Source organism: Comamonas sp. JNW (assembly GCF_003105075.1).
Classification (GTDB): domain Bacteria; phylum Pseudomonadota; class Gammaproteobacteria; order Burkholderiales; family Burkholderiaceae_C; genus Comamonas; species Comamonas squillarum.
The window spans coordinates 167,884-224,154 of record NZ_QETI01000008.1; the positions used below are offsets into that span (position 1 = coordinate 167,884).

General features: G+C 63.8%; 52 protein-coding genes (1 of these 52 only partly in view). 44 read left to right on the plus strand and 8 right to left on the minus strand.

Annotated features, from left to right (window positions below; translation table 11 throughout):
• The 10 genes in view from DCO45_RS13635 to DCO45_RS13680 are tightly spaced (at most 59 nt apart) and all read left to right on the plus strand, a layout consistent with a single transcriptional unit that may run on beyond the window.
• Nucleotides 1-775, plus strand: partial view of an acyl-CoA dehydrogenase family protein gene (locus tag DCO45_RS13635; RefSeq protein ID WP_116926330.1) — the 3' portion only. The gene continues 401 nt to the left of window position 1, outside the view; the window shows 775 of its 1,176 coding nt (coding positions 402-1,176); its start codon lies off the left edge, out of view; the stop codon is at nt 773-775.
• Nucleotides 776-834: 59 nt separating this feature from the next.
• The gene (locus DCO45_RS13640; RefSeq protein ID WP_116926331.1) at nt 835-2,466 is read left to right on the plus strand and encodes a benzoate-CoA ligase family protein; all 1,632 of its coding nucleotides are present in this window, start codon (nt 835-837) and stop codon (nt 2,464-2,466) included.
• Nucleotides 2,467-2,510: 44 nt separating this feature from the next.
• The gene (locus DCO45_RS13645; RefSeq protein ID WP_116926332.1) at nt 2,511-3,695 is read left to right on the plus strand and encodes an ABC transporter substrate-binding protein; all 1,185 of its coding nucleotides are present in this window, start codon (nt 2,511-2,513) and stop codon (nt 3,693-3,695) included.
• A gap of 3 nt (nt 3,696-3,698) precedes the next feature.
• The gene (locus tag DCO45_RS13650) at nt 3,699-4,619 is read left to right on the plus strand and encodes a branched-chain amino acid ABC transporter permease (RefSeq protein ID WP_116926333.1); all 921 of its coding nucleotides are present in this window, start codon (nt 3,699-3,701) and stop codon (nt 4,617-4,619) included.
• A complete protein-coding gene (locus tag DCO45_RS13655; RefSeq protein WP_116926334.1) occupies nt 4,612-5,622 on the plus strand; it encodes a branched-chain amino acid ABC transporter permease in 1,011 nt (336 codons plus the stop codon). Before DCO45_RS13650 ends, DCO45_RS13655 begins: the two co-directional genes overlap by 8 nt.
• Nucleotides 5,623-5,633: 11 nt before the next feature.
• Complete coding sequence (locus DCO45_RS13660) at nt 5,634-6,398, plus strand: ABC transporter ATP-binding protein (protein ID WP_116926402.1); 765 nt, start codon at nt 5,634-5,636, stop codon at nt 6,396-6,398.
• Nucleotides 6,398-7,108: an ABC transporter ATP-binding protein gene (locus DCO45_RS13665; RefSeq protein ID WP_116926335.1), complete on the plus strand. Its 711-nt coding sequence runs from the start codon at nt 6,398-6,400 to the stop codon at nt 7,106-7,108. Before DCO45_RS13660 ends, DCO45_RS13665 begins: the two co-directional genes overlap by 1 nt.
• A gap of 1 nt (nt 7,109) precedes the next feature.
• Nucleotides 7,110-7,565: a thioesterase family protein gene (locus DCO45_RS13670; RefSeq protein WP_116926336.1), complete on the plus strand. Its 456-nt coding sequence runs from the start codon at nt 7,110-7,112 to the stop codon at nt 7,563-7,565.
• Nucleotides 7,566-7,592: 27 nt separating this feature from the next.
• Nucleotides 7,593-7,991, plus strand: a complete 399-nt coding sequence (locus tag DCO45_RS13675) for a RidA family protein (RefSeq protein ID WP_116926337.1) — start codon at nt 7,593-7,595, stop codon at nt 7,989-7,991.
• Entirely contained in the window at nt 7,981-8,877 is an 897-nt protein-coding gene (locus DCO45_RS13680) for an alpha/beta hydrolase (RefSeq protein ID WP_243419346.1), read from the plus strand. The genes DCO45_RS13675 and DCO45_RS13680 overlap by 11 nt, the downstream gene beginning before the upstream one ends.
• A gap of 197 nt (nt 8,878-9,074) precedes the next feature.
• Here DCO45_RS13680 and DCO45_RS13685 read toward each other — a convergent pair whose 3' ends face one another.
• The 3 genes from DCO45_RS13685 to DCO45_RS13695 are packed head-to-tail and all read right to left on the minus strand — an operon-like array spanning nt 9,075 to nt 12,838.
• Nucleotides 9,075-10,265 carry a phospholipase A gene (locus DCO45_RS13685; protein WP_116926338.1) on the minus strand — a complete coding sequence of 397 codons (1,191 nt, stop codon included), beginning with the start codon at nt 10,263-10,265 and terminating at the stop codon, nt 9,075-9,077.
• Nucleotides 10,266-10,324: 59 nt separating this feature from the next.
• Nucleotides 10,325-10,753 carry a hypothetical protein gene (locus tag DCO45_RS13690; RefSeq protein WP_116926339.1) on the minus strand — a complete coding sequence of 143 codons (429 nt, stop codon included), beginning with the start codon at nt 10,751-10,753 and terminating at the stop codon, nt 10,325-10,327.
• 6 nt (nt 10,754-10,759) lie between these two features.
• A complete protein-coding gene (locus DCO45_RS13695) occupies nt 10,760-12,838 on the minus strand; it encodes a UvrD-helicase domain-containing protein (protein ID WP_116926340.1) in 2,079 nt (692 codons plus the stop codon).
• A 272-nt stretch (nt 12,839-13,110) separates the two neighbouring features.
• On the opposite strand from DCO45_RS13695, the gene DCO45_RS13700 reads away from it, so the two are divergent.
• From DCO45_RS13700 to DCO45_RS13720, 5 genes are all read left to right on the plus strand, one after another.
• The gene (locus tag DCO45_RS13700) at nt 13,111-13,815 is read left to right on the plus strand and encodes a hypothetical protein (protein WP_116926341.1); all 705 of its coding nucleotides are present in this window, start codon (nt 13,111-13,113) and stop codon (nt 13,813-13,815) included.
• Entirely contained in the window at nt 13,812-14,378 is a 567-nt protein-coding gene (locus DCO45_RS13705) for a GTPase (protein ID WP_232539456.1), read from the plus strand. Before DCO45_RS13700 ends, DCO45_RS13705 begins: the two co-directional genes overlap by 4 nt.
• Nucleotides 14,375-14,773 carry a roadblock/LC7 domain-containing protein gene (locus DCO45_RS13710; protein ID WP_021028992.1) on the plus strand — a complete coding sequence of 133 codons (399 nt, stop codon included), beginning with the start codon at nt 14,375-14,377 and terminating at the stop codon, nt 14,771-14,773. Before DCO45_RS13705 ends, DCO45_RS13710 begins: the two co-directional genes overlap by 4 nt.
• Before the next feature lie 109 nt (nt 14,774-14,882).
• Nucleotides 14,883-15,242 (plus strand): hypothetical protein, encoded by a 360-nt coding sequence (locus tag DCO45_RS13715; RefSeq protein ID WP_021028991.1) that lies wholly within the window; start codon nt 14,883-14,885, stop codon nt 15,240-15,242.
• Between the two features lie 161 nt (nt 15,243-15,403).
• On the plus strand, nt 15,404-16,354 hold the full coding sequence (locus DCO45_RS13720; RefSeq protein WP_116926343.1) for an AEC family transporter: 951 nt from the start codon (nt 15,404-15,406) through the stop codon (nt 16,352-16,354).
• Here the strand turns inward: DCO45_RS13720 and priA are convergent.
• Together priA and DCO45_RS22730 are read right to left on the minus strand one after the other, a co-directional pair.
• Nucleotides 16,351-18,459, minus strand: coding sequence for a primosomal protein N' (priA, locus tag DCO45_RS13725; protein WP_116926404.1), 2,109 nt, complete (start codon nt 18,457-18,459; stop codon nt 16,351-16,353). The genes DCO45_RS13720 and priA overlap by 4 nt on opposite strands.
• 312 nt (nt 18,460-18,771) lie before the next feature.
• A complete protein-coding gene (locus DCO45_RS22730) occupies nt 18,772-19,245 on the minus strand; it encodes a hypothetical protein (RefSeq protein ID WP_133248160.1) in 474 nt (157 codons plus the stop codon).
• Between DCO45_RS22730 and DCO45_RS13730 the strand changes: the two genes are divergently transcribed.
• The 6 genes from DCO45_RS13730 (at nt 19,244) to DCO45_RS13755 (ending at nt 26,838) form a co-directional block, all read left to right on the plus strand.
• Nucleotides 19,244-20,071 (plus strand): lysophospholipid acyltransferase family protein, encoded by an 828-nt coding sequence (locus DCO45_RS13730; RefSeq protein WP_116926344.1) that lies wholly within the window; start codon nt 19,244-19,246, stop codon nt 20,069-20,071. The two genes, DCO45_RS22730 and DCO45_RS13730, sit on opposite strands and share 2 nt — an antisense overlap.
• Before the next feature lie 73 nt (nt 20,072-20,144).
• Complete coding sequence (locus tag DCO45_RS13735; protein ID WP_243419347.1) at nt 20,145-21,209, plus strand: SprT family zinc-dependent metalloprotease; 1,065 nt, start codon at nt 20,145-20,147, stop codon at nt 21,207-21,209.
• A gap of 39 nt (nt 21,210-21,248) precedes the next feature.
• On the plus strand, nt 21,249-21,680 hold the full coding sequence (locus DCO45_RS13740) for a rhodanese-like domain-containing protein (RefSeq protein WP_116926345.1): 432 nt from the start codon (nt 21,249-21,251) through the stop codon (nt 21,678-21,680).
• A 100-nt stretch (nt 21,681-21,780) separates the two neighbouring features.
• Nucleotides 21,781-22,608, plus strand: a complete 828-nt coding sequence (locus DCO45_RS13745; RefSeq protein ID WP_232539454.1) for an ABC transporter permease — start codon at nt 21,781-21,783, stop codon at nt 22,606-22,608.
• Nucleotides 22,598-23,983, plus strand: a complete 1,386-nt coding sequence (locus DCO45_RS13750; protein WP_116926346.1) for an ABC transporter ATP-binding protein — start codon at nt 22,598-22,600, stop codon at nt 23,981-23,983. The genes DCO45_RS13745 and DCO45_RS13750 overlap by 11 nt, the downstream gene beginning before the upstream one ends.
• Nucleotides 23,980-26,838 carry a class I SAM-dependent methyltransferase gene (locus DCO45_RS13755; RefSeq protein WP_116926347.1) on the plus strand — a complete coding sequence of 953 codons (2,859 nt, stop codon included), beginning with the start codon at nt 23,980-23,982 and terminating at the stop codon, nt 26,836-26,838. Before DCO45_RS13750 ends, DCO45_RS13755 begins: the two co-directional genes overlap by 4 nt.
• A 73-nt stretch (nt 26,839-26,911) precedes the next feature.
• Here DCO45_RS13755 and lysM read toward each other — a convergent pair whose 3' ends face one another.
• Entirely contained in the window at nt 26,912-27,376 is a 465-nt protein-coding gene (lysM, locus tag DCO45_RS13760) for a peptidoglycan-binding protein LysM (RefSeq protein WP_116926348.1), read from the minus strand.
• Between the two features lie 176 nt (nt 27,377-27,552).
• Here lysM and DCO45_RS13765 point away from each other — a divergent pair, with 176 nt between their 5' ends.
• The 23 genes from DCO45_RS13765 to DCO45_RS13875 all read left to right on the plus strand — a co-directional run bounded on the left by DCO45_RS13765 (nt 27,553) and on the right by DCO45_RS13875 (nt 50,376).
• Entirely contained in the window at nt 27,553-28,326 is a 774-nt protein-coding gene (locus tag DCO45_RS13765; RefSeq protein ID WP_116926407.1) for a type III pantothenate kinase, read from the plus strand.
• A 117-nt stretch (nt 28,327-28,443) separates the two neighbouring features.
• Nucleotides 28,444-29,499, plus strand: coding sequence for a dTDP-glucose 4,6-dehydratase (gene rfbB, locus DCO45_RS13770; protein WP_116926349.1), 1,056 nt, complete (start codon nt 28,444-28,446; stop codon nt 29,497-29,499).
• Nucleotides 29,500-29,557: 58 nt separating this feature from the next.
• Nucleotides 29,558-30,451 carry a dTDP-4-dehydrorhamnose reductase gene (gene rfbD / locus DCO45_RS13775; RefSeq protein WP_116926350.1) on the plus strand — a complete coding sequence of 298 codons (894 nt, stop codon included), beginning with the start codon at nt 29,558-29,560 and terminating at the stop codon, nt 30,449-30,451.
• Nucleotides 30,452-30,453: 2 nt separating this feature from the next.
• Entirely contained in the window at nt 30,454-31,344 is an 891-nt protein-coding gene (gene rfbA, locus DCO45_RS13780; RefSeq protein ID WP_116926351.1) for a glucose-1-phosphate thymidylyltransferase RfbA, read from the plus strand.
• Between the two features lie 4 nt (nt 31,345-31,348).
• Nucleotides 31,349-31,897: a dTDP-4-dehydrorhamnose 3,5-epimerase gene (gene rfbC, locus DCO45_RS13785; RefSeq protein WP_116926352.1), complete on the plus strand. Its 549-nt coding sequence runs from the start codon at nt 31,349-31,351 to the stop codon at nt 31,895-31,897.
• Nucleotides 31,898-32,006: 109 nt separating this feature from the next.
• Nucleotides 32,007-33,743: a type II secretion system ATPase GspE gene (gspE, locus tag DCO45_RS13790; protein ID WP_116926353.1), complete on the plus strand. Its 1,737-nt coding sequence runs from the start codon at nt 32,007-32,009 to the stop codon at nt 33,741-33,743.
• Nucleotides 33,736-35,010 carry a type II secretion system F family protein gene (locus DCO45_RS13795; RefSeq protein WP_116926354.1) on the plus strand — a complete coding sequence of 425 codons (1,275 nt, stop codon included), beginning with the start codon at nt 33,736-33,738 and terminating at the stop codon, nt 35,008-35,010. Before gspE ends, DCO45_RS13795 begins: the two co-directional genes overlap by 8 nt.
• A 27-nt stretch (nt 35,011-35,037) precedes the next feature.
• Nucleotides 35,038-35,469 carry a type II secretion system major pseudopilin GspG gene (gspG, locus tag DCO45_RS13800; RefSeq protein WP_021028973.1) on the plus strand — a complete coding sequence of 144 codons (432 nt, stop codon included), beginning with the start codon at nt 35,038-35,040 and terminating at the stop codon, nt 35,467-35,469.
• A gap of 82 nt (nt 35,470-35,551) precedes the next feature.
• Complete coding sequence (locus tag DCO45_RS13805) at nt 35,552-36,007, plus strand: GspH/FimT family pseudopilin (RefSeq protein ID WP_116926355.1); 456 nt, start codon at nt 35,552-35,554, stop codon at nt 36,005-36,007.
• Nucleotides 36,004-36,444: a prepilin-type N-terminal cleavage/methylation domain-containing protein gene (locus DCO45_RS13810; protein WP_021028971.1), complete on the plus strand. Its 441-nt coding sequence runs from the start codon at nt 36,004-36,006 to the stop codon at nt 36,442-36,444. The genes DCO45_RS13805 and DCO45_RS13810 overlap by 4 nt, the downstream gene beginning before the upstream one ends.
• Complete coding sequence (locus DCO45_RS13815; protein WP_116926356.1) at nt 36,441-37,163, plus strand: prepilin-type N-terminal cleavage/methylation domain-containing protein; 723 nt, start codon at nt 36,441-36,443, stop codon at nt 37,161-37,163. Before DCO45_RS13810 ends, DCO45_RS13815 begins: the two co-directional genes overlap by 4 nt.
• 5 nt (nt 37,164-37,168) lie before the next feature.
• On the plus strand, nt 37,169-38,032 hold the full coding sequence (locus tag DCO45_RS13820) for a type II secretion system protein GspK (RefSeq protein WP_243419348.1): 864 nt from the start codon (nt 37,169-37,171) through the stop codon (nt 38,030-38,032).
• 18 nt (nt 38,033-38,050) lie between these two features.
• Nucleotides 38,051-39,412, plus strand: a complete 1,362-nt coding sequence (locus DCO45_RS13825) for a PilN domain-containing protein (protein WP_116926357.1) — start codon at nt 38,051-38,053, stop codon at nt 39,410-39,412.
• Complete coding sequence (gene gspM / locus DCO45_RS13830) at nt 39,409-39,975, plus strand: type II secretion system protein GspM (RefSeq protein WP_116926358.1); 567 nt, start codon at nt 39,409-39,411, stop codon at nt 39,973-39,975. The genes DCO45_RS13825 and gspM overlap by 4 nt, the downstream gene beginning before the upstream one ends.
• Nucleotides 39,972-40,613, plus strand: a complete 642-nt coding sequence (locus tag DCO45_RS13835; protein ID WP_116926359.1) for a hypothetical protein — start codon at nt 39,972-39,974, stop codon at nt 40,611-40,613. Before gspM ends, DCO45_RS13835 begins: the two co-directional genes overlap by 4 nt.
• Before the next feature lie 43 nt (nt 40,614-40,656).
• The gene (gspD, locus tag DCO45_RS13840; RefSeq protein WP_165841200.1) at nt 40,657-43,107 is read left to right on the plus strand and encodes a type II secretion system secretin GspD; all 2,451 of its coding nucleotides are present in this window, start codon (nt 40,657-40,659) and stop codon (nt 43,105-43,107) included.
• A complete protein-coding gene (locus tag DCO45_RS13845; RefSeq protein ID WP_133248161.1) occupies nt 43,107-43,550 on the plus strand; it encodes a hypothetical protein in 444 nt (147 codons plus the stop codon). The genes gspD and DCO45_RS13845 overlap by 1 nt, the downstream gene beginning before the upstream one ends.
• A 178-nt stretch (nt 43,551-43,728) precedes the next feature.
• On the plus strand, nt 43,729-45,243 hold the full coding sequence (locus DCO45_RS13850) for a cell surface protein (RefSeq protein WP_116926361.1): 1,515 nt from the start codon (nt 43,729-43,731) through the stop codon (nt 45,241-45,243).
• A 178-nt stretch (nt 45,244-45,421) separates the two neighbouring features.
• Nucleotides 45,422-46,303: a peptidylprolyl isomerase gene (locus DCO45_RS13855; RefSeq protein WP_165841201.1), complete on the plus strand. Its 882-nt coding sequence runs from the start codon at nt 45,422-45,424 to the stop codon at nt 46,301-46,303.
• A gap of 89 nt (nt 46,304-46,392) precedes the next feature.
• Nucleotides 46,393-47,193: an ABC transporter permease gene (locus tag DCO45_RS13860; protein WP_116926363.1), complete on the plus strand. Its 801-nt coding sequence runs from the start codon at nt 46,393-46,395 to the stop codon at nt 47,191-47,193.
• Nucleotides 47,194-47,204: 11 nt separating this feature from the next.
• Complete coding sequence (locus DCO45_RS13865; protein WP_116926410.1) at nt 47,205-48,512, plus strand: ABC transporter ATP-binding protein; 1,308 nt, start codon at nt 47,205-47,207, stop codon at nt 48,510-48,512.
• A gap of 86 nt (nt 48,513-48,598) precedes the next feature.
• The gene (locus DCO45_RS13870) at nt 48,599-49,495 is read left to right on the plus strand and encodes a class I SAM-dependent methyltransferase (RefSeq protein WP_116926364.1); all 897 of its coding nucleotides are present in this window, start codon (nt 48,599-48,601) and stop codon (nt 49,493-49,495) included.
• A 14-nt stretch (nt 49,496-49,509) separates the two neighbouring features.
• A complete protein-coding gene (locus tag DCO45_RS13875; protein ID WP_116926365.1) occupies nt 49,510-50,376 on the plus strand; it encodes a class I SAM-dependent methyltransferase in 867 nt (288 codons plus the stop codon).
• A 42-nt stretch (nt 50,377-50,418) separates the two neighbouring features.
• Here the strand turns inward: DCO45_RS13875 and DCO45_RS13880 are convergent, their stop codons facing one another.
• Nucleotides 50,419-52,458 carry a glycosyltransferase family 2 protein gene (locus DCO45_RS13880; protein WP_133248162.1) on the minus strand — a complete coding sequence of 680 codons (2,040 nt, stop codon included), beginning with the start codon at nt 52,456-52,458 and terminating at the stop codon, nt 50,419-50,421.
• A 64-nt stretch (nt 52,459-52,522) separates the two neighbouring features.
• A complete protein-coding gene (locus DCO45_RS13885; protein WP_116926367.1) occupies nt 52,523-56,215 on the minus strand; it encodes a methyltransferase domain-containing protein in 3,693 nt (1,230 codons plus the stop codon).
• Nucleotides 56,216-56,271: the final 56 nt, after the last annotated feature.

Here is a 56,271-nt window from a genome sequence, read left to right on the forward strand (position 1 = left end):
GCCCGATGCTGGCTCGGACGTCGCGGCCATGGCCTGCGCGGCCCGCCTGGACGGTGACCACTATGTCATCGACGGCGAAAAAACCTGGATCTCGAACGGTGGCATTGCCGACTTTTATGTGGTGTTTGTGCGCAGCGGCGAGGCGCCGGGGGCGCGCGGTATCTCGGCGCTGATCGTGGATGTGGATACGCCTGGCCTGGAGATTGCCGAGCGCATCGATGTGATCGCGCCGCACCCGCTGGCGCGGCTGCGCTTTAGCGGCTGCCGCGTGCCGGTGAGCCAGCGCATGGGCGCGGCCGGTGAGGGTTTCAAGCTGGCGATGCGCACCCTGGATGTGTTCCGCACCTCGGTGGCCGCCGCCGCGCTGGGCTTTGCGCGCCACGCGATGGACGAGGCCTTGCAGCGCGCCACCAGCCGCCGCATGTTCCAGGGCGTGCTGGCCGATTTTCAGCTCACCCAGGCCAAGCTCGCGCAGATGGCCACGCAGATCGACAGCGCCGCGCTGCTGACCTACCGCGCCGCCTGGCAGCGTGACCAGGGCCAGAGCGTGACCAGCGAGGCGGCGATGGCCAAGATGACCGCCACCGAGAACGCGCAGCAGGTGATCGATGCAGCGCTGCAGATGTGGGGCGGGCTGGGTGTTGTCAGCGGCCAGCCGGTCGAGCGCCTGTACCGCGAGATCCGCGCGCTGCGCATTTACGAAGGAGCGACCGAGGTGCAGCAGCTCATCATCGCCCGCGAGCTGCTCAAACAAGTGGCGCCCGCTGCGCCTTGAGCTCTGCCTAGCACCTGGATTCCGGTTCCGGTTTCTCCTTTCAGTCTGGAGTTTGCGAGATGTCTGCCACGCCCTATACCGCGCATACCGACCGCTTTGCGGCCACGCATTTGCCGCCGCCCGAGTTGCAGCCCGACTACCTGTTCGAGCTGCCCGAGCTGCAGTTCCCCGAGCGCCTCAACTGCGCCGCCGAGCTGCTGGACCACCATGTGGCCGAGGGCCGGGGCGAGCGCCTGTGCCTGCAGGCCCAGGGCATGCGCTGGACCTATGCCGACTTGCAGGCCCAGGCCAACCGCATCGCCAATGTGTTGACCGCGCAGATGGGCCTGGTGCCCGGCAACCGCGTGCTGCTGTGCGCGCCCAACAACCCGATGATGGTGGCGAGCTGGTTTGCGGTGGTCAAGGCCGGCGGCATTGCGGTGGCTGCGATGCCGCTGCTGCGCGCCAAGGAGCTGGGCACCATCATCGAGATTGCCCAGGTCAGCCATGCGCTGTGCGATGCGGCGTTGCAGGCCGAGGTGCAGGCGACGCAGGCGGCCAACCCGCGCTTGCAGGCGGTGCGGTACTTCAATGGCAGTGGCCTGCCGGCAGCGCAGGCGCTGGAGCCGCTGATGGCCCAGGCCTCGCCGCATTTCGACACGGTGCAGACGGCGGCGACCGACACCTGCCTGCTGGGCTTTACCTCGGGCACCACGGGCGTGCCCAAGGCCACGATGCATTTCCACCGCGATGTCATGGCGGTCTGTGCCTGCTGGCCGCGCCATGTGCTGCGGGCTGCGCCCGATGATGTGTTTATCGGCAGCCCGCCACTGGCCTTTACCTTTGGCCTGGGTGGGCAGGTGCTGTTCCCGATGGCGATTGGTGCGTCGATGGCGCTGCTGGAAAAAGCAGGGCCCGCACAGCTGGTCGATGGCATCGCGCAGTTTGGCGCGACCGTGGTGTTCACCGCGCCCACCTCGTACCGCGTGATGGCCCAGCAGGGCGAGCGGCTGCGCCAGACGCGGCTGCGCAAATGCGTATCGGCCGGCGAGGCCTTGAATGCCTCGACCCGCGCGCTGTGGAAAGAGGCGACCGGCATCGAGATCATCGACGGCATTGGCTCGACCGAGATGCTGCACATCTTCATCTCGCACCGCGAGGATGAGGCGCGTCCCGGCGCCACCGGACGGGCGGTGCCCGGCTACCACGCCAAGGTGGTTGATGATCAGGGCCAGGAAGTGCCGGCCGGCACGGTGGGCAAGCTGGCGGTGCAGGGCCCTACCGGCTGCCGTTATTTGAACGACAGCCGCCAGACCCAGTATGTGCACGCAGGCTGGAACCTGACGGGTGACGCCTATGTGATGGATGCGGACGGCTATTTTCATTACCAGGCCCGCACCGATGACATGATCATCTCCTCGGGCTACAACATCGCCGCGCCGGAGGTCGAAGACGCCTTGCTCGCGCATGCGGCGGTGGCCGAATGCGCGGTGATCGGGCTGCCCGACAGCGAGCGCGGCCAGATCGTCAAGGCCTTTGTGGTGCTGCGCCCGGGCTTTGTGGCGGACGCGGACATGGCCAAGACCTTGCAGGATTTTGTCAAAAGCACGGTGGCGCCCTACAAATACCCACGGGCCGTGGAGTTTGTCGCGCAGCTGCCGCGCACGGCTACGGGAAAACTACAACGGTTTCGGCTGCACAGCCCGGCATAGTAGCGGCTCGGCGAATTTTTACGTACTTCAACCAGGGAACCAGCATGAAGCCTCATCTCTTGCATCGCAGTCTTGTCAGTCTGTCCATCGCGCTGCTGTGCGCCAGCAGCGCCAGTGCCGCCGACCAGGTCAAGGTGGGGTTGCTCAGCACCTTGTCGGGCCCCGGCGCCGGTTTGGGCACCGATATCCGCGACGGCTTCCAGCTGGCCGTCAAGCACATGAACGGCAAGATCGGCAACCTGCCTGCCGAGGTGGTGGTGGTCGATGACCAGCAAAACCCCGAGGTGGCCAAGCAGACGGCCGAGCGCCTGCTCAAGCGTGACAAGGTGGATTTCATGACCGGCACCGTGTTCTCCAACGTGATGCTGGCCGTGGGCCCGGCCGCGTTCCAGAACAAGACCTTCTTCATCAGCCCCAATGCCGGCCCCTCGCAGTACGCGGGCGCCCAGTGCAACCCGTATTTCTTCAATGTCTCGCAGCAAAACGATGCGCTGCATGAGGCAGCGGGCCAGACCATGCAGGACAAGGGTTTCAAGCGTGTGGCGCTGATCGCGCCCAACTACCCCGCAGGCAAGGACTCGATCGCCGGCTTCAAGCGCTTCTACAAGGGCGAGATCGGCATGGAGACCTATACCTCGCTGAGCCAGCTGGACTATGGCGCCGAGATCTCCAAGATGCGTGCGGCCCAGGTCGATGGCGTCTACATCTTTCTGCCCGGTGGCCTGGGCGTGAACTTCATCAAGCAGTTTGTCGGTGCCGGCCTGTCCAAGGACATCACCTTGTATGCGCCGGGCTTCTCGGCCGATGAGGACGTGATCCGCGCGGTGGGTGACTCGATGCTGGGCACCTTCAACACCTCGCAGTGGGCGCATGACCTGGACAATGCCGCGAACAAGAAATTCGTCGCCGACTTCCAGAAGGAGTTTGGCCGCAACCCCTCGCTCTACGCCTCGCACGGCTATGACGCCGCCCGCCTGATGGACGCGGCGGTGCGCGATGTCAAGGGCAAGCTCGATGACAAGGCGGCCTTGCGCAAGGCCATCGAGGCGGCCAGGTTCGAGTCGGTGCGCGGCAGTTTCAAGTTCAACAGCAACCATTTCCCGGTGCAGGACTATTACCTGCGCGTGGTGAGCAAGGATGCGCAGGGCAAGCTGACCAACCGCACGGTGGGCACGGTGTTCAAGAACCACCAGGATGCCTACGTCAAAGACTGCAAGATGCCCTCCTGATCGATGAACACCATCCTGATTCTTGAGCAGATGCTCAACGGCCTGCAGTTCGGCCTGATGCTGTTCCTGCTGGCCGCCGGCTTGACCCTCGTGTTCGGCATCATGGACATGATCAACCTGGCCCATGGCTCGCTCTACATGATCGGCGCCTACCTGGTGGCCAGCCTTAGCCAGGCGACTGGCTCGTTCTGGCTGGGCCTGGGCCTGGGGGTGCTGGCCACGGTGCTGGTGGGCGTGCTGCTGGAATACACCATCCTGCGCCGCCTCTACCACCGTGACCACCTGTCGCAGGTGATGGGCACCTTTGCCATCTTGCTGATGAGCAACGAGATCGTGCGCATCATCTGGGGCGCGCAGCCGCTGATGCTCAACCCGCCCGCCGCGCTGGCCGGGCCGGTGACCTTGATGGATGGTTTTTCCTACCCGGCCTACCGGCTGCTGATCATCGGTGTGGGCCTGGCCGTGGCGCTACTGCTGTGGCTCCTGGTGACCCGCACGCGCTTTGGCATGCAGGTGCGCGCGGGCGCGGCCAACCGCGAGATGGCGACTGCCATGGGCGCCAATGTGCGCCGGCTGTTCACGCTGGTGTTTGCGCTGGGCGCTGCGCTGTGTGCGGTGGCGGGCGGCATGCTGGGCCCGCTGCTGGCGGTGCAGGTGGGCATGGGCGAGAGCATTCTGATCCTCGCCTTTGTGGTGATCGTCATTGGCGGCATTGGCTCGATCCGGGGCGCGCTGATGGGCGCCTTGCTGGTGGGTCTGGTCGATACCGCCGGCCGCACCCTGGTGCCCTTGCTGTTTGACAAGGCCATGGGGCCCGAGGTAGCAGCCTACGCTGGCCCTGCCGTGGCCTCGGTGCTGATCTATGTGCTGATGGCTGCCGTGCTTTTCACCAAACCCCAAGGTCTGTTCCCCGCCCATGACTGACACATCCGCCCCCCAACCCGCCGCTGCGCAGGCGATACGGGCCACGCAGCCCAGCGTCTTCGACCACCGGCTGCAGCCCCGGCTGGTGCTGCCTTTGCTCGCGCTGCTGATTGCCTTTCCGCTGATCGCCCAGGCGACGGGTGAGGATTTCTACATCGGCGTGGCCAGCCGTGTGCTGGTGTTTGGCCTGGCCGCTGCCAGCCTCAACTTCATCCTCGGTTTTGGCGGCATGGTGAGCTTTGGCCATGCGGCCTTTGTCGGCCTGGGTGCCTACACCGTGGGCTTGCTGATGCAGCAGGGCATTACCTCGGCCTGGCTGGCATGGCCGCTGGCCATGCTGATGGGCGCGGCCTTCTCGCTGCTGGTGGGCGCCATCAGTCTGCGCACCCAGGGCGTGTACTTCATCATGATCACCTTGGCCTTTGCGCAGATGCTGTACTACCTGATCATGTCGTTCAAATCGCTGGGCGGTGATGACGGGCTGTCGCTGCCCAGCCGCTCGGACATCGGCCTGGGCCTGGATCTGGCGCAGGATGCCACTTTCTACTATGTGGTGCTGGCGCTGGTCACGGTCAGCCTGTTGCTGATGGCGCGCGTGCTCAATGCCCGTTTTGGCCATGTGCTGCAGGCCATCAAGGAGAACGAGACCCGCATGCAGGCCATCGGCTTTCCGGTCTACCGCTACAAGCTCGTGGCCTTCACGTTGGCCGGAGCCTTCGCTGGCCTGGCCGGCGCGATGCTGGCCAACCAGGGCAGCTTTGTCGGCCCCGGCATGCTGCAGTGGACCCAGTCGGGCATCCTGCTGATCATGGTCATCCTCGGCGGTGTCGGCCATCTGTATGGGGGCCTCTTGGGCGCGGCGGTGTTCCTGCTGCTCGAAGAAGTGCTGGCCGCCTATACGGTGCACTGGCAGCTGGGCCTGGGCGCCGTGCTGCTGATCGTGGTGCTGGTGGCACCCAATGGTTTGCTGAGCCTGCGGCGCGGCATGTGGAGCAAGCGATGAGCACGGCCAAGATGCCAACCCCTTTGTTGCAGGTGCAGAACCTGGTCAAGCGCTTTGGTGGCCTCACCGCCACCGACCATGCCAGCTTTGCGGTGCAGGCCGGCCAGATCCATGCCTTGATCGGGCCGAACGGCGCGGGCAAGACGACCTTGATCCACCAGCTGTCGGGCGCGCTGGCATCCGATGCGGGCCAGATCCTGTTTGCCGGTGAGGCCATGGAGCGCAAGCCCATGCCCGCGCGGGTGCAGGCCGGCCTGGTGCGCTCCTACCAGATCACCAGCATCTTCAAGCGCCTGACGGTGCTGGAGAACATTGCACTGGGCGTGCAGGCACGCGATGGATCGAGCTGGCGCTTTTGGCGCCCGGCACGCAGCGAAAGCGCACGCTATGCGCAGGCGGCCGAGGTGGCCGAGCGCGTAGGCCTGGCCGCCCAGCTGCAGCAAACGGCGGGCCTGCTGGCGCACGGCGAGCAGCGCCAGCTGGAGGTGGCGCTGGCGCTGGCCACGCGGCCGCGCATGCTGCTGCTCGATGAGCCGATGGCTGGCATGGGCCCGGACGAATCCGAGCGCATGGTGCAGCTGCTGCTGCAGCTGCGCCAGGACACGACGATCCTGCTCGTCGAGCACGACATGGACGCGGTCTTCCGGCTGGCCGACCGCATCTCGACGCTGGTATTTGGCAAGGTGATTGCGACGGGCACGCCCGATGAGATTCGGCGCAACCCGGATGTGCGGCGTGCCTACCTGGGCGATGAAGCTGCAGAGGAGGCCGCCTGATGAGCAATTTGCTGGAAGTGGATGCACTGGAGACCTGCTACGGCAGCAGCCAGGTGCTGTTTGGCATGCATCTGCGCATGGCGGCGGGCGAGGTCGCGACCTTGCTGGGGCGCAATGGCATGGGCAAGACCACGACGGTGCGCAGCCTCCTGGGCATGACACTGGCATCGGCGGGCAGCGTGCGGTTTCGGGGTGAGCGCATCGAGCACCTGCCCGCCGACCGCATTGCGCGCATGGGCATGGCCGTGGTGCCCGAGGGCCGGCAGATCTTTGCCAACCTGACGGTGCAGGAAAACCTGCAGGCCTTTGCGGCCAACCGCAATGCCTCGGAGAACCCCTGGTCGCTGGACCGTGTCTACCAGCTGTTCCCGCGCCTGGCCGAGCGCGCCGGCAACCCCGGCAACCGGCTCTCGGGCGGCGAGCAGCAGATGCTGGCCATTGGCCGGGCGCTGATGACCAACCCGCATCTGCTGATTCTGGACGAGGCCACCGAGGGCCTGGCGCCGCTGATCCGCGAGGAGATCTGGCAATGCCTGGCGGCCTTGCGCGCGCAGGGCCAGGCGATTTTGGTGATCGACAAATACGTCAAGCGGCTGATGGCGCTGGCCGACCAGCACACGCTGATCGAGCGCGGCCAGGTGGTATGGCAGGGCAGCTCGGCGCAGCTGGAGGCGCAGCCCGCGCTGTGGCAGCGCTATATCGGGGTCTGACATGGCAGCCTTGACCTGGCCCGAGACCGGCCCCGTTTTTCGCGTGGCCACCGGCATCCGTTTTGCGCAGTGCGACCCGGCCGGCATTGTGTTTTATCCGCAGTACCTGGTGCTGTTCCAGTCGCTGGTGGAGGACTGGTTCAACCAGGCGCTGCACTACCCCTATGCCCAGATGCTGGGGCCCGAACGCACGGGTCTGCCGATCGTGCACCTGGCCTGCGACTTTCGGGCGATTGCCCGCATGGGCGATGCGGTGCAGCTGGAGCTGGCCGTGCTGCGGCTGGGCAGCCGCTCGCTGCAGCTGGCGCTGCGCTGTGTGGGTGACGACGGCCAGGTGCGAGCACTGGCCCACCAGGCGCTGGTGTTCACCAGCCTGGACAGCCATGAAGCCATTCGCATACCGGCAGCCATCCACCGCCGCATGGCGGCCTGGCTGGCCGGTGAGCGCTTTCAATAATGCTTGGTTTTTAGAAGGAATCGTCTCATGCAAGTACTACTTCCCCAGGGCTGGCCCCGGCCCAAGGGCTATGCCAATGGCGTCATGGTCAGCGGCCGGCAGATTTTTGTCGCCGGCATGATCGGCTGGGATGCGCAAGGGGTGTTCCACACCGATGAACTGGCCGGCCAGGTGCGCCAGGCGCTGCAGAACATTGTGGCGGTGCTCGAAGAGGGCGGCGCCCGGCCCGAGCATATCGTGCGCATGACCTGGTACATCACCGACAAAGAGGCCTATATGGCCCAGCAGGCGGAGATCGGCAAGGCCTACCGCGAGCTGATCGGCAGCTTCAACGCGGCGATGACGGCGGTGCAGGTCGTGGCCTTGATCGAGGACCGCGCCAAGGTGGAGATCGAGGTCACCGCCGTGGTGCCCGATGCCGGCTGACCCGGCCATGGCTGGTCCCCGGCTTTTCAAGCTGTACCGCGATTTTGAATCGCAGTCGCAGATTGATGCGCAGTACGACCCGCTGCGCCCGGTGGCCGACCCGGCCGCCGCGCGCCAGCATTTTGCCGAGCGCAGTGCCCAGGCGCGTAGGGGGCTGCGCTGCGTTCTGGATGTGCCGTTTGGCCCGACTCTGGCCGAGACCCTGGACATCTACCCGGCCGCAGGCGGCGCGGCAGCGCCCGTGTTTGTCTATCTGCATGGCGGCTACTGGCGGGCCAATACCTCCAAGGAGTTCAGCTGCGTCGCCTTCGGCCCGCAGGCGCTGGGCTTTTGCACCGTGGTGGTGAACTATGCCTTGTGCCCGCAGGTGAGCATCGACGAAATCGTGCGCCAGTGCCGCGCCAGCCTGGCCTGGGTACTGCGCCATATCGAGGCCTATGGCGGCGACCCGGCGCGGGTGGTGGTGGGCGGGCATTCTGCCGGTGGCCAACTGGGCGCGATGTGCCTGCAAACGCCCTGGGAGCACGACTATGGCCTGCCCGATGACCCGCTGCGCGGCGCGCTGCTGATCAGCGGCCTCTACGATATCACGCCGCTGCGCTACAGCTACCTGCAGCCGCTGATCCAGCTCGACGACGGGCTGGTTGCGCGCAACTCACCCGCGTTTGCGGCCAGACGCTGCGCCACCCCCATGCACCTGGTCTGGGGCGGGCGCGAACAAAGCGAGTTTGTGCGCCAGTCGCTGCTGATGCACAGCGCCTGGCAGGCGGCGGGCAATGTGGCCGAGCAGGCGGCGCTGCCCGATTGCGACCATTTCTCGGTGCTCCATGGGCTGGAGGATCCGCAGTCGGATCTGTGCCAGCGCCTGCTGCGGCTTTCTGCCTGAAGATCCTATTGGGAAACGGGAAACGTCTGCTGAGCAGACGTCCTGTAGAAGCCGCGAGCACGACCCAGCAAACCGAAGGTTTGCGTTTGAGGCTGGGCGCCCCCGACCAGGCGTCAAGCCGCAGACAGTACGGTAGTACGGCAAGGCTTGGCGCGGCCGGCCAGGCAACGACGTATCAAGGGTTGTGGTCGTGGCGCTCAAAAGTCCAGCAGGCTGAAGCCCAGCGAGAACACCGTCCGCTTGTAGTTGTAGTCGATCAGGCTGTCACCATAGCCGTGGAAGAGCTGGGCATGCAGGCGCAGGTTGCTCTTGCCGCCCATCCAGCCATCACCCAGGGTGTGCATCCATTCGACGCGGCCCGAGCCCTTGCCATGGCCGTTGAGCGAGCCGCGTGCGGTCACGCCCATCCAGTTGCGCTGGTTGACGTTCCAGCCCAGTTTCAGCTCGCTGCGGCCGATGTAGTTCTGGATATTGGGGTTGTTGTCGTCTTCCGCGCTCTCGTTGATGCGGTGCCAGATCTTGGCCTGCAGCTGCCAGCGGTTGTCCAGCTCAAACCCGGTCATCAGGTAGGTACGGTTCCAGCTGCGCGAGAGCGGGTCGCTCTGGCCGTTGGACTGGTGCTCCAGGCCAATGCCGCTGTAGCGCCAGCGCCAGCCAAAGGGCAGTTGGGCGGTGGTCGGGTAGACATAGAAGATCTCGGGCTGGTGGTCGGTCGTGCGGAAAGGGCGCGAGAGGTCCGAGTTGAACACCTGCCAGTAGGACAGACCGGTGTAGCCGATCCACAGCGAATCACGCAGCTTGCCATTCGGATCGGTCAGCAGGTTTTGCGCCAGCTTGGTGCGCACCGACAGTTGGATGCGCATTTCCTGCCGCTGGTAGTCGGTCTCGGTCGTTGCTGCATTGACGGGGTTGAGCGAGGTCGGCTGGCGGTTGACCTTGTCGCCAACAGCCACCGACACCGACAGGGGGCGGTAGCCACGGAAACTGAAGGTGCCGCAGTCGGTGCCCGCTTCCAGCTCCCAGAAGCGGGACATCTCGGTGTAGCCGTCATTGCGGCAGCCACCGATGGGGGCCGGTACATCGGCGGCGGCCAGTGCGCCCGCCGGTGGGGTCAGGCCCACCATCGCGTTGGCCGAGGCGGCAGGCGCGGCGGCCACTGGCTGCGCCTGTTGGCTGACCAGGGGCTGCTGCGACTGCTGCTGGGCCCACTGGTCAAAACAGGCCAGACGGGCGGTGCCGTCGCTGAGCGCTGTGCATTGCTGCCACACCGTGGCCGCCGAGCCGCTGGCAGCGGCGGGCGTTTGCGCGAAGCTGCCCAGCGGCAGACCGGCCATCAGCAGGCTCGCCGCCAGCGGGGCTGGCGAGCGCAGAAATTTCGAAGTTGTCATGGTCGAGAAGGGAGTTAGGGGCGTGGCGGTGACGGCTGCGCCGATGCCCATTATTGCGGCTATTGCGGGGTTTTCGATGGCTTGCGCATGACGAAGGCGTGGCTGTTGTCGTTCGCATCCAACCATTCGCCCCGGATTTCTCGGCCACAGCTGCCGTCGACCACCTCGCCCAGCCAGGTGCCCGAGACTTTTTTGCCATCGGCCGACTCCTCCATCGTCAGCTTGCCCTTGTCCACATCACCGACGACGATGGCGCTGCTGCCGGGCCGCTGGATCTGGCCCTTGACGGTGCCGTTCCATTCGGGGTGGGGGGCCAGCTGCAGGGTGACGGGCCCGGGCAGGCCGGGCAGCTCGGCCTGCCAGTGGCCCAGCAGCTCGGGCTGCTCCATCTGCAGCGCGCTGGGGCAGGCAGGGCGGGGGGCGGGGGTGCTGGAGCAGGCGCTGGCCAGTGCAGTGCACAAGGCGGTCAGGATCAGGGTCTTGGTCATGGATAGTCAGAGGGGATCAGGGCTGGCGGCGGCGGTGCTCTGGGCCTTGCGCGCGAACTCTTCGCGCAGCTGGCGCAGTTTTTCGCGCGGGTCTTCGCGGGCGGTGCTGCTGTCCAGGCCCATCTCGGCAATAAAGCGGCTGGGCAGGGCCGAGACCAGCTCACGGCCCTTCTTGCGCCGCTTGGTCCAGCTGACGGCCAGCGAGCGCTGGGCCCGCGTGATGCCCACGTACATCAGGCGGCGCTCTTCCTGCAGGCGCTGCGCGGTGTCGTCGCTGACCTTTTGCTGGCGCCCGTCATCGTCGTCGAGCTTGAAAGGTAGCAGCCCTTCGTTGACGCCGATCAGCATCACATGCGGCCACTCCAGGCCCTTGCTGGCATGCAAGGTGGACAGGATCACCATGTCCTGCTCCTTTTCGCGCTCGCTGATGGTCGAGAGCAGGGCGATGGTCTGCGAGACTTCGAGCAGGCTCTTGGACTCGCTCACCGTCGTCGTGTCGGCCGCTGTCGTGGTCTGGCCGCCGGCGCGCTGGGCCATCCAGTCGCAGAACTCCAGCACATTGGTCCAGCGGGCGGCGGCGACCTTCTCGCTGTCTTCGGCGTCATACAAATGCTGCTCGTAGCCGATCTCCTTGAGCCAGTCGAGCAGGAAGGCCAGCGATTCTTCGGCACCGCGCGTCTGGCGGGCGCGGTATTCCAGGTCGTTGATATAGCGGCCAAATTCCAGCAGGCTTTCGCGGCCCTTCGCAGGCATCGCGTCTTCGAGCATGGCGTTGAACAGCGCACCAAACATGCTGCAGCGGTGGGCCTTGGAGAATTCACCCAGGCGGCCCAGGGTGGTGTGGCCGATGCCGCGCTTGGGGTTGGTGATGGCGCGCAGAAAGGCCGGGTCGTCATCGTTGTTGATCCACAGCCGGAACCAGGCGCAGAGGTCGCGGATTTCGGCGCGGTCAAAAAAGCTGGTGCCGCCCGATACCTTGTAGGGCACATTGGCCTTGCGCAGCGCCTTCTCGAAAGGCTTGGCCTGGTGGTTGGCGCGGTAGAGGATGGCGAAGTTCTTCCAGTCCGGCGGCGGGTTGGCCGCTGCGCGCAGGCTCAGGATGCGGGCGACGGCGCGCTCGGCTTCGTGCTCTTCGGAGTCGCAATCGACGATGCGCACCGGCTCGCCCTCGCCCAGCTCGGAAAACAAGGTCTTGGGAAACAGCTTGGGGTTGGGCTGGATCACATTGTTGGCCGCGCGCAGGATGGCGCTGGTCGAGCGGTAGTTCTGCTCGAGCTTGATCACCTTGAGCTGGGGGTAGTCGACCGGCAGCTTCTTGAGGTTGTCCAAGGTGGCGCCGCGCCAGCCATAGATGCTTTGGTCGTCATCGCCCACGGCGGTCAAATGGCCGCGCTCGCCCACCAGCAGCTTGAGCAGCTCGTACTGGGTGGCATTGGTGTCCTGGTATTCGTCGACCAGCACATGGCCCAGGTTGGCCTGCCACTTGGCACGGACCTCCGGGTGGTCGCGCAGCAGGCGCAGCGGCATGCCGATCAGGTCGTCAAAGTCCACGCTCTGGTAGGCGGTCAGCCGCTCGTCGTAGCGCTGCATCAGCACGGCAATGGCGCGCTCGTTGTCATCGGCGGCCTGGGCCAGCGCCTCCTTGTAGTCGAGGCCCATGTTTTTCCACTTGCTGATGGTCCACTGCCACTGGCGGGCGGTGGCCACATCGGCAGTGCCGCCAGCCGCATCCCTGAGGATGCCGACCACATCGTCGCTGTCCAGAATGCTGAACTGGGGCTTGAGCCCGAGCACATGGCCATCTTCGCGCACCATCTTCACGCCCAGCGCATGGAAGGTGCAAACCAGCACATCCTTGGCCTGGCGGCCGATGAGGCTCTTGGCGCGCTCGCGCATTTCGGAGGCAGCCTTGTTGGTGAAGGTGATGGCCGCAATCTTGCGCGGCGCCATGCCGGTCTCGATCAGGCGGGCAATCTTGTGGGTGATCACCCGGGTCTTGCCCGATCCGGCACCGGCCAGCACCAGGCAAGGTCCCTGGGTGTAGTGCACAGCTTGTAATTGGGCGAGATTGAGACCAGCGGCCATGGTGGCGAAAGAACCTTTGCAGATCAGGAAGGAGAGCGCAGAAGAATAGCCGCAACGGCAGCCATCTGCAGATTCAGGACTTTGGCTTTTACATGTTTGCTTACACAAAAAACCACAGAATCTTTGAAATTGTCAATGAATGTAGAGCAGATGGTAAAACCCCCGAATAAACACTTGCGTCTGGCAGGCAAGCTTTTAGAATGCCGATAGCATTGCTGCGGCTAAGTGGCAAACCCTATTAATTAAGCCAATAAGAGTGTGAAATTATCGCCATGCAGACCGCCGGTATTTCCGCAGAATTGCTGACCCCCAGCAGCCGCAACCGCTTTGCGCCGCTGTATGGCGTGGCCTCACGCAAATCGGTACTTCCCTGGAAAGAGGTACCGCGTGACCGCGCTCAGCTGATTGTGCTGGACCAGGGCATGGCTGATGCCATCTCGTCGCTGGGCAAGGCACCCTGCGTGGTCTGCATCGGGCAGGTGAAGACCGCCATGCTCGACGGGGCAAGCTGGGTCGGTCGCCTGGAGGCAGACTACACCTTGAGCGACCTGATCGACATGTTCGACCGCGCAGCGGTCTTTCTGCTCGACTGGGATGCGCGCAACAAGGTCATCCGCCATGAATCGGAGCGGGCTGCTGCACAGCCTGCGCAAGCTGCGCGCCAGGAGTTCCGCTACCAGCTCAAGTCCTGGGTGTCGGTGGGCGCGCCCTTCAATACCGGCCCCTGCATCCGCGCGCTGGCGCTGCTTTCGCGCGAACCGGTCTCCATCGCCCAGCTGTGCCTGCACAGCGGGCTGGACAACACGCTGGCCCGTGGTCTCCTGGTCGAGCTGGGCCGCCGCGGCGTGCTGCGCGGCGTGGCCATGCCTGTCATTTCCGCTGCTTCTTCCCCCTCCCACCATCGCGAGCCGCTACACTCCAAAGGTTTGCTCAGCCGTTTGGGCCGATGGATACGAGGGGGAGGTAAGCCGGGATGAATCAAGAATCAGGCGGAGTCGGGCCGCACAAGATGCCGCGCATTGCGCTGTGCGGGCCCATGGGCATTGGCAAGACCACCGCCGTGCGTTCGCTGTGCGGTGCGCTGATGTCCAGCTCCGATGTCCGCAACCTCGATCTGGCGGCCCACAGCAAGGAACTCACCACGGTCGGCACCGAGTTTGGCGAGATCGATCTGGGCGGCGGTGAGGTGGTGCAGATCTGCGGCTGCCCGGGCCAGGAGCGTTTCAGCTTTGTGCGCCAGTGGGTGCTGTCGGTATCGATGGGGGTGTTCATCATGACCGATGTGAACAGTCCGACCAGCCTGGCCGAGACCAACCATATCCTCGACGAGATCGGGCAACTCCCCCAGCCACCTGTCACGCTGGTGCTGAGCGCACGCCCGGCCACAACACAACAAATTGAAACATTCGCCCAAGGCGTGTATTCTGCTGGCCATGGGGTGATTCCCGTTCTGGAAGCGGACCCGCGCGACCGTGGGCAGCTGCTGGATGCGATGAGCGTACTTGTTTCCATGCTGTCTCTGCAAAGCGAGAATTCATGACTGCATCACAACCTCTGATCCCTGCCCAAGTCGTCAAGGCAGGCCAGCAGGCGCTTGATAAGCTTATTGGTCCTGTTGATGGCGTGCGTGTGGCACTGCTGAGCACGCCCGATGGATTTGAAATTGCGTCCTTGCGCACGAACAGCGAGCTGCAGCTCAACCGCCTGTCGGCCATGGCCGGCTCCCTGATGGCGATGGCACGTGCGGTGGGGCGAGAGATCAACCACACCGGTTGCAAGCGCCTGACGTTCGAGACCGAGAGCGGCGTGGTCGTGTTCCAGTCGGTCACCTCGGAGTTCCCCTGCATTCTGTGCATGGTGCTCGATACCAATGCGATCCTGGGCCGCGTGCTGTGGGCAGCGGCCGAAGTGGGCGCGGAGATGAACAAAGTCTGATGGCAAGTCTGGCTGCGGCCGGCATCTTGTTGTGGAAGAGCTGCGTATGCGCCGCACTGGCCGCATGGCGCAGCAACGATAAACCGCCAGTGTGTGAAGGGGGAGTGAGATGGCTTCGGTTCAAGACACGTTGACGCAACTTTTGACGGTGGAGGGCGCCATGTGCGCCGCGCTGGTGGACAGTGGCAGCGGCATGCTTCTGGGCAGTGCCGGATCGGGCCTGGACCTGGAGCTGGCAGCCGCTGGCAACACCGAGGTCGTGCGGGCCAAGCTCAAGACCATGAAGTCGCTGGGTCTGCAAGATTCCATCGATGACATTCTGATCACCCTGGGCTCGCAGTACCACATCATCCGCCCGGTGGCGCTCAAGGAAGGTCTGTTCCTGTACCTGGTGCTGGACAAGCAGCGCAGCAACCTGGCGCTGGCCCGGCGCAAATGCGCGGAAGTCGAGAAACTGGTGACGATCTGAGATTTTCAGGTCGTTGTAGGCACTGATCCGGGTTTCGGCCAGATCCCTGCCTTGCAAGACCGGCCATGCGCATGGCCGGTCTTTTCTTTTATGGGCCGCGCCAACCAGTGCCGGTCCCTCGCGCTACATCTGCGCTGGCGCATTCTGGGCACAATCGAGCCGTGCTGTCCGTCTTCCAAGTCACTTTTCCGTTTTTTGCGCTAGTTCTGTGCGGCTTTGTTGCCACCCGGCGCGGCATTTTTCCGCTGCCCGCGATTGCGGGCGTGAATGCCTTTGTGCTGTATTTCGCACTGCCTTGCATGCTGTACAAAGCGGGCTCATCGCTGCCCTTTGCGCAGCTGATGAACCTGCCCATCTTGCTGCTCTATGTGCTGTGCCAGCTGTTGCTGGTCGCGGGCTGCGTGGCGGCCTCGCGCCTGCGCGGCATGGACTGGAACAACAGCGCTTTTGGCGCGCTGGTGACCGCTTTTCCCAATACCGGGTTCATGGGCTTGCCGCTGCTGGTTGCGCTGCTGGGTCAAGCCGCGGCCGGCCCGGCCATTGTCACCATGCTGGTCGACATGGTGTTCACCACGTCGCTGTGCCTGGCGCTGTCGCGCATGGATGGGGCCGCAGGCAATGCACGTGCGGCGCTGCTCAAGGCGCTCAAAGGCGTGCTCACCAACCCCATGCCCTGGGCCATCTTGCTGGGCGCGCTGGCCTCGTTCATGGAGTGGACGCTGCCCCAGCCGCTGGACCAGACCGCCGGCCTGCTGGGCAGCGCTGCCACGCCGGTGGCGCTGTTTGCTGTGGGCGCCGTGCTGGCCCGCTCCAAGATGGTGGAGGCGGAATATGCTGCCCCCGCCAGCTATGTGCCGCTGGCGCTGGTCAAGCTTTTTGTGCATCCGCTCCTGGTGCTGGGCCTGGGCCATGCCGCGATGGCGGCGGGCCTGCCGGTCCAGCCGTTTGCGCTGCTGGTCGTTGCGCTGGTGGCTGCGCTGCCCAGTGCCAGCAATGTTACCTTGCTGGCCGGGCGCTATGGCGCCCACAATGGCCGCATTGCGCACATCATCCTGGTCAGCACGGCGCTGGCCTTTGTCAGCTTTTCGGCGGCGGTGACCTGGTTGGTCTAGATAGCTTGGGGGTCGACATCGACCAGCCAGCGCACCAGGCCCTTGTGCTCCGGATGCGCGCGCAGCCAGTGCAGGCAAGGCTGCCAGGCGCGCAGGAACTGCTGCAAGGCCTTGCGTGAAGGACTCTCGATCAGCATCTGGGCGCGCTCCACATTGGCCACGCGCTGCATGGACAGCGGAATCGGCGGGTAGACAAAGACTTCGCTGCCGTCCAGCAGCTGTTGGCTGTGGGCGAGCTCGGAGGCGGCGCGCAAAAAGGCCTGGGCCTCTTGCTGGGACCTTGCATCGGCGCGGATGATGGCCTGGTGGGCAAAGGGCGGCATGGCCGCATCGCGCCGCTCCTTGAGCTGCTGGGCGGCAAAGCCGCTGTAGTCCCACTGGCGCAGGGCCTGGTAGACGGCATGCTCGGGCTGCTGGGTCTGCAGCCACATCTCGACGGCGCTGCCCTGGGCGGCCACGTAAGCCGCATCGCGTCCGGCGCGGCCGGCCGCCTGCAGCAGCAGCGAGAACAGGCGCTCGGGCGCGCGGAAGTCGCTGGACATCAGCGCATCATCGGGCTGCACGGCGGCCACCAGGGTCACACGCCGAAAATCATGGCCCTTGGCGACCATCTGTGTGCCCACCAGCACATCGACATCGCCGGCATGCATATCGGCCATCTTCTCTTCGAGCGCGCCCTTGGCCTTGGTGGTGTCGGCATCGATGCGGGCAATGCGGGCCGGCTGCCCGTCGGGCCGCTGCACATTGCGCAGCAGGCGCTCGAGCGCCTCTTCCAGCTGCTCGGTGCCCTTGCCCAGCGGCAGGATATCCGGGTTGCCGCAGCTGGGGCAGGCCAGCGGCACCCGCTGGCTGAAGCCGCAGTGGTGGCAGCGCAGTGTGCGGTCTATCTTGTGGAACACCTGATGCGCGCTGCAGTGCGGGCAATCGCTTTTCCAGCCGCAGTCGCCGCAGAACAGCACCGGCGCAAAGCCGCGCCGGTTCAGCAGCACGAGGGCCTGCTCGCCCTTTTCCACCCGTTCGGTGATGGCCTGCAGCAGCGCGGGGGAGAACAGCCCCTGGCGCGGCTGCTGGCGCATGTCCACCAGGCGCAGCCGCGGCATCTGACCGGCGCCAATGCGGCTGGGCATGGCCAGCCGCAGGTAGCGGCCGCCTGCATCCTCACCCTGGGCCGGCCGGCTGGCCCACCAGCTCTCCAGCGAGGGCGTGGCCGAGCCCAGAATCACCTGGGCCTGCAGGTCATGGCCGCGCCAGATGGCCAGGTCGCGCGCCGAGTAGCGCGCCCCTTCCTGCTGTTTGTAGCTGGCGTCATGCTCCTCATCGACGATCACTAGTCGCAAGTGGGGAAGCGAAGCAAACACCGACATGCGTGTGCCCAGCACGATGCGTGCCTGGCCGGTATGGGCAGCCAGCCAGCTCTTGAGGCGCTGGGGCGCCGTCATCCCGCTGTGCATGCTGACAACCGCGCTGTCGCCGAGGCGGGCCGAAAAGCGTGCCTGGAAGCGGGCCTCTAACTGCGGCGTCAGGTTGATCTCCGGCACCATCACCAGCACCTGGGCTTGGGGATCGCGCTCCAGCAAGGCCTCTGCCTGGTGCAGGTAGACCTCGGTCTTGCCGCTGCCGGTGCTGCCAAAAAGCAGGAAGGGGCCAGCATTTTTGTCTATTTGTTTGCAAACCTCCATCTGCTCCTGGCTTAAGGCCAGCGCCTGGTCGGCGGCGACATCGCTGTCGATCGCCGTCTTTTTGCGCTTGAGGCGGCGGGCCAGTTGCTCCACCGTGAGGTCGCGCAGCGCGGGTGGCAGCGCAGTAATCGCCATCTCGCCCAAGCTGCGCTGGTAGTAACGGGCTGCAAAATGCACCAAACGCAGCCAACTTGCAGGCAATGGCGCAATCGCCTCCAGTACCGCGGTGATCGGTTTGATCTTGGCCGGGTCGCCTGCAAATGCGGTATCCGGGCCCCAGACCACGCCCAGCACCTCGCGTTTGCCCAGCGGCACGCGCACCAGGCTGCCAGCGGGCAGTGCATGGGGGGCTTGGTAGGTCAGCAGTTCACTGGCCGCGCTGATGGCACTGTAGGCGGGCGTGTGGACGGCGATGGACAGAAAAATCAAGGGGAGGGCGGAATGAGACGCGGGAACTTGGAGTGTAGCGACTAGCGTGGCACCGCATGGCCCCGGCCCGGTGGAGGTGCCTGAGCCGCTCAGTATGGTGTTTGTCCTGATTGCAAGCGGGGAAGGCTGCAATCCTGTGAGAAACCAAAGAACTTATACACAAGGCAAATCCTCAGAAAAATCAATACGGGACTTATATTTCTGTGGATAACTTTGTTGAAATATCGGCGCTCTGCGCTGGATCGGAATTACCACACATTGTCAGTTGGCTTGTGGAATTGGCTGACAAAATTTTTTTATTTATATCTTTCATTGAGTTATGTTTTGTGATCTGGCAATGTTGTCGATAGAGCCAGGATATTGTGCTAGAGGGTCTGCTTTCCACATTGTGTGCATAAGTGCTTGCTCCGGTGCCGGGTACCGCGCCGAGCGGGCGCGCAGCCCATCGTCGCTTATCCACATTTTTTCGCCAATTAGCTGAGTTATCCACTGCAATTCTTTGATGTGATTCAGAAATTGGCGTTTTGTGCTGGGCTTATACGGTTGCTGGATGCAGGTTCGTGCACAGGCCGCGGACCGGGGGCCTTGGCTTCCGATATGATTTAGCGCCAACCACGCCTGCGCAGCGCTGTTTTGCATGGCGTGGGTCGAAATTTTTGCAGCAGCCTTCGGCGCACTGTGCGATGCAGCTGCGCTGGTTTGCGGCTCCAGGCTGGGCCCGCTGGCCATCGCCAGCAAGGGGCCAGGCTTGTTGCGTCCTTCTGCCTTTTTTACTTGATCCATGCCACTGCTCCGCTCGATACTGCACACGCTCTTTATGGGCCTGACGGTCATTCCCTATACCCTGACCATCTTGCTGCTGCGGGTCTGCGGTGCCAGCAGCCAGGCCCGCTATGCAGTGGCGCGCCGCTGGCTCAAGCTGTCGGCAGACAGCGCCGGCTGGTTCTGCGGCATCCGGGTTCGCACCCAGGGTATGGAGAATCTGCCAGTGGCCGGCCAGCCCGGCAGTGACAAGGGTGTGGTGCTGCTGTGCAAGCACCAGTCGACCTTCGAGACTTTTCTGATGCCGGCCATCATGCCCACACCGCTGGCCTATGTGTTCAAGAAGGAACTGCTGAAGATTCCTTTCTTTGGCTGGTCCATTGGCAGCCTGGACATGATCCATATCGACCGCAAGGATGGCAGCCGCGCCTTTCACAAGGTGGTGGAGCAGGGCAGGCGCCTGCTGGGCCAGGGCATCTGGGTGATCATGTTCCCCGAGGGCACACGCATTGCACGTGGTGAAAGCGGCGAATACAAGACCGGCGCGACGCGCCTGGCCATCATGACCGGTGCCCAGGTGGTGCCGATTGCGGTGACGTCGGCCAAATGCTGGCCGCGCAAGGCCTTTGTCAAGACGCCCGGCATTGTCGATGTGTCGGTCGGCAAGCCCATCGACAGCAAGGGCCGCAAGCACGACGAGCTGATGGCCGAGGTGGAGTACTGGATCGAGTCCGAAATGCGCCGCCTGGACCCCGAGGCCTATGTGGGCAAGCCTGCGCTGCAGGCGCCTGCTGCGGCCGTGGGTGCAGCATCCGCCGCTGCCGAGCCGGGTACCGCTGCCAAATAAAGGAAAAAGACTGCCGTGTCCGCCGCTGAGCGCGTCTTGTTGACCTACTGCTGCCGCAGAGCGGGGAGCTGCCATGGTTGATGTCCGCCGCCTGGTGCAGATGGCGCTGGATCTGTGGGAGCGCAGCGAGCCGACTGCCGCTGTGCGGCCATCACCACCTGCTCCTGCGGCTGTGGCGGTCGCTGATGCCCAGCCTGTGCTGGCGCCCGCGCCTGCTGCCGCAGCGCCTCCAGCGCCTGTGCCTCCAGCGCCTGTGCCTGTGCCTGTGCCTGTGCCTGTGCCTGTGCCTGTGCCTGTGCCTGTGCCTGTGCCTGTGCCGGTCGCCGCCAGGCCAACAGCCCCTGCCGCCCCCGCAGCGCCGGCCTCCTTGCAGGCCCATCCTGTGGCCAACCGCAGCATTCTGTTGCAGGGCCAGCGGGTGGCCTACTTGCTCCAGCGTGCCAAGCGGCGCAGTATTGGGTTTGTGGTCAGTGAGGACGGCCTGGTGGTGCGCGCGCCGCGCTGGGTGACGCAGCCGGGCATTGACGAGGCGCTGCAGGACAAGGCCGGCTGGATCGTGCGCAAGATCGCCGAGATGCAGCAGCGCCGCGCCAGCAGCCTGAGCGCCAGCATCCGCTGGGAAGATGGCGCGAGCCTGCCCTTTCTGGGCCAGCCGCTGCAGCTGGTGGTCGACAGCGAGCAGCGCGTGGCGCGCTCCGGGGCGGTCTGGCGGGTCGAGGAGGAGGCGCCGGACTCACCCTCGCGCCTCTATCTGGCGCTGCCGCCCAGTGCGGGGCGCACACAGATTCGCGATCTGGTGCAGGCCTGGTTCATCCAGAGCGCGCGCCAGCATTTTTTGGCGCGGCTGGCGCATTTTGCGCCGCTGCTGGGCGTGCACTACACCAGCTTGCGCCTCTCGAGTGCCGAGACGCGCTGGGGCAGTGCCAAGTCCGATGGCTCGATCCGGCTGAACTGGCGGCTGATGCACTATGCGCCGGCCGTGATCGACTATGTGGTGGCCCATGAGCTGGCGCATTTGCGGGTGATGGACCACAGCCCCCGCTTTTGGGATACCGTGGCCGAGGTGGTGCCTGACCACCGCGCACTGCGCCAGCAGCTGAAGGATATGCCGGCCCCGCCCTGGGACCGGGCAGCATAGCGGGGCTGGGTCTAACCGCTATTTTTGGAAGAGGTGTCTATGAGCTTGACCGCAGAACAGCAGACCATTGCGCCTGGCAATGGCTATGCCGGTGATATTGGTGCCCGCCTGGCCTGGCACTGGGTGCAAAACCAGCAGGCCGTGCTGGTTGACGTGCGCACCGATGCCGAACGCGCCTGGGTGGGACAGGTGCCTGGGGCCGTGGCCATTGCCTGGAAGCAATGGCCGGACATGGCGATGAACCCGGATTTTGATGCCCAGCTGCTGGCCCTGGCCCAGCGCGCGCCCGGCGCCAAGATCGTGCTGCTGTGCCGCAGTGGCGTGCGCTCGGTGGCAGCGGCGCAGCGCGCCAGCCAACTGGGGCTGGAGGCCTACAACATCCTGCAGGGCTTTGAGGGCGATGCCAATGCCCAGGGGCAACGCGGCCAACTCGGTGGCTGGCGTTACCAGGGTTTGCCCTGGTCCCAGTGACATTTGTAATCGTCGCTGCTTGTAACCAGCTGCCTGGGAGGCAGTCAGGATAGCGCCGAGCCTGTAAACTTGGCCGCCTCATGATGGATGGAGTGACACATTGACTGTCGGTGTAGGCAGCGCGGCCTCTGCGCGCGCGTTGGTGGGTAGCGTGCGTGCGCACTGGCCACTGGTGGTCAAGATGACGCGCCGGGAAGTGAGTGAGCGCTTCAAGGGATCGCTTGGCGGGTGGCTGTGGGCCGTGCTGATACCGCTGTGCATGCTGGTCATCTACACCTTTGTGTTCTCGGTGGTGTTCAAGGCGCGCTGGGGCGAGGGGCCTGAGTCCAAGACCCAGTTTGCGATGGTGCTGTTCGCCGGCTTGATCGTCTACGGGCTTTTCTCGGATGTGCTCAACCGCGCGCCGCACCTGGTGCTGGCCAATGTGAACTACGTCAAGCGCGTGGTGTTTCCGCTGGAGATTTTGGTGGTCGTGGCCGTGTGCTCGGCCTTGTTCCAGGCGCTGGCCAGTCTGGTGGTGCTGCTGGTGGCGCTGCTGGTGCTGAACGGCAAGATCCCGCTCACGGCCGTGCTGCTGCCGCTGGTCTGGGCGCCTTTGGTCTTGCTCAGTGTCGGCGTGGGCTGGTTTTTTGCGTCGCTGGGCGTGTTTGCCCGCGATCTCAAGCAGATCACCGGGGTGATGACGACCATGCTGATGTTTATCTCGCCAATTTTCTTCCCCGTGCATGCGCTGCCTGCGAGCTTTCAGACCGCGATGTGGCTCAATCCGCTGACTTTTTTCATTGAACAGACACGCGCCGTGCTGATCTGGGGCCGCATGCCGGACTGGACCGGCTGGGCTATCAGCATGCTGGCCTGCAGCCTGGTCGCCTGGCTGGGCTTTGCCTGGTTCCAGAAGACGCGCAAGGGATTTGCCGATGTCCTCTGAAGCTATCGCGCTGGACGTGCAGGGCCTGGGCAAGTGCTTCCATATCTATGACGCGCCCGGCGACCGCTTAAAGCAGTTTGTGATGCCCCGCCTCTCGCGCCTCCTGGGGCGCGAGCCCAAGCCCTACCACCGCGAGTTCTGGGCGCTGCGCGGGCTGGACCTGCAGGTGGCCAAGGGTGAGACCATTGGCATCATCGGCCGCAATGGCTCGGGCAAGTCCACGTTCTTGCAGATGGTCTGCGGCACCTTGGCGCCCAGTTGCGGCGCGGTCACCACCCATGGCCGGATCGCCGCGCTGCTGGAGCTAGGCGCAGGCTTCAACCCCGAGTTCTCGGGCCGGGACAATGTGGCGATGAATGCGGCGCTGCTCGGGCTGAGCGATGCGCAGATCGCCGAGCGCTTTGACTCGATTGCCGCCTTTGCCGATATTGGCGAGTTCATCGACCAGCCGGTCAAGACCTATTCGAGCGGCATGTATGTGCGGCTGGCCTTTGCGGTGATTGCCCATGTGGACGCCGATATTTTGGTGGTCGATGAGGCGCTGGCCGTCGGTGATGCGGTGTTCACCCAGAAGTGCATGCGTTTTTTGCGCAGCTTCATGGAGCGCGGCACCTTGCTCTTTGTCAGCCACGATACGGCCGCCATCAAGAGCCTGTGCGACCGCGTGGTCTGGATCGACAAGGGCCAGGTGATGCAGATCGGCCCGACCAAGGAGGTCTGCGACCGCTATATGCAGGCATGCTATGAGGCCGAGCAGGGCAGTGGCCCGGCTGCTGCGGCGGCGCCGGCGGCACCCGTCTTCGATGCCGGTCTGCCCTGGCATGACCAGCGGCGCGACTTCTTCCGCGCCGAGCCGCTGCGCAACGATATCGAAGTGTTTCGCTTCAACCCCGAGGCGCCATCGTTTGGCCTGGGCGGCGCGCGCATTACCGGCGCCTGGCTGATGGATACGCAGCAGCGCCCCCTGCATTGGGTGGTGGGGGGCGAGCCTGTGGTCTTGCGCATCCAGGCACAGTGCCACCAGCCTCTGGCCTCGCCCATCGTCGGCTTTGTGGTCAAGGACCGCACTGGCCAGGCCGTGTTTGGTGACAACAGCTATTTGAGCTACTTGGGTCAGCCCGTGGCCTGTGCCGGCGGCCAGGTCCTGCAGGCAGAGTTCAGTTTTGACATGCCCCGCATGCCGGTGGGCAATTACGCGATCGACGTCGCACTCGCTGATGGCTCGCAGCACGACCACGTACAGCAGCACTGGATCCAGGATGCGCTGCACTTCAAGTCCGAGTCCACGAACATGGCCACTGGACTGCTGGGCATTCCGATGCGGTCCATCGTGCTGCAGGCTGGCCAGGCGCAACAGGAAACCTCTTCCCCATGAATCGTATGACAGACCTCCCGGGGCAAACGCGCGCCAGCGATGGCTGGTTGCTGCCCGCCGCCTTGATGGAGCCCTACCATCTGACCCATCCCGCGCCCTGGGCGGGGCATATTCCGTTTGCCGCCTGGCTGATGGCGGTGGCACAGCCGCGCAGCCTGGTCGAGTTGGGCGCTTATTCGGGCATCTCCTACCTGGCTTTTTGCCAGGCGATTGCGGAGCAGGGGCTGATGACGCGCACCTACGCGGTCGACACCTGGGAGGGCGATGCCCATGCGGGCGCCTACGGTGAGGGCATTTTGGCCAGCCTGCGCCAGGCCCATGACCCGCACTACACCCAGTTCTCGACCCTGATGCGCATGCGTTTTGACGAGGCCTTGCCCAGTTTTGCCGATGGCAGTGTGGATGTGCTGCATATCGACGGCCTGCACACCTATGAGGCGGTGCGCCATGATTTCGAGACCTGGCTGCCCAAGCTGAGCGAGCGTGGCGTGGTGCTGTTCCACGACAGCAATGTGCACCGCGATGACTTTGGCGTGCACCAGCTCTGGGCGGAGCTGGAGGGGCGCTACCCCAGCCTGCATTTTCCGCACAGCAATGGCCTGGGCGTGTTGCTGGTGGGCGCGCAGCAGCCTGCATTGCTGCGCAGCCTCTGTGATCGCAGTGATGCAGCCTTTCAGCGCGAAGTCTGCCGCGTGTTTGCGGCGCTGGGCGCGCGCCTGGAAGCCAAGGCTGAGATGATGGCGCTGCAGCATGCGCTGGGCGACCAGCGCGAGCAGATACAGTCCTTGGAAGCGGCTGGCCAGCAGCGCCACAGCTGGATCGAAAAGCTCGATGCGGATATCCGCAGCCTGGAGCTGGAGCGCGAGCAGCTGCGGGGCCATCTGGAGGGCACCCAGGCCCAGGCCCAGCAAAGCCAGAATGCGTTGGAGCAGGCACAGGCCCAGGCCCAATGGCTGACGGCTCAGTGGGAGACCCGCCAACAGCAACAAGATATCAAGTTCTTGGCGCTGCAGCAAGAGGCCGCGCAAAAGCAGTGGCAGATCGAGCAGCAGGCCCAGCAGATGCAGGCGCTGGCGCGCAAGCTCTCGCCCATGTGGCAGATCACTGATTTGCTGCGCAAAGGCAAGCGCGTGGTCTTCCGGCTCAAGCAAAAGCTGGCGCCCTATGAGCCCGCTGGCCTGCGCCGGCTGCGCCATGCGCTGCGCCGCAAGATGCGCCAGGCCCGGGGCGCGCCGGTGTCGGCGGTAGCCTTGCTGCCTGGCAACAACCGGCACTACGGCATTTTGGCCACGGCGCACACGCAGTTTGTTGCGCATGCGCTGGCCCAGGTGCTGCGCAAGGCCGGCTTTGAAGTGAGCCTGCTGCAGGATGTGCCGGCCGAGGGCTTTGGTCTGGATATGTACATCGTGGTCTGCCCGCAGATGTTCAAACAGCTGCCGCCCGGTGAGAAGCGCATCGTCTTTCAGATGGAGCAAAGCGTCAGCCCGCGTTGGTTCACTGATGACTACCTGGCGATCTTGGAAAACTCGCTGTCCGCCTGGGACTATGCACCAGCCAACCTGGCATTTTTGGAGACCAAGGGCATCCGCTATCCGCACACCTTCCTGGTGCCCATTGGTGGCGTGGCCGCGTATTCGCAGCTGTTGCAGGACTGCGGCGAGCCTGCATTGTCGCCCGTCGAGCCGAACTGCGATGTGCTGTTCTACGGCGATGTGAATGCGCCGCGGCGCCAGGAGATGCTGCAGGCCTTGCAGCGCCAGTTCTCGGTGCGCATCGAGGGCAACCTGTTTGGGGATGCTTTGCGCCGGGCCGTGCGCCAGGCGCGGGTGGTTGTCAATATCCACTACTACGAAGGCGCCTTGCTGGAGACCACCCGGGTGTACGAATGTCTGAGCTTGGGCACGCCCGTGGTGACCGAGAGCAGTGCCGATATCCACCAGCATGCGGCCTTGCTGGACAACCCCGCGCTGCGGGTAACGCCGGTGGGCGACGCCCAGGCGATGGTGCAGGCCGTGCAGGAGATGCTGCAGCAGCAGGTGCACTCGCCGGCTCAGCTGCAGCAAGGGCTGGCGGATGAGGTGGTGCGCAGCGGCCAGCAGTTTGAATTCATGGTGCTGCGCGCTCTTTATGCGCTGGGCCGCATCGATGCGGCGCAGTGGGAGGCGCTGACGATGCCGCAGCCGCTGCCCGGCCGCTGCATGGTGCTGAGCATGCCTGAGACCGTGCGCCGCCGCGCCCATTTCATCGAGCAGACCTTGCCGGGTCTGCAGTCCGAGGTGGCCGTGTTCGATGGCGTGCGCTACAGCCCCGGCTGGCTGGGCTGCGCGATGAGCTACCAGTACCTGGCGCGCAAGGCCTTGCAGACCGGGGCGACGCAGCTGGAGATCATGGAAGACGATGTCGAGATGCCGCCCGACTATGCCCAGCGCCGCGCCCGCGTCGATAGCTGGCTGGCTGCCCATGACGGTCAGTGGGATATCTTTGCCGGTCTGATCGCCAAGATCCACCCGGGCACCCAGGTGCTGGAGGTGCAGGAGCGGGACGGTGAGACCTTTGTGGTGCTCGACCGCATGACCAGCATGGTGCACAACATCTACGCGCAGCCCGCGCTCGAAGCGCTGGCGCAGTGGAATTCCTCCATCCGCGACCCGCATACCAACACCATCGACAGCTACCTGCAGGGCCGCGCCCAGATGCGGGTGGTCACCACCTTGCCGTTTTTGGTGGCTCACACCACCGACATGGACTCCTCGCTCTGGGGCATCAACAACCACGAGTACCTGGCGGTCATCTACAAGGCCGAGCAGGATCTGCGCCAGCTGGTCGAGCGCTTTCAGCAGGTGCAGGCCCGCTAACCCGCGAGCCTGGACGAAAAAAATCCCGCACCGGCCAGTCCGGTTGCGGGATTTTTTGATGGACGGGGCTGGATTACAGCGCTGGAATGCGCAGCTTCTGGCCGGGGTAGATCTTGTTGGGGTCGCTCAGCATGGGCTTGTTGGCTTCGAAGATCGTCATGTACTTGTTGGCATCGCCATACATCTTCTTGGAGATACCCGACAGCGTGTCACCCGAGACCACGTCGTAGTACTTGGCTTCTGGCTCAGGGTTGGTAACGGTCATCTGGTTGTCGACATCGCTGACGCTCGAGACATTGCCGCAGCACAGCGTGACTTTTTCCTTCGCCGCCTGGGTGGGGGCCACACCGGTCACGGTGACCTTGCCGGCATCAAAGGCGACCTTCACATCAGACACGCCCAGGTTCTGGGTGCCAATGTATTTTTCGATGGCAGCGCCTGCCGTCGCGTTCAGGTCTTGCGGTGCCGTAGCGGCAGCCGCTTCCTTGCCGCCGAACAATTTCTCACCGGCTTCCTTGATAAAGCTGAACAGTCCCATGGTGACTCCTAGAGGGTTGGTTACAGGAACTGTCCAATATATAGGTATTTGCGAACGCGATGAAGTCAGACGGTGCCGCTTGAAAAAAATTCACAGTGGTGCCGGGAAGACGCGGGATCCCGGGGATGTTGCACGGGCAACAAGGCGGGCGAGCAAAAAGGCCGATAATGCCGCCCATGCATTTTCTGGCCATCGACGTAGGGAACACACGCCTCAAGTGGGCGATGTATGACGCAGCTCAACCGGGCGCCGCCGTGCTGGCCCATGGCGTGGAGTTCTTGGACAACATCGAGCGCCTGGCCGAAGGCAGCTGGGCCGAGCTGCCCGAGCCCCAGCACATGCTCGGCTGTGTGGTGGCCGGCGACGTGGTGCGCCGCCGGGTGCAGACGCAGATGGACATTTGGGACCTGGCGCCTAACTGGGTGGTGTCGTCCAATGCGGAGGCGGGCCTGACCAATGGCTATGACCACCCCAGCCGCCTGGGCACGGACCGCTGGGTGGCGATGGTGGGCGCCTGGCACCATGTGCTGGCCCAGGGGCGCCAGCGCCCGGTGGTGGTGGTCATGGTGGGTACGGCGGTCACTGTCGAAGCCATCGATGCCGATGGCAAGTTTCTGGGCGGTTTGATCTTGCCGGGCCACGGCATCATGCTCAAGGCGCTGGAGTCGGGCACCGCTGGCCTGCATGTGCCGACCGGCGAGGTGCGGCCATTTCCCACCAACACCAGCGATGCACTGACCAGCGGCGGCACCTATGCCATTGCCGGTGCGGTCGAGCGCATGGTGCAGCATGTGATGGCCCACTGCGGCCAAGAGCCTGCCTGCGTGATGACGGGCGGCGCTGGCTGGAAGATGATGCCCAGCATGACGCGGCCCTTTGAGCTGGTCGAAAACCTGATTTTTGATGGCCTGCTGCATATCGCCCACAGCCGCTTTGGCGCCAAGGGCTGACGCAGACCTGCGCCACATGCGCTTACAGACATAGCCCTCTATTGCCAGCGGGCTGCTGGTGCAGCAGAAGGGCAATGCGATAATGGACGGTTATTTGTTGAACTACCTGTACTGACCATGATTCTCGTCACCGGAGGCGCCGGCTTTATCGGCTCGAATTTTGTGTTGGACTGGCTGGCGGGTTCGGATGAACCGGTGGTCAATCTCGACAAGTTGACCTACGCGGGCAATCTGCACAACCTAGAAAGCCTGCAGGGCGACAGCCGCCACCATTTTGTGCACGGCGATATCGGCGACCGCGCGCTGCTCGACCGCCTGCTGGCCGAGCACCAGCCGCGCGCCATCGTGCACTTTGCCGCCGAAAGCCATGTGGACCGCTCGATCCACGGCCCCGAGGATTTCATCCAGACCAATGTGGTGGGTACCCTGCGCCTGCTGGAGGCCGCCCGTGCCTACTGGAGTGGCCTGGAAGGCGAGCGCAAGACCGGTTTCCGCTTTCTGCACGTATCGACCGATGAGGTCTACGGCAGCCTGGAAAAGGACGACCCGGCCTTCACAGAAACCCATAACTTCGAGCCCAACAGCCCCTACAGCGCAAGCAAGGCGGCCAGCGACCATCTGGTGCGTGCCTGGTTCCACACCTATGGCTTGCCGGTGCTGACCACCAACTGCTCGAACAACTACGGCCCCTACCACTTCCCCGAGAAGCTGATCCCTTTGATGATCGTCAACGCGCTGGCGGGCAAGAACCTGCCCGTGTATGGCGACGGCATGCAGATCCGCGACTGGCTCTATGTCAAGGACCACTGCAGCGCCATCCGCCGCGTGCTGGAGGCGGGCCGTCTGGGCGAGACCTACAACGTGGGCGGCTGGAACGAGATGCCCAATATCGAGATCGTCCAGCATGTCTGCCGCCTGCTTGACGCCCAGCGCCCGCGTGCCGATGGCCAGTCTTACGCCGAGCAGATCAGCTATGTAAAGGACCGCCCCGGCCATGACCGCCGCTATGCGATCGATGCGCGCAAGCTGGAGAAGGAACTGGGCTGGAAGCCGGCTGAAACCTTTGACAGCGGCATCCGCAAGACCGTGCAGTGGTACCTGGACCACCAGGATTGGGTGGCCCAGGTGCAGTCGGGTGACTACAAGGACTGGGTCAGCAAGCAGTACGCCTGATGGCGGTTGTGGGCGGGCCAGGCATCTGTATGCCGGGACCGCCTGACAGGACGATGCGATGAAAATACTGTTGTTGGGCAAGAATGGCCAGGTCGGATGGGAGCTGCAGCGCAGCCTGCTGCCGCTGGGCGAGGTGATTGCGCTGGACCGCGCCAGCACCCCGCTGTGCGGCGACCTGCTGCGCCCCGAGGCACTGGCCGAAACCGTGCGTGCGCTGGCCCCCGATGTGATCGTCAATGCCGCTGCCTACACCGCGGTGGACAAGGCCGAGAGTGAGCCCGAGGCTGCGCGCACGATCAATGCCCAGGCCGTGGGCGTGCTGGCGCGCGAGGCCCAGGCGCTGGGCGCCTGGCTGGTGCACTACAGCACCGACTATGTCTTCGATGGCGGCGGCGACCTGCCCTGGCGCGAGGACCAGGCCACCGGCCCGCTGTCGGTCTACGGGCAGACCAAGCTCGAAGGCGAGCAGCAGATTGCTGCCAGCGGTGCCAATCATTTGATTTTTCGCACCAGCTGGGTCTATGCCGCGCGGGGCGGCAACTTCGCCAAGACCATGCTGCGCCTGGCGCAGGAGCGCGACAAGCTGGCCGTCATCGACGACCAGTGGGGCGCGCCCACCGGTGCTGACCTGATCGCCGATGTGACCGCGCATGCGCTGCGCACCGCCATGGCATCGGGTGACGGCCTGAGCGGCATCTACCACTTGGTGGCCGGTGGCGAAACCACCTGGAACCGCTATGCCCGCTTTGTGCTGGAGACGGCGCGCAAGATCAACCCGGCGCTGAATCTGACCGCGCAGGAGGTGCTGGCGGTCGACACCTCGGCCTTCCCAACACCGGCGCGCCGCCCCCACAATTCCCGTTTGAACACCCACAAATTGCAGCAGTGCTTTGCGCTGGATTTGCCTGACTGGCAGACCGGCGTGCAGCGCATGCTGCAGGAGATTCTCTGAACATGACAGTGCAAGCACGCAAAGGCATCATCTTGGCGGGCGGCTCCGGCACCCGCCTGCACCCGGCCACCCTGGCAGTCAGCAAGCAGCTGCTGCCGGTGTACGACAAGCCGATGATCTACTACCCGCTGACCACCTTGATGCTGGCGGGGATCAAGGAGATCCTGGTCATCAGCACGCCGCAGGACACGCCGCGCTTTGAGCAGCTGCTGGGCGATGGCAGCCAGTGGGGCATCCACCTGGAATACGCGGTGCAACCCAGCCCCGATGGGCTGGCGCAGGCCTTTTTGATTGGAGAGAGCTTCCTGGCCGGTGCGCCGAGCGCGCTGGTGCTGGGCGACAACATCTTCTACGGCCATGATTTTCACAAGCTGCTGGCCAGCGCGATGCAGCGCGACGCGGGCGCCAGCGTCTTTGCCTACCATGTGACCGACCCCGAGCGCTATGGCGTGGCCGACTTTGACAAGCAGGGCAAGGTGCTGTCGCTGGAAGAAAAGCCGGCCAAGCCCAAGAGCAACTATGCAGTGACGGGCCTGTATTTCTACGACAGCCAGGTGGTGGATCTGGCCAAGAGCCTCCAGCCCTCGCCGCGCGGCGAGCTGGAGATCACCGATTTGAACCGCCTCTACCTGGAGCAGGGCCAGCTGAGCGTTGAGATCATGGGCCGGGGCTATGCCTGGCTCGATACCGGCACGCATGACAGTCTCTTGGATGCGGGCCAGTTCATCGCCACGCTGGAAAGCCGCCAGGGCCTGAAGATTGCCTGCCCGGAAGAGATTGCCTGGCGCAGCGGCTATATCGGCGACGCGCAACTGGCCGCGCTGGCCAAGCCGTTGTCCAAGAACGGTTACGGCCAGTACCTGCAGCGCCTGCTGCACGAGCCCAAGGAGTAAAGGCATGCAAGCCATCGACACGGCGCTGCCCGACGTCAAGATCATCGAGCCCAAGGTGTTTGGCGACACGCGCGGCTTTTTCTTTGAAAGCTTCAACCAGAAGGCCTTTGATGCGGCGGTGGGCCAGCACTATGACTTTGTGCAGGACAACCACAGCAAGAGCAGCCGCGGTGTGCTGCGCGGCCTGCACTACCAGCTGGAACAGGCCCAGGGCAAGCTGGTGCGGGTGGTGCAGGGCCGGGTGCTGGATGTGGCCGTTGACATCCGCAAAAGCTCACCCAGCTTTGGCCAATGGGTGGCCGTCGAGCTGAGCGAGGACAACCAACGCCAGCTGTGGGTGCCGCCGGGCTTTGCCCATGGCTTTGTGGTGTTCAGCGAGACGGCAGAGTTCCTCTACAAAACAACGGACTACTACGCGCCGGCCCACGAGCGCTGCATTATCTGGAATGATGCGCAATTGTCGATCGACTGGCAGTTGAACGGTCTGGAGCCGCAGCTGTCGTCCAAGGACCAGCAGGGCAAGGCCTTTGCCGAGGCCGATGTTTTTGCCTGAGTTTGCTTTTCCTACCAAATGTCTCCCATGCCTGGCGCCTACACTGGGTGCCCTATAGGCTAAGGGGATAGATACCACGCCTGCCATAGGCATTTGAGACCATAGACGCATGAGCACCAGCACCATTGACGATTTCAGCGATGCAGCCCTGGCCACACAGCCCGGGCGCCGCCCTTTGCTGGGCGAGATGCTGGTGCAGGCGGGCAAGCTGTCGCCACGCGATCTGGAGCGTGCGCTGCAGGCGCAGCAGGAGATGGGCAGCCTCATCGGCCAGGTGCTGGTGCAGCTGGGCCTGGTCTCCGAGCTGGACCTGATGCACACGCTGGCAACCCAGCTGCAGATTCCTTTCACCTTGGGCACCGATTTCCCCGCCGAGGCGATCAGCGTGCCGGGCCTGATGCCCGAGTTCCAGCATTCGCAGCATGTCTTCCCCTTGCAGTTGCAGGATGGCGTGCTGGATGTGGCGATGGCCTCGCCCCAGGACCCGTTCGTCATCAAGGCGCTGCAGATGTCGACCGGGCTACAGATTCGCCCGCACCTGGCGCTGCAGGCCGATATTGAAAAGGCGCTGCAGGAGCCCGAGCCCGAAGCCGAAGAGGACGACGGCGATGACATGTTTGGCGATGGCTCCGATGTGGGCGACTTTGTCGAGCATCTGAAGGACCTGGCGAGCGAGGCACCCGTCATTCGCCTGGTCAACAGCATCATCGGCAAGGTGACCGATCTGCGCGCCTCCGATATCCACCTGGAGCCTTTTGACGACGGCCTGCATGTGCGCTACCGGGTCGATGGTGTGATCCACCCCGGTGAGCTCGTGCCGCCGCGCCTGTCGGCCGCTGTCGGCTCGCGCGTCAAGCTGATGGCGCATCTGGACATTGCCGAGCGCCGCCTGCCGCAGGACGGCCGCATCAAGACCCGCGTCAAGGGCCGCGAGCTCGACCTGCGTGTCTCCACCGTGCCCACCGTGCATGGCGAGAGCATCGTAATGCGGGTGCTGGACCGCGCCAGCGTGCGGCTGCAGCTCGAAACCATGGGCTTTGCCAAGGACACGCTGTCCAAGTTCAACGACCTGCTGGCGCGCCCGCACGGCATTTTGCTGGTGACCGGGCCGACCGGCTCGGGCAAGACCACCACCTTGTATGCGGCGCTGTCCAAGATTGATGCGCTCGAGAACAAGATCATCACCGTGGAAGACCCGGTCGAGTACCAGCTCGAAGGGATCAACCAAATCCAGGTGCATGCCCAGATCAACCTGACCTTTGCCAATGCGCTGCGCTCCATCCTGCGGCAAGACCCGGACATCATCATGATCGGTGAAATGCGTGATGGCGAAACCGCGCAGATCGCGGTGCAGTCGGCGCTGACGGGTCACTTGGTGCTGTCGACCTTGCACACCAACACCGCCGCCGGTGCCATCACCCGTATGCAGGACATGGGGGTGGAGAGCTACCTGATCACCTCCTCGGTCAATGGGGTGCTGGCCCAGCGCCTGGTGCGTACCTTGTGCGGCAATTGCAAAGAGGCCTACGAGCCGGGCGAAGAGGTGCGCAAGCGCTCCGGCCTGGCGCGCTTCAGCGAAGTAGGCCAAGTGATTTACCGCGCCGTGGGCTGCAATGCCTGCCGCCAGACCGGCTACAAGGGCCGTACCGGCATCCACGAGCTGTTTGTGCTCGACGAGCCGATGCGCAATGCGATCAATGCGGGCAAGGACTCGAACGAGCTGTTCAACCTGGCGGCCAAGTCCGGCATGCTGAGCCTGCACGAGGACGGCCTGCGCAAGGTGGCCGCCGGCATGACCACGTTGGACGAAGTCGCCCGCGTCACCCAGGACCAGATCGATGGCTGATTTTGCCTGGCACGCGATCAATTCCGCGGGCGAGCAGGTTCGCGGCACTTTCCAAGCGCCCAATGCCGCTGCGGTGCAAAAGCACCTGCGCGCGCAAAAGCTCACGCCGGTGCGCATTGTCGATGCGGTGGACGCTGCCGCGCTGATGCCAGCGGGCGCCAAGGCCGCAGGGGCCAAGCCGGCGGCAGCCAGTGCGATTGGCAAGGCCAAGGCGCCCAAGTCGCAAAAGGGCCCGGCCAAGGCCGCCGATGTGCTGGCGATGACCTCGGAGCTGTCGATCATGCTCAAGGCCGGCCTGGCGCTGGATAACGCGCTGCGCGTGCTGATCGACATGGCCTTCAAGGACAGCATGCGCGAGCTGCTGACCGGCGTGCTCGAAGCAGTCAAGGGCGGGGTGCCGCTGTCCAAGGCTCTGATGGTGCACCAGGAGCTGTTTGGCGATTTCTACATCAACATGGTGCGCTCTGGCGAGGCCAGTGGCCAGATGTCGGCCGTGCTGCAGCGCCTGGTGGAACACCTAGAACGCCAGCGTGCGCTCAAGGAAAGCGTGGTCTCGGCCACCATCTACCCGATGATCCTCGTGGCCGTGGCCATTCTGTCGCTGATCGCGATGCTGGGCTTTGTGGTGCCGCAGTTCGAGAAGCTGTTCACCGACATGGGCGATGCACTGCCCACGCCCACCAAGATCGTGATGACCATCGGCCAGGTGTTCCGCAAGAATGGTTGGGTGGTGTTACTGGGTGGTGCCGCTGTGGTCTATGTGATGCGCAGCTGGCTGCGTTCGCCCAAGGGCCGGTTGTGGTGGCAGGGCGTGTTGCTGCGCATGCCGATTTTGGGGCGCCTGGCGCTCAAGTACCAGCTGACCTTGTATTCGCGCTCGCTGGGCACCTTGCTGGGCAATGGTGTGCCCTTGCTCACCGCACTGCATATCGCGACCGATACGGTCAGCAACCGCCTGATCCAGGCCGAGCTGGCCAAGATACCGCCCATTGTCAAAGAGGGCGGCAAGATGGTGCAGGCGATGAACACGACTACGGTGTTCGAGCCGCTGGCTGTGAACCTGGTGCGCGTCGGTGAAGAGACCGGCCGCCTGGGCTCGATGATGCTGGAGCTGTCGAATATTTTGAACCGTGAGGTGGAAACCGGCATCAAACGCGCCCTGACCATGATCGAGCCAGTGCTGATCCTGGTGCTGGGCATCATGATTGCTTCCATCATTGTGTCTATCTTGATGGGCATTCTGTCCGTCAACGATCTGGCTGCTTAATTTTTAATACTGCAAGGAGAGCCCGCCATGAAGGCCTTTTTCACCCAAAAGACGCCACGCAAAAGCCGTGGTTTTACGCTGATCGAACTGCTGGTGGTGCTGGCCATCCTGACGCTGCTGGCTGGCCTGGTGGGCCCCAAGGTGCTGAGCCAATTGGGCGGCGCCAAATCCAAGACCGCCGGCGTGCAGATTGCCGACTTGCAAAAGGCGCTGGATATTTTCAAGCTCGATACCGGCCGCTACCCGACCACCGAAGAAGGTCTGGACGCGCTGGCCAAGCAGCCGGGCAATGTACGCGGCTGGAACGGCCCTTATCTGTCGGGTGGCGTGCCCAATGACCCTTGGAACAACCCCTACCGTTACAGCTACAACGGCGGCCGGGTCGACATCCTGTCGCTGGGCGCTGATGGCCAGCCCGGGGGCGAAGGCGAAGCCGCCGACGTGCGCAACGCCCAGTAAACCGGCATCTGCCACTTTTCCGGTCTGACCAGGAATCCCCGTGCCGACTGCCTTGCCATGGCTGCGCCGACACCCACGCGCTATGCAGCGCCCAGCAGCCCATCAAGGCTTTACCTTGATCGAGCTGATGGTGGTGTTCGCCATCATGGCCCTGGTGGTTGCGATGGCGCCGGTCGCCTATGACCGGCTGAAGGACGGGGTGCAGTACCGCGACACCGTGCGCACGATGATCAGCCAGCTGCGCTCGGCCCGGTATACCGCCGTCTCGCAAGGCGAGCCGGTGCGCTTTACCGTGGACCTGCAGACGAGGCACTATGGCTATGCGGGCGCGGAAAAGGAGATTCCCGAGACCGTCGATCTGCGCACCACGGTCGCAGACCGCGAGTTTGTGCCCAACAGCTCGGCCTCGATTGTGTTCCTGGCCTCGGGGGGCTCCACGGGCGGCAGCGTGGAGATTCTGCGCAAAAATGGCGCCGGCACGCGTTTGCGGGTGGACTGGCTCTCGGGCCGCGTCACGCAGGAGCCCTTGTTCCAATGAGGGCGCTGTCGTCTCTGTCCCTGCGGCCGCGCCAGCAGCAAGGCATGACCTTGCTGGAGATTTTGGTGGCGCTGTCCATCATGGCAATCTCGCTGGGCATGATCTACCGCGCCACGGGCAGCAATGCGCGCAGCGTCGGCGATCTCGACCGCTACCAGTACGCGGTGCAACTGGCGCAGTCCATCATGGACTCGCGCGACTCGGTCTACGAAAGCGGCTGGAACGAATCGGGCCAGAGCAATGGCTACCAGTGGAGCGTGCAAAGCGCGCCATTCAAGACCGGCGTGGACGAGAGCCCGAACATCCCCGTGTTGCACGAGGTCCACATCAGCGTGCACTGGGCCGAGGGCGAGCGCGCGCGTGTATTTGAGCTCACGACCTTGCGTGCGCAGCGCCGGCCGCCCGACCCGGCCGAGAATGTGGTGCCACCAGGATGAGCCGCATTCCCCCGTATTTCTTTGCGCGCCGCTTGCATGGCCTGCGCCGTCCAGCCTCTGGCTTCACGCTGGTGGAGATGCTGGTGGCCATGTCCTTGCTGTCACTGATCGTGCTGGGCTTGGCCGGCGCCATGGGCACCATGGGCCGGACGGAGACCAGCATCGACAACCGGCTCGAGCGCATGGACGAGTCGCGCGCCAGCACCGATTTTTTGCGCGCCGTACTGGGCCGCATCTCCGCCAAACGGGTGCAGGGGCTGCAGCAGCAAGGCATGCTCAGTGCTACGCCCTCGGCGTTTTTCTTTGAAGGCGCAGGCCAGTCGATGACCTGGGTGGGGGTGATGCCGGCACGTTACGGCGTCGGTGGCCGCTACCATTTCCGGCTGGCGATGGGCAGCTACGACGGCGCGCCGGCCGTCATTCTGAGCTACCTGCCCTGGATCGACCAGCAGACCCTGCCCGACTGGGGCGGAGCGCAGACCTATCCGCTGCTGCAGCATGCAACAGGGCTGTCTTTCCAGTACATGGATGGGGCCATTGACCCGCCGCAATGGGGCAGCGACTGGGGCGCGGTGGACCGGCTGCCGCAGGCGGTGCAGGTGGTGATGTCCACCGAATCCATGGTGCTGGCACCGGTGGTGGTGCAGTTGCGCGTGATGCCCGCGGGGGATCCTCGAGGTGGTGGTGGCGGCGCGAGCCTGGGAGGCTCGAACGGATGATGCGCTTGCAGGTACAACGCCGCACGGCCACAGCACCCTTCCAGCAGGGGATGGCCTTGATCGCCGTGCTTTGGCTGGTTGCGGCATTGAGCCTGATGGTCACTGGCGTCAGTGGTGTGGTGCGCCAGGAAGCCAAGATGGTGGGTATTGCCAAGGACAAGGTGACCGCGCAGGCGGTGGGCGATGCGGCTGTGGTCATGGTGCTGCAGCAGCTGTCGGCCGACCGCACGATCTTGCAGGAGACCACCGAAACCTCGGTCAACTACCAGGGCGCGCAGGTGGCGGTCAGTGTGATGCCGCTCAATGGCCTGATCAATATCAATGGCGCATCGCTGCCGCTGTTGACGGCCCTGATGAGCGTCGGTGGCGGACTGCCCGAATCTGCAGCCCAGGAACTCGCCGTGGCGGTGCTCGATCGCCGCGAGCGCGCGTCGCTCGATGGCCGCCGCCCTGAGCGTTTTGAGGCGATAGAAGACCTGATGCAGGTGCCCGGAATCGATTACGACCTCTATGCTAGACTCGCGCCCTTGATCACCGCGTCCACCACCGGCTCGGGAGGTGCCACGGTCAATCCGCTGGCAGCGCCTCCCCAGGTGCTGCGGGTGCTGGCCAATGGGGACGAGGGTATTGCCGCCCGCATTGCCGCATCGCGTGGATCTGGCCAGACCGGTCTGGATACGACGGGCCTGGACGCCAACCTGGCGCGACCCGGCGGGGCGCAACGCCGTTACCGGATAACCGCCCAGGTACCGATGGCCGATGGCCGTATTTTTCTCGTAGATCGCAGTGTGTACTTTGGGGCCAGAACGCGCGACGGCCTGCCCTGGTACACGTTTGAGGCGCGCCAGATGCTGCAGCCAGCATCCTGATCGAAGCAAAGAACCCTTATGGCAATTTCAACTGAATCGCGCTTTTTTGGGCTGGATCTGAACCAGCTCAAGGCCGATGTTTTAAAGACATGGCGCAGGGCGCCGCAGTGGCCGCCGCTGTCATGGTTGCGGCCCGAGCAGATGCTGCGCCTGGTGCCTGCCGAAGGCGCTCCCACCGTGGTATGGGAGAGCGGCCAGCCAGTGGCCAAGCCCGGGCGGGAGCCTGCGTTTTGGGCGGTGGAGCTGCCCGAGCACATGGTGCTGCGCAAGACGGTGGCGCTGCCAGCCTTGGATCCCCAGGATTGCGCCAGCGCTGCCGAGCTGGAAGTGCAGGCGATCAGCCCCTTTGCCGCAGACGACCTGCTCTGGGGTTACACCGAGCTGAGCCGCAGCAGCAAGGCGGTCAAATTGCTGGTGGTGCTGGCCTCCAGAACCCAGACCGAGCCCTATCTGCAGGCCCGGGTTGCGGAGCAGTTGCACCTGCAAACGCTCAAGGGGCAGACCAAGGCCGAATCCTTGGAGCAGCCCGAGGTATGGGTGTTTGCTCCGGAGCGCAACCCGGTGGTGTTCCAGGGCTTTGGTGAACACGCCCGTTACGCCTGGGGCCGCAAGCGGCTGTGGTGGAATGTGAGTGGCGTTGCGCTCGCCTTGCTGCTGCTCGCTGCGATTGCAGGCACCCCTACGGCGCAGCTGCGCCTGCGCGCGATCGAGGCAACCCATGCCTATGAGGGCATGGCCGCCAAGACCGCCGATGTGGTGGCCAAACGCGAATCGCTGATCCAGAGTGCCGACAAGGTCGCCGGGCTGTCGGAGTTGCTGGCTGAGCGCATTGATGGGGTCCAGGTGCTCAGCATGCTGACCAAGGTGCTGCCCGATGATACGGCGCTGCAATCGGCCCGCATCCAGGGCAGCAAGGTGACGATCTCTGGCTTGACCGAGAATGCCTCGGCCTTGATGCAGAAGCTGAGCAACCAGGATGGCGTCAAGGACGTGCGTGCGCCCAGCGCTGCCACGCGCATGGGTGGCGGTAATAAAGAGAGCTTCACCATCGAGTTGGGGCTGGATGCCAAGGTCTTTGGTCCCAAGACGGTGCTGGAAGCGGAGGCTGCGGCCAAGCAAGAGCCTGTGCAGCCCGCTGCTGCTGCGCCAGCTGCAGAGGGCGGGTCGCCTGCAGCGCCAGCACCCACGTCACCGGCTGCGACCGCCCCAGGCGCGCCTGCTGCCTCTCCCGGTACGGATACCAGGGTGCAGCCTAAGGCCAGTGTCGGCGGCGGCAAGTCTGGCCCGACCCTGGGGGGTACCAAGTCGGGCCCCAGTCTGGGGGGAAGCAAACCTTCGTCTCCCCCTCCTGCTGCCGAGCAAGGAGGGAAAAATCCATGATCGCGAACCGTCCAAATCGTAAAGAGCTGCTGATTCTAGTGGCCACCGCATTGCTGGTGCTGCTGCCCTTGGTGGCGCTGGGCAGCTATGTCGTCAGCAAGCATCTGTGGGCGCAGGCGCGCCTGTCGGAGTTCGAGCCCCGTTATGCACGGCTGCGAGGTCTTGACCTGCAGCGTGAGGAAATTGACCAGTCGCTCGAGCGCGCCTTGCAGATCCGCGCTGACTATATTTACCCAGGCAGCCAGGATGTGGCCCAGACCGGCAATGCGGTGCAGCAGAAGGTGCGCAGCCTGTTGACCACGGCAGGGTTGACGGTGGTCAGCAGCCAGGTGCTGCCTGCCAAGGAAGAAAAGGGCTTTGACCGTATCCCCTTGTCGGTGCGGGCCGAAGGGGATCTGCTGGCCGTGGACAGTGCACTGGCGGTATTGAACGAGCAGTTGCCGGTGATGCTGCTGGCCGATGTGGAAGTCAGAAACCAGGGGACCCTGCAGGTGATGAATGAGAAGCTGGCGCCGCGGCTGACTCTCCAGATGACCTTGAGCGTTTTGAGGGAGCGTCCATGAAGCGCCATACAAGTGCCATTTTGGTAGCGGCCAATATTGTGTTGGTGTTGGTGCTGGCCTGGATGTGGTTCTCACCCAGTGGCGGGATCAAGAATGTCCACTGGACGGTACCCAGAGGACAAAAGGCCAATCTCGATGGTGTCATCCCTCGTCTGGGCAAGGCGCAGCCGATGGACCATAGCCAGTTTCTGGCCATGTTGGATCGCCCCCTGTTTTCTTTAAGCCGGCGGCCCCCGCCACCACCCCCTGTGGCGGCCGCCGAGGCGCCTCCTCCTCCGCCTGATTACCTGGCCGATGCCGTGCTCAGTGGCGTCTACATCGGCGAGGATGGCAAGAGCGGCGGCATCATCATCAAGTTCCAGGGTAAGGACAAGTCGCTGCCGCTGCGTGGCACGCTGGACGGTTGGACCTTGAGCTCGGTCGCTGATAACCGGGTGTATTTCACCCGCGATGGCGTGACCAAGGAAATTGCCTTGCAAAAGGGCAAGCTGCAGCAGGGCTATACGCCTGCCGCCGAGCCCGCTGTGCCGCAAAGGGCGATGCCCGCGCAGATCGGGCAGCCGCCCACTGGCGCCGATTCCCCAACACCCCGTCGCCGTGCGAGCATCGGCGGCACTTCCGCTGCCCAGCGCCCTTGAGCGCGGCAATCCCTATATATAGATAGATCCTAGGGTTAGAACCATGAAGTCTCCCGTATTTTTCAAGACTGCACTGGTGGTCGCACTGGGCCAGATGGGCATGCTGCTGCCGCTCCATGCGCAAACCGCTGCGCCGCAGCCGTCTGCCCCGCCTGCAGCACAAGCAGGTGCTCAGCTGCCGGTACTGCAAGCGCCCAATATCATGATCAGCCCCAAGAAGGGCGGAGATGAGGAGGAGGAGTCGACCGAGCCGCGCGTGATGCGTGGCACGGACAAACTGCTCAATATCGACAAGTCCGCTCCCGTTGCCGCCGGCGCACCCGTCAGCTTCCGCTTTGAGGAAGCACCAGTGGCCGAGGTGGTTCGCACCGTACTGGGCGATATCCTCAAGATCGACTATGTGATGCACCCGCCGCTGCAGGGCACGGTGACCTTGACGACACCGAAGCCGATAGACCCGGACAAGGCAGTCTTCCTGCTGGAGGCGGCGCTGCAGGCCAACGGCCTGGCGATGGTGCGCGATGCCCGCGGCACCTACCAGGTGGGCAAGCCCGAGGTACTGCGCAGCCTGGTGGGCAATGTGCGCATGGCCGGGGCTCCCGGCAGCATGGCGCCCGGCTACGGCGTGATCGTGGTGCCGCTGCAATACATTGGCGCCACGGAGATGTCCAATATCCTCAAGCCCATCATCCCGGCAGAGGCCCTCATCAAGGTGGATACCGTGCGCAATGTGCTGATCATGCAAGGCACGCGGACCCAGTCCGAAGGCTGGATGGAGATGGTCAAGACCTTTGATGTGGACCTGCTCAAGGGCATGTCGGTGGGCATCTATCCGCTCAAGCACGCCTCGATTGAAGAAGTCAGTGCGGCGCTGCAAATGGTCAATGGCGGCGGTGGCCAGGCAGCGCAGGGCCAAGGCGCTGCCGGGTCTGCAGGCATTGCGGGTGGCCCTGCGAGCGCTGCCGCTGCGCGCCGCCCCGGCCAGGCGACTGGCGCCGCTGCCAGTGGGGGAGGCAATAACCAGCTGAGCGGCAATGCGGCCGCCGCTGCCGCACTGCTGACCTCGCTGGGCGATTCCAACCCGCTGTTTGGTGCGCTGCGCGTGCTGCCCATCCCGCGCCTCAATGCGCTGATGGTGATCACGCCGCGTGCCTCCTATCTGGACGAAGCCGAACGCTGGATTCGTCGCCTGGATGTGCCAGGTTACGGCGGCAGCGAGCCCGAGCTCTATGTCTACCGCGTGCAAAACGGCAATGCCAAGTACCTGGCGCAGGTGCTCAATGGCATCTTTGGTGGCCAGCAGGGTGCTAGCGGCAATATGACTTCTGGGGTTGCGCCAGGTCTGAACGGCATCAATAACAATAACAACAACAACCGTATCGGCGGCTTCAACAACTTTGGCAGCACCTCCGGTTTTTCTTCTGGATTCGGCAATAGCGGCAATGCCAACCGATTTGGCAATACCGGAAACGCCCAGCAACAAGGCGGTACACCGACCATCACGGCCACCGCGATTGGCGATATCCGTGTAGTGGCCGATGAATTCAACAACACCATCCTGGTCTGGGCCACCGGCTCGCAGTTCCGCAAGATTGAGGCATCGCTCAAGCGCTTGGATGTGGCGCCTATCCAGGTGCTGATAGAGGCCAGCATCATTGAGGTGACGCTCAATGACAATCTGCAGTACGGTGTGGAGTGGTTGTTCCGCAACAGCGGGTTTGGCGGCGGTGGCCGCGATTACTCCGGGCTCGGTAGCCTGGGTCGCCTAGGCGCTACCGACTCCACGGGGGGGGTTGCCGCCACGGCGGGGACCTTTACCTATTCCCTCTTCAGCGGCGACAACATTGCAGCCCGTTTGAGCGCGGTGGCGGGCAAGGGGCAGGTGAAGATGTTGTCCAGCCCCTCCGTGATGGTGATGGACAACCACCCAGCCTCCATCTCGGTTGGTGAGCAGATTCCGGTCAAGGTCAATAGCTACATCACCTCAAACAGCTATGTGTCGGACAGCTACCAGCTCAAGGACACCGGTGTGATCTTGAATGTGACGCCGTCCGTGAACTCCGGCAATATGGTGAGCCTGCAGATCGACCAGTCTGTCATTGACAGTGCTGGCATTGATGCCGCATCCCAACAGACCAAGTTCTCCAACCGCCAACTGACCAGCAAGCTGGCCGTGCGCTCCGGGGAGTCGATCGTGATGGGCGGCTTGATCAGAGACCGGAATGAAAACTCCGATTCGGGCGTGCCCTTGCTCAAGGACATTCCGATCATCGGTAAAGCCTTTAGTACCACTACCAAGAATGTCGCTCGGACGGAACTTTTGCTGGTCATGACGCCTCGTGTGGTACGTACCGATGTGGATGTCCGTGAGGTCAGCGAAGAGCTGCGTGACCGCCTGCGTGGCTTGAACGACGACGACCTGTTGATACGTGCCAACAATGCTCCCGCCCCTGCATCCCGTGTTGCCCCTGTGCAGCCTGCGCAGGCACAGTAATGAACTCTGTTGTAAAGATATTGAAAATGACCTCTAACGTGATGATTCAGTCTGCGAAAGTTTTGTTTGCAATCGGAGCCGCCGCGGCCGTAGTGGGCTGTGCGAGCTTGCAGCCTGCAACGCCTGAAGAGGTTGTCGCCAAAAACGCGTTGGCTTTTACCAACGCCCGGATCCAAGGCGACCATGCGGCCGCCTATGCCTATACCAATGCGGCATACCAAAAGGCGCGCACGCTGGAGCAATACAAGAAGGCCTTTCCCGGCACTTTTGCGCAATCCGCCGAGATCCATGATGTCAAGTGCGACGCGGAAAAGTGCGATGTGGGTGTCAATTTGAAGGTCAAACCGCCGCTGATCGGGAAAAATCTGGGTACCATTGATATGTATTCGAAGCAAACTTGGTTGCTCGAAGACGGTCAGTGGCGACTCTATCTGGAGCCCTGAGCCCATTGCCAAGCTCAGTGGGCCGCCTGGAATGCGATGATTGTTGTAAATACTCAACAGCCACTGCAAAAAAACAGGGCGCTTGCTTTGCAAACCGCGGAAGCGCTATGCTATTATTTCTTAGCGTAAACAATCGTGGTAGTTGCGCTGACTAACTTTTTTTAACTGGAGTGTGTTTATGAAGAAAAATGTTCTGGCTCTGAGCATTGCTGCCATGATTGGCGGTTTTGCTGGTGCTGCTTCCGCTCAAACTTTCACTGCCCCTACGGCAACCAAGTTCGAGCAGTCCGAAGGCGGCGTGGGTCACATTTTGGTGGTTCCTTACTTCACCACGCAAAATGACAACATGTCCGTGTTCCACGTTGTGAACACCGATACTACCAACGGCAAGGCTCTGAAGGTTCGTTTCCGTGGCGCTGCCAACTCTGACGATATCTTGGACTTTACCGTGTTCCTGTCGCCTTACGACGTGTGGACCGGTTCGGTGCAAGCTGACGCCAATGGTTCGTACTTCATGACGGCTGACAACAGCTGCACGTACCCCAACATCCACGGTCAAAAGGTCAGCTTCGTGCAAGACCGTCTGGCCAATGGCTGGACCGCCGAAAAGCGTGTGAACAACACGAAGGAAGGCTACGTCGAAATCCTGAACATGGCTGACGTGAAGCCAGGTTCCGATCTGTTCAAGACCATCAAGCACGCTGCCAACGGCGCGCCTGCTTGCGCTGACTCGGTGCTGGAGCGTACCCTGGCGATCAACCCAACGACCGAGGGTGCTGCTGCAACCCTGGGTTACGACACGCCTACCGGCCAACTGACCGGCGACTGGTACATCCTGAACGTGGCTCAAACCACCACGTTCTCCGGTGCTGCTACCGCTATCAAGGCTGTGGACGACGCAGGTGCAAACGCTCGCGGCAAGTTCGTGGCATTCCCACAGGACAACCAGTCCACCGGCCTGAACAACGATCTGTACACTGCTGATCCATTGTTCAAGACCACTGGTGCTGTGTTTGCTGACAACAGCCCAGCAGTCAACTTGGTTGCTGCTGTGAACTATGACTTCCCAGATCTGTCTACCCCTTACCTGACCTCCACCGCAACGCCTGAAGAGCAAGCTTCGCTGCTGACCCAAGCAGTGGCTAACACCGGTGTGTCTAACCAGTTCGCTACCGATACCCTGATCCAAGCGAAGACTGACTGGGTTCTGTCGATGCCTACCCGTCGTTACAGCGTTGGTGCAAACTACGCTGCTACCGATGCTAAGCAATACCGCGTGTTCAACCCACTGGTTGTGACCGCTGGCGGCGCCCGATTCTTCGATGCTGGCTCCACCACTGTTGATACCGATGGCAACATCTGCGTGACCACCACCAGCAACACCTTCTACGACCGTGAAGAATCTTCCGTGCGTAACGGCGCTGTGATCTCTCCCGGCACTGCCAAGATCATCTCGCTGTGCGGCGAAGTGAACGTGTTGGCATTCAAGGACACCGGCACTTCCGTGCTGGGTGCTACGGTGGCTCGTCAGACCGCTGCTGTGACCTACGAAAACGGTTGGGGCCAAGTGAACTACACCCGTCCGCTGCCAGTGGTGGGTTCCTCGTTCATCAAGCTGACCAACTCCGGTGGCGCAGCTAACGGCTTCAGCGGTACCTACGGTATCACCTGGCCACACCGTTTCTCCAAGTAATTCACCCTTTGGCCGTAAGGCCTAAGTTTGAAGTACTGAGAGAATCAGCCAAAGGGCAGAGAGCAATCTCTGCCCTTTTTACATTTTTGGAATATTTGTCCCATCCAGAGCACAGCGAGATCCAGCTTGATTTGTTATGCTGCTTCTTTTGCCAGTAGGACTGTGAATGCGTAACCGTATGTTTTTTGCCCCTGTGGGCATCGTGTTGAGTGTGTTGGCCATGACGGCCTCGGCGGCCTCCAGCGACAGCCCTGTGCTGGTATCGGGCGTGCCCGGCGCTGAGGTGAAGGTGGTTGACATCCAGGCGGAAGCACAGCGCTTGCCAGCAGAGATGCGTGATTCATTTTTGGCCAACAAGGACGGCGTGCAGCAGATGGTGCATGCTCTCTTTGTGCGCCGTGCCATGGCAGCCCATGCGCGTTCTGTGGGTGTGGCAGATGACCCCCAGGTGGCCGCCGCCGCGCGCATTGCTGCGGACAAGGTGATCTCGGATGCCTATCTGGCCAAATTCAATGCCCAACACGCGCCTGATCCGAAGTTGATCGAGGCGCAGATCAAGGCGCACTACGCTGCTAACAAGGACAGCATGGCGACGCCTGAAGAGGTGCATCTGGCACATATCCTGGTCAAGGGCAAGACGGATGCCGCCAAGCAAAAGGCAGAGAAGCTGCTGGCTGAAGCGAAGGCTGGTGCAGATTTTGCGCAGCTGGCCAAGGACAACTCTGAAGACCCTGGCAGCGCTGCACGTGGCGGTGATCTGGGATTCATCGCCCGTGGCCGGATGGTGCCCGAGTTTGAGAAGGCCGGCTTTGCGCTGAGCAAGCCCGGCGAGTTCGCTCCTGTGGTGGAGAGCCAATTTGGCTACCATGTGATCAAGTTCATCGAGCGCAAGCCCGCGGTGCAGAAGACCTTTGAAGAAGCGCGCCCAGAACTGGAGAAGCAATTCACGCAAAAGGCCTTGCAGGCTGCGCGCGAGGCCGAAGTCGAGAAGGTCACCAGCAAGGCCAAGTTTGATGAAAAAGCCTTGGAAGCGTTCTTGGCGCAATATAAGGCAAAATAATCGCTAGTCACTGCCGATGGGGCAAGGAGGAGGCTGAAATGGCCTTCTCCTTTTTTCATGGGCGCTTTGTCTTTCAATATCGAACTTTGATGCGCACCTTTCTGCACAGTATCCAAGAGGTCTGGAACGCCCGCGCGCTGATCGGCGTGATGACACGCCGCGAGGTGGCGGCACGCCATGCCGGCACCGCGCTGGGCGTCATCTGGCCCTATCTGCAGCCGCTGCTGTCCGTGGCGGCCTACTACCTGGTGTTCGACATCGTGTTCGCGATGCGGCTGGGAGAGGGTGCATCCAGCCATGCGGTGGGCACCTTCCTGATTGTGGGTGCGCTGCCCTGGATGGCGTTTTGCGATGCGGTCTCGCGGGGCATGGGCAGCTTGCTGGAGGCAGGCTCCATCCTGCAGAAGAACCCGCTGCCACCGGTGCTGTTCCCGGTGCGCTCGGTGCTGGCCAGCTCCTGGATCTTCGGGCCGCTGATGCTGCTGCTGGCGCTGTGCTATATCCCCGTGCACCATCTGGAGTGGGGGGTGCTTGCCTTGCTGCCGCTGATGGCGATGCAGCTGCTGATGACCTTGCTGCTGTCCTATGCGCTGGCGATCTTTGCCGCCGCCCTGCGCGACACCGTGCAGCTGGTGGGTTTTGCATTGTCGGTGGGTATCTACCTGACCCCCATCCTGTTTCCGATTACGATGTTTCCGCAGGGCTGGCGCTGGCTGCTGTGGCTTAACCCGATGGCGTCCTATGTGATGGGCTACCAGTCGGCACTGTTGCAAGGCCAGTGGCCGGAAATGCAGGTCTGGGTGGTGAGCGCGGTGTGGATTGCACTGCTTGCCGTGGTGGTGAATGTGCTGGTGCGGCGCAGCCGTGACCAGCTGGTGGACTGGCTATGACGGGCGTGCAGATGGCAAAGACGCAAGAGGCTCCTGCGGTGCTGGTGGTCAAGAATCTGGGCAAGGAATACAAGCTCTACGACTCACCGCGCCAGCGCGTCAAGGCGCTGCTGACGGGCCGGGCCATGCACCGCAGCCACTGGGCGCTGCGCGATGTCAGCTTCAGTCTGGGGCGCGGCCAGTGCATTGGCGTGGTGGGCGACAACGGCGCGGGCAAAAGCTCGCTGCTCAAGCTGCTGGCCGGCACCATGCAGCCGTCTACAGGTTCGATTGAGCGCTCGGGCCGCATCACCGCCATTCTGGAGTTGGGCGCTGGCTTTCATCCCGATTTCAGCGGCCGCGACAACCTGTATTTTGCCGGCAGCCTGATTGGCATCGGCCAGGAGGAGATGCGCAAGCTCGAACCCGAGATCATTGCATTCTCGGAGCTGCAGGATGCGATCGACCGGCCCGTCAAAACCTATTCCTCCGGCATGAATGTGCGCCTGGCCTTTGCGCTTGTCACTGCCGTGCAGCCCGACGTGCTGATCGTCGATGAGGCGCTGGCCGTGGGTGACCAGAGCTTTCAGAAAAAATGCATCGAGCGCATTCTGGACTTTCGCCAAAAGGGCTGCACCATCCTCTTTTGCTCGCACAGCCCCTACCATATTCGCCATCTCTGCGATGCCGCACTGTGGCTGGAGCAGGGCCAGGTGCAGATGTTTGGCGAGACCGAAGCGGTGCTGGCTGCCTACGATGTGCGCACCCGCCAAAAGCGGGAGGAAAAGGATCAGTTGCAGTGGGGCGATGATGCGGCAGCTGCGGTGCCGGATGCGCTGGCCGATGTGGCCGCCGCAGCCGTCGCTACAGAGCCCATCGACCCGCTGGATACGCCATATGCGGTACAGCCGCCATCGCAGCCCAAGTCCGAAGAGGCAGGCAACGCCTGCATTCTGTCGGTCGATATTGCGAACCTGGGCCCGGGCGATCCCCCGGTGCTGCAAGGGCAGGACCTGGTCGTCACGATCAAGGCGCGCGGCAATGGCGCCGAGCAGCCCAATATTGGCTTCATGATCGAGCAGAACAAGGGCGTAGGCATTGCCTGCCTGGCGACGCATGAGGAAGACGCTGTGCCCGTGCAGTTGGCCGATGGTAGCTGGCAATCGGTGCTGAGCTTTCCGGATCTGCCCTTGCACAGCGGTGACTATGTGGTCAGCGCCTTTTTGTTCGATGGCTCGGGCCTGGCGGTCTACGACCAATGGTTCCAATACACCGTCTTCCGCTTTATCTACCCCAAGCCGCTGCCTGGACTGGTACGATTGCCCCACCACTGGGGCTGAGGCTGCGTGCAACTGCGCGTGCGGCTTGAACCCCAGCCAACGAGAGCGCCGGCATCCGCGCTGGCGCGCTCATCGCCCCCAGATTTATGACCACGAATTCTCCTTCTGCAACGAGCCAGGGCCAGCAGCTGCTGGCCGATGCACAGCTGATGCTGGCACATGGCAATTTTGAAGCGGCCTCGGGCCTGCTGCTGCGCGCCCGTGCCGAAAAAGACACGATGCTGGCAGCGCATGCGCTGATCGAGCAGCACGGGCTGACCGGCTCATTCCGCAACATCTTCGGCCTGGACTGCACGATTTCCTCGGCCGATGATATTTTTGGCTTCTTTGCCGGCCACGCCAGCAGCAGCAACCCGCTGCGCGATTACCTGGCCGATGGCTGGCGTACCTTGGCCGAGCTGATGACGGTGATGGAGCGGGTCGGCCAGCCGTTGGTGCAGAGCCAGCATTTTCTGGAGTTTGCCAGCGGCCATGGCCGCTTTACCCGCCATCTCGCCCATCTGCTGGGGCCGGACAAGGTGACGGTGTCGGATGTGGTGCCCGATGCGGTGGACTTCGCGCAGCGCACCTTTGGCGTGCAGGGCTTTGTCTCGGCCAGCGTCCCTGAGCAGTTGGTGGCGCCGCGCCAGTACGACACGGTCTTTGTGCTGTCGCTGTTCAGCCACCTGCCGCGCAGCACCTGGGGCCGCTGGCTGCAGGTGTTGTACAGCGTGGTGGCGCCGGGAGGCATTCTGGTGTTCAGCACGCACGGTATCAAGGCGGCGCGGTTTGACAGCGTGCCGCTCGACGACGAGGGATTTTTCTTTGCGCCGTCGAGCGAGTCAAACGCGATCGACCCGAACGAGTACGGCACGGCCTTTACGACCGAAGCCTTTGTGCGCGCCCGCATTGCCGAGACCGTGGGCGCCGACAAGCTCGAGTATTTCTCGCCCGTGCAGTTCTGGAACCACCAGGATGTGTACGTGCTGCGAAAGCCATCATGAACCGCGGAAGCCGTATGCGCCGCCTGGCGCAATTGCGTGAAAAGCGGTTGGGCTTGCCTGACTTTGACGACAGCCGAATTACCGACGAGTGGTTCCGCTCCCACTTCCACTACGCATCCGATGTGGTGGCACAGTGGCTCAGCCCGGTGATGGATCTGAGTGCGGCCCGCCTGCTGCAGTTTGGCTGCGGCGATGGCATCACCGATCTGGCCTTGGTGCTGCGCCATGGCGCGGGCGCCATCCACGGCATCGATGTACGCCAGGAATACGCCAAGCTGCCCCGCATTGCGCAGGAGCAGCTGGGCATGCAGCGCATTCCGGCCGCGCTGAGTTTTCAGACGATCACGCCCAGCGCGCCGCTGGCGGGCCAGGCGCCGCTCTATGACGGCATCATGAGCTGGTCGACCTTTGAGCATGTGCAGCGCGACCAGTTGCTGCCCATCCTGAAAGACCTGCTGGCCTGCCTCAAGCCGGGCGGACATTTCTTCTTGCAGATCGAGCCGCTGTTCTACTCGGCCTTTGGCTCCCACTTGCGCCGCTATGACGATGTGGCTTGGCACCACTTGCTGGTGGACGAGGATGCGCTCTGGAAGGTCATTGAAGCCTACGACGGCGAACTCAGCCCCGATGAGGTGGACTTTGGCTTTGCCGATTTTGGACCGGAGGGCTACAAGCGCTTTGTGTTCAAGGAATACCAGGAGCTCAACCGCCTGACCGCCGATGAGCTGGTGGCGCTGGCCAAGGAGGCGGGCTTTACGGTGGCGCGTGAGGAGCGCCGCCACTATGAACCGGGGCCCGTGCCTGAGGCATTGCTGGCGCAGTACCCGCGCGAGGTGTTGACCAACAACGAGATCTTTTTGCTGCTGCAGCGCCCCGTTTGATCGCTGGCCGGCAGCCCGCACAGGGCCCCGGCCAGTTTTCCGTCAGGCGCTGGGCTGGGTACCTGCCGCAGCCGCTGCCTGCGGCAGCGGCACCGAGACGCTGGCGCTGTAGCTCAGGCGCTGCATGCGCTGGCCCAGGCCGCTGCGGCTAAAGAGCCGGCGGTTGATCGAGGCCTCACAATGCAGGGGCGTGCGTACCAGCCAGCAGGTGTGGCGCACTTCAAATGCGGGGTGGAAGTACGGGTCGCCCTGGTCCAGAAAATCGCGCCAGCGGCTGGCAAACAAGGCTGAGTCTTCGGGGTGGGGGTCATAGCCTTCGGCCTTGCCACGCGTAATCGACTCATGGTGGACCAAGGTCGCCTGCGGGCAGTACAGCACGCGCCAGCCCAGCTGCAAGGTGCGCAGGCACAGGTCCACATCACCAAAGCCCACGGCCAGCTTTTCGTCATAGCCGTCGATGGCATCAAAGGTTTCCTTGCGCATCAACAGGCACGCAGCGGTCACGGCCGAGACCTCATGCGTGCTCACCAGGCGGCCCATGAAGGCGATGTCAACGCGGTCGGGCGGCAGCTTTAGGAACTTGCCATAGTGCTCGGCGATGCCAAAGGCGCCCACGCAGACGCCGGCGTGCTGGATCGACGTGCGGTCGGGGTAGAGCAGCTGCGCGCCCACCATGCCCACGCTCGGGTCCTGGCACTGTGACAGCATGTGCTCGAGCCAGCCGCTCTCCAGCGCCTCGATGTCGTTGTTGCAGAACAGGTAGTGGCTATACGGCCGGGTCAGCTGGCGCACCGCCCAGTTGTTGATCGCCGAGAAATTGAAGGGCCCCTGGTAGCGCAGCACGGTGGCGGTGCCTTCTTGCTCCAGTTGCGCAAAGTAGTCGAGGCTCGCCTGCTCGGTCGATGCATGGTCGATCACGATCAGGTCATAGGCGGCATGCTGCACGGTGGCGCGGATGCTGTCCACACACTGGCGCACGAGGCTGCCGTAGTTCTTGGTCGGGATGATGATGGCCACGCGCTGGCCATCGGCGATCTGGTGCTGCGTCTCAAAGAAATTGAACGACACCCCGGGGGCCGAGCGCGCCGCCACGCCGCTGCGGTCCAGGTGGCGCTGCAGTACGGCGGTCGAGGTGCTCATCACCTGGGCCATCTTGTCGTGGCCGGCCGAGCCGGTGTGGGTGCGCCATTGGTAGAGGATCTCCGGCAAGTGCACGATGCGGCTGGCCGCTTCGCTGACCCTCAGGATCAGGTCGTAGTCCTGCGAGATGCCCAAGGTCTCGTCAAAGCCACCCAGGCTGCGCAGCAGCGCCGTGCGAAAGCCCGCCATGTGCACGATATAGGGGTGGCTGCGCAGGTATTCGGGTGAGAAGGCTGGGCGGTGGAAGTACTGCAGCACCTCTTTGCCATCGGGGCTGACCAGCACTTCGTCCGAGTACAGCATGTCCGGGTCATCGGCCATGACGCTTTGCGCGACGCGGTAGATCGCCTGCGGCTGGAGCAGGTCGTCATGGTCGAGCAGCACCACAAACGGGGACGTGGCCAAGGCCAGCGCCCGGTTGCTGGCGTGTGATACGCCATGGTTGCTCTCGCCCAGGTGCAGCTTGATGCGCGGCTCTTGCGCGGCCAGCTCCTGCAGCATCTGGCGCACATGGGGCTTGGGCGATGCATCGTCGGCAATGCACAGCTCCCAGTGCGGGTAGATCTGGGCGCGTACCGAGTCGACCATCGCGGTGAGCATGGCCGGGTCGGTGTTGTAGGTGGGCACCAGGATGGAGATGCTGACGGGCTGCTTTAACGCGGCAATCTCGGCGCGCAGCACGGGCAGCACTTCGCTAGAGAGGCGCTGCTGGTAGTCCTGCCAGGCATCGGTAGGGGCGACGGGCACCGTCGGTGCATCGGGATGGCCCAGCGACAGCAGCTGGTGCTTGAGCATCTGGCTGCCGCCCGTGCGCCAGGCGCGCCAGAGCCTGCGGCTGTTGCTGCCCAACTGGCGTGGATCGGCGGCCAGCAGGTAGAGGCTGCGGCTGAGCTGGCGCAGCTTGTGGGGCAGCTTGCGCAAGGTAGAGAGAGTGGATGACAAGGAATGGCTCTTTGTTTTTGTAGCGGTGGCTGCTTGATTTGCAAGCACTATTGGCCTATTTTATTTAATTAAGGGCCGGGCGCAGACCCGTCAGGTAATCGTGCCCGTAGCTCCAGGGCTGCAGGTACTGGGCTTTCAGATCGACCGCGGCAGCCGGGGCAGGCAGCGGTGGCTGGCCGTCGACGTACTGGCGCTGGCGAATGTCCTGCAGCAGCGCCAGCCATTCGTCGGCCGAGGTGCTCCAGGGACGCAGCCAGGTCCAGGGGCGGCCTGCCAGTCGCTCGGGGAAGGCGCCGATATCGGGCGCGATCACCGGCACACCGGCTTGCAGGCAAGCGCTCAAGGTGTAGCTATAGGTCTCGGGCCACAGCGCCGGGAACCAGACCACATCGGGCTGCAGGCGCGCCATCAGTGCGGGCAGGTCGGCATCGTCATAGGGGCCGTGCACGGTCAGGCTGGCATGGGGCTGGGTGCGCATGCGGCGGTGCGGGTAGCCCAGCAGGTGCAGCTCGACCGGCGCCTGACTTTGGGCGGCGGCCAGCGCCACGGCTTCCATCACATCGCCCCCCTTGGCCAGGCTCACGCCGCCGAGGATAAAGACGCGCAGATGGGCATGGGGCGCCAGCGGCTGGCCCTTGGGCACAGGCAGCAAGGCTGCATCGGGGATGTCATGGTGGGTGACATAGCGCACTGGCGCATCGGGGAAGTACTCGTGCATGCGCAGTGCCGCATCCTTGCTGGGTGCGAGCACATAGCGCGCCTGGTTCAGGAACAGGCGGTGGCGCATGCGCCAGGCATCGATGTACTCGCCGGTGGGCGCGGGTTCGGCGCCAGAGCATTGCGGGCACTGCGGCACCCCCAGCGCCGCATAGCGCGGGTTGTGGGTGGGCTCCATCAGGTTGATCTGCGGGCAGATCGCGTAGTAGTCGTGGGCGGTGAAGTCATAGCGCACGCCCAGCAGCTCGGGCAGGCGCATCACTTCCAGGTTCAGCCCCATCAGGTGGTGGAAGTGGATATGGCTCACGCCCAGCTCGCGCAGCTGCGCCACCAGTGCGTCAGACTGCGTGGGCCAGTGGAACTCCTCGTCATAGCCTTCGGCCGCATCGAGCCACTGCAGGCGGATGTAGTTGTCTTCCAGCGGGGTCAGGGCCAGCGATACCGCGCGGTCGCGCAGGCTGTGGGCCAGCTCCTTGACATGGCGCAGGGTGCCGCCGCCGGCGTTGTGCAGCACCATCAGCACGCGCGGCAGCGGGTGCTGGCGCAGGCGTGCCTTGTCGATGGCATTGCGCGCGGCCTGGGCCGGGTTGGCCTTCAGATGCGCTTGCACCAGGCTGTCGTAAGCAGGGTGCAGTTGCAGCAGGGTCTGGTAGGCGGCCTGCTCGCGCGGCGTCTTGCTGTCGCCAAAGCTGACGCCGCCGGTGTGCAGCACCACGCTGTCCAGCGCCAGCAGATGGCGCCAGCCCAGGTCATGGGCGCGCATGCAGAAGTCGTTCTCTTCGCCGTAGCCCTTGCCGAAATGCGCCACATCAAACAGGCCGGTCTGCGCAAGGCAGTCGCGGCGGATGTACATGCAAAAGCCCACGCCGGTGGGCACCTCGACCGTCTGCCCGGCATTGGCGCTGGCGGCCAGGTGGTTCAGGCGCAGCAGATCGGCGTCGGCCGGCAGCGCATTCTTTTCGCAAAAGCGCGGGTAGCTGCAGATCGTCGCGTTGTTGGACAGCGGCGTGACGCTGCCCACATCGGTGGCGCTGTAGGCCGCCCGGTGCAGGCGGTCCAGCCATTCGTGCGACACCTCCGTGTCGCTGTTGAGCAGCAGCACATCATGGCTGGGGTTGAGCGCCATGCCTCGGTTGACGGTGGCGACAAACCCCAGGTTGATGTCGTTTTCCAGCAGTTGCACGCGGCTGTCCTGCTGGGCCAGCTCGCGCAGCCAGGCGGTCAATTCCGGCTCGGGGCTGGCGTCATTGATCACCACCAGCTGGCTATTGGTTTGCGTGGCCGCTTGCAGCACCGACTGCAGGCAGCGTTGCGTGTCGCCCAGGCCCCGGTAGACCGGGACGATGATGTCGACCATGGGAGCGGGCTGGGCTGCTGCGAGCGGGCGCACAGGCTCGGGCCGGGATTCAGCGGGCGCAGCTTCATCGACAACAACGGCGAGCACTGCATCATCTTCCAGCTCTGCGATCACCTCCTGTGCATCGACTGCTTGCACTGCATCCTGCACAGGCTCGGGCACATGCACAACGGCCGGGGCGGGCGCAGGCCGGCCGCGCAGCCGCGCCTTGGCGCTGGCCAGTTTCTGGCCCACACGGTAGGCCTCCGAGGCTTCGATATTGCCCAGGTGGGTTTGCAGGTTGCCGATATGGGTCTGCTGGCCCTGGATATGTTCTTGCTGCTGGGCAATCGCGGCTTCCAGGTTTTCTTTCTGCTGCTGCATATGGGCCTGCAGCAGGCGCAGCTGGGTGTGGGCATCGGCCTGGGCCTGTTGGGCGCGCAGCACCTCGGTATCAGCGTGGCGGATGCGGGCCTGCAGCTCCTGGGCGCTATCGGCCAGCGCAGCGTAGTCGGCCGACATCGGCCAGCCCAGGCTGACTTCGAGCACCGCACCTTCGGTCTGCAGGCAGTCCTGCAGCAGCGCCGGGGCAATCGGCAGGTGCAGGTGCGGGTCATCGCCCGTCAGCAACAGCAGCGTGCTGCCCGGCGCGGTGGCGGGGGCCGGCTGCCAGCTGATCTGGCTGTGCGGCACCTGGGCCAGCGCTTCTGGCCGGTCCGCTTCCCAGCGCCAGCGCAGCGCACCACTGGCGTCATAGAGGCGCATCGCATGCAGGTGCAAAAAGCCGGGGCGGTCGGCCGGGTCCCAGCGCAATGTGGGCTGGGTGCCTTCAAAGCGCGGCAGCGCAAAGCGAATGCTCTGCTGCAGGGCGCCGATCTGGCCCTTGGCAATCAGCTTGTGCGACTCGCTGAACTGGCCGGCATCGGCCCAGTACAGGTTGGTGGTGAAGCTGGCATGCGCCGTGTTGGCCTCGCTCTCGATCGCCAGCAGCGCATGGGCCTGGGCTGCAGCGGCATCGCTGCTGGGCCGGACACTGCAGATGAACTGGTAGGCCAGCGCATCGGGCTGGGCCAGCAGGTAGCGCATCACGGCGGGCGGCAGGCTGTCGGCGGTGGTCCGCGCAAATTCGGATTCGTCGAGCGGGCGGTCGATGGTCTCGAGCGACTGCACGCTCCACTGGCCCGCTTGCATCAGCCGCAGCAGCGACTGGCGGGTGAAAAAGCGCAGGTGGGTGGCGTCAAGCAGGCCTTCTTCGCGGTAGCGCAGCTCACCTTGCATCAGCTCCATCACCAGGCCGCAGTAGCCCGCATTGGGGATCGAGACCAGGATTTCGCCGTTTTCTGCCAGCAGATCGCGGCAGTCGGCCAGCAGTTGCTCGGGCTGGCGCAGGTGCTCCAGGACATCGGCGCAGACGATATAGTCATACTGGCGCAGCGCAAAAGCTTCAGCCAGGTTGATCTGTTCCAGATCGGCCACAGCCAGATCGCGATAATACGGCCTGGCGAGCGCGGCCTCCTCAGCGCTGAACGTCACACCATCGAGGGTGCAGGCCTTGTGCTCGTGCAGGTACTGGCCCAGCACGCCGGGGCCGCAGCCCAGATCGAGCACCCGGGCGCCCGGCTGTATCTTGTTCGCCAGCACGGACAGCGAACTGCGCTGCTGGAGATCGATGTGGCGGGTGTAGACGTGGTGTTCGCGGGTCATGGATATGGGAATGGGTAGGAATTTTGCCGAGATAGGCCTGCAGATGCAGGTGAAAG

Bases quoted from the DNA above. Each gene is read 5' to 3' on its own strand.
- DCO45_RS13640 (WP_116926331.1), top strand. From the start codon at position 835: ATGTCTGCCACGCCCTATACCGCGCATACCGACCGCTTTGCGGCCACG.
- DCO45_RS13645 (WP_116926332.1), top strand. From the start codon at position 2,511: ATGAAGCCTCATCTCTTGCATCGCAGTCTTGTCAGTCTGTCCATCGCG.
- DCO45_RS13650 (WP_116926333.1), top strand. From the start codon at position 3,699: ATGAACACCATCCTGATTCTTGAGCAGATGCTCAACGGCCTGCAGTTC.
- DCO45_RS13655 (WP_116926334.1), top strand. From the start codon at position 4,612: ATGACTGACACATCCGCCCCCCAACCCGCCGCTGCGCAGGCGATACGG.
- DCO45_RS13660 (WP_116926402.1), top strand. From the start codon at position 5,634: ATGCCAACCCCTTTGTTGCAGGTGCAGAACCTGGTCAAGCGCTTTGGT.
- DCO45_RS13665 (WP_116926335.1), top strand. From the start codon at position 6,398: ATGAGCAATTTGCTGGAAGTGGATGCACTGGAGACCTGCTACGGCAGC.
- DCO45_RS13670 (WP_116926336.1), top strand. From the start codon at position 7,110: ATGGCAGCCTTGACCTGGCCCGAGACCGGCCCCGTTTTTCGCGTGGCC.
- DCO45_RS13675 (WP_116926337.1), top strand. From the start codon at position 7,593: ATGCAAGTACTACTTCCCCAGGGCTGGCCCCGGCCCAAGGGCTATGCC.
- DCO45_RS13680 (WP_243419346.1), top strand. From the start codon at position 7,981: ATGCCGGCTGACCCGGCCATGGCTGGTCCCCGGCTTTTCAAGCTGTAC.
- DCO45_RS13685 (WP_116926338.1), bottom strand. From the start codon at position 10,265: ATGACAACTTCGAAATTTCTGCGCTCGCCAGCCCCGCTGGCGGCGAGC.
- DCO45_RS13690 (WP_116926339.1), bottom strand. From the start codon at position 10,753: ATGACCAAGACCCTGATCCTGACCGCCTTGTGCACTGCACTGGCCAGC.
- DCO45_RS13695 (WP_116926340.1), bottom strand. From the start codon at position 12,838: ATGGCCGCTGGTCTCAATCTCGCCCAATTACAAGCTGTGCACTACACC.
- DCO45_RS13700 (WP_116926341.1), top strand. From the start codon at position 13,111: ATGCAGACCGCCGGTATTTCCGCAGAATTGCTGACCCCCAGCAGCCGC.
- DCO45_RS13705 (WP_232539456.1), top strand. From the start codon at position 13,812: ATGAATCAAGAATCAGGCGGAGTCGGGCCGCACAAGATGCCGCGCATT.
- DCO45_RS13710 (WP_021028992.1), top strand. From the start codon at position 14,375: ATGACTGCATCACAACCTCTGATCCCTGCCCAAGTCGTCAAGGCAGGC.
- DCO45_RS13715 (WP_021028991.1), top strand. From the start codon at position 14,883: ATGGCTTCGGTTCAAGACACGTTGACGCAACTTTTGACGGTGGAGGGC.
- DCO45_RS13730 (WP_116926344.1), top strand. From the start codon at position 19,244: ATGCCACTGCTCCGCTCGATACTGCACACGCTCTTTATGGGCCTGACG.
- DCO45_RS22730 (WP_133248160.1), bottom strand. From the start codon at position 19,245: ATGGATCAAGTAAAAAAGGCAGAAGGACGCAACAAGCCTGGCCCCTTG.
- DCO45_RS13735 (WP_243419347.1), top strand. From the start codon at position 20,145: ATGGTTGATGTCCGCCGCCTGGTGCAGATGGCGCTGGATCTGTGGGAG.
- DCO45_RS13740 (WP_116926345.1), top strand. From the start codon at position 21,249: ATGAGCTTGACCGCAGAACAGCAGACCATTGCGCCTGGCAATGGCTAT.
- DCO45_RS13750 (WP_116926346.1), top strand. From the start codon at position 22,598: ATGTCCTCTGAAGCTATCGCGCTGGACGTGCAGGGCCTGGGCAAGTGC.
- DCO45_RS13755 (WP_116926347.1), top strand. From the start codon at position 23,980: ATGAATCGTATGACAGACCTCCCGGGGCAAACGCGCGCCAGCGATGGC.
- lysM (WP_116926348.1), bottom strand. From the start codon at position 27,376: ATGGGACTGTTCAGCTTTATCAAGGAAGCCGGTGAGAAATTGTTCGGC.
- DCO45_RS13765 (WP_116926407.1), top strand. From the start codon at position 27,553: ATGCATTTTCTGGCCATCGACGTAGGGAACACACGCCTCAAGTGGGCG.
- rfbB (WP_116926349.1), top strand. From the start codon at position 28,444: ATGATTCTCGTCACCGGAGGCGCCGGCTTTATCGGCTCGAATTTTGTG.
- rfbD (WP_116926350.1), top strand. From the start codon at position 29,558: ATGAAAATACTGTTGTTGGGCAAGAATGGCCAGGTCGGATGGGAGCTG.
- rfbA (WP_116926351.1), top strand. From the start codon at position 30,454: ATGACAGTGCAAGCACGCAAAGGCATCATCTTGGCGGGCGGCTCCGGC.
- rfbC (WP_116926352.1), top strand. From the start codon at position 31,349: ATGCAAGCCATCGACACGGCGCTGCCCGACGTCAAGATCATCGAGCCC.
- gspE (WP_116926353.1), top strand. From the start codon at position 32,007: ATGAGCACCAGCACCATTGACGATTTCAGCGATGCAGCCCTGGCCACA.
- DCO45_RS13795 (WP_116926354.1), top strand. From the start codon at position 33,736: ATGGCTGATTTTGCCTGGCACGCGATCAATTCCGCGGGCGAGCAGGTT.
- gspG (WP_021028973.1), top strand. From the start codon at position 35,038: ATGAAGGCCTTTTTCACCCAAAAGACGCCACGCAAAAGCCGTGGTTTT.
- DCO45_RS13805 (WP_116926355.1), top strand. From the start codon at position 35,552: ATGCAGCGCCCAGCAGCCCATCAAGGCTTTACCTTGATCGAGCTGATG.
- DCO45_RS13810 (WP_021028971.1), top strand. From the start codon at position 36,004: ATGAGGGCGCTGTCGTCTCTGTCCCTGCGGCCGCGCCAGCAGCAAGGC.
- DCO45_RS13815 (WP_116926356.1), top strand. From the start codon at position 36,441: ATGAGCCGCATTCCCCCGTATTTCTTTGCGCGCCGCTTGCATGGCCTG.
- DCO45_RS13825 (WP_116926357.1), top strand. From the start codon at position 38,051: ATGGCAATTTCAACTGAATCGCGCTTTTTTGGGCTGGATCTGAACCAG.
- gspM (WP_116926358.1), top strand. From the start codon at position 39,409: ATGATCGCGAACCGTCCAAATCGTAAAGAGCTGCTGATTCTAGTGGCC.
- DCO45_RS13835 (WP_116926359.1), top strand. From the start codon at position 39,972: ATGAAGCGCCATACAAGTGCCATTTTGGTAGCGGCCAATATTGTGTTG.
- gspD (WP_165841200.1), top strand. From the start codon at position 40,657: ATGAAGTCTCCCGTATTTTTCAAGACTGCACTGGTGGTCGCACTGGGC.
- DCO45_RS13845 (WP_133248161.1), top strand. From the start codon at position 43,107: ATGAACTCTGTTGTAAAGATATTGAAAATGACCTCTAACGTGATGATT.
- DCO45_RS13850 (WP_116926361.1), top strand. From the start codon at position 43,729: ATGAAGAAAAATGTTCTGGCTCTGAGCATTGCTGCCATGATTGGCGGT.
- DCO45_RS13855 (WP_165841201.1), top strand. From the start codon at position 45,422: ATGTTTTTTGCCCCTGTGGGCATCGTGTTGAGTGTGTTGGCCATGACG.
- DCO45_RS13860 (WP_116926363.1), top strand. From the start codon at position 46,393: ATGCGCACCTTTCTGCACAGTATCCAAGAGGTCTGGAACGCCCGCGCG.
- DCO45_RS13865 (WP_116926410.1), top strand. From the start codon at position 47,205: ATGGCAAAGACGCAAGAGGCTCCTGCGGTGCTGGTGGTCAAGAATCTG.
- DCO45_RS13870 (WP_116926364.1), top strand. From the start codon at position 48,599: ATGACCACGAATTCTCCTTCTGCAACGAGCCAGGGCCAGCAGCTGCTG.
- DCO45_RS13875 (WP_116926365.1), top strand. From the start codon at position 49,510: ATGCGCCGCCTGGCGCAATTGCGTGAAAAGCGGTTGGGCTTGCCTGAC.
- DCO45_RS13885 (WP_116926367.1), bottom strand. From the start codon at position 56,215: ATGACCCGCGAACACCACGTCTACACCCGCCACATCGATCTCCAGCAG.